Below are 57,470 nucleotides of genomic sequence, written 5' to 3' on the forward strand. Positions count from 1 at the left end.
CCGTCGGGGCGCAGTGGCAGGCGCTGGTCTTCGGTCCGGCGGTGCTGGCCTTGCAGGGCACGTTCGCAATCCCCGGCTCGACCTCCCGCAGCGATCCGGCCGTGGTCGGCAACACTGCGCGGGAAGGCGACCTGCGCGTCCTCGCGGGCGTCGGGCTGCCCGTGTTGTTCCGGCCTTTCATCGATCTCCAGGGCAGCTACCGCATCCGCTCGGGCGGGGCGGCCGCGCAGTGGCACGGCGACGCCACCTTCGGCTTCTACCCGACCGACAAGCTGCTGATCCTGCTGCAAAGCTTCTCCACCGTGCCGACGGGGCCGGGCGACGCGCGGCTGCCCAGCTTCCGCGCCACCCGCCTGGAGCTCAAAGGCGTCTACGCCCTGACGGAGGCCTGGGCGGTGCAGCTCGGCGCCTTCACGACCGCCCGGGGGCGGGACGCCCTGCGCGAGCGGGGCTTCACCACCGGGGTTTGGTGGTTCTTCTGACCCCGTCGCGGCCCGGACTTTCCCGTTGTCAGGCGAGGCCGATCCGCTAGAATGCCGAGGTCGCCGGTTTAGCTCAGATGGTAGAGCAGCGGTTTTGTAAACCGAAGGTCGCGGGTTCGATTCCTGCAACCGGCACCGGGCCCCGCGCCCCTCCGGAACGGACATCGGCCTCGCCGGCCCCGGAGCCCCATTCACACGCCCAGCGGGCTCGACTCCGCCAGCCCGCCGTCCTGGTACAGCAGCGGCGACACCGCGGCCGACACGTGCACCGACGCCACCTCGCCGATGAGGATGGAATGCGATCCGTAGTCCACCGTCTGCCGCAGGTGGCAGAACAGGCTGGCCTGCGCGTCCTCGAGGTAGGGCATGCCGCCGTCGCGGTGGCTCCAGGCGCCGTGGCCGAAGCGCGCCTCGCCTTCCGTGCCGCCGCCGAAGGGGCCGACCAGCCCCGCGTGGCCGGTGCCGAGCACGTTCACGCAGTAGCGGCCCGTGTCGACGATGATGGCGTGGATGCTGGCCGAACGATTGACGCAGATCAGCAGGGTGGGAGGCGCCGTGGTGACGGAGGTCACGGCCGTCGCCGCCATGCCGTAACGGCGCCCTTCGCGCCCCGCCGTGACGATCGTGACGGTCGCGGCCAGCCTGCGCATCGCGAGTTTGAAGCCGGCGGCGAGGTCGGGGTGCGGGCGGTGGTCGGGCGACATCGGCTCGGGTTCCGGCGCGAGGCCGGGGGGACCGGGCGCGGCAAGGGCGGGGCTCACCGCCCTAGCACGATCGCGCGCGCGCCGGGAGCGGCGGCCCTCCCGGGCGGGGGTCGCGCGCGCTGCGCCACCGTCCCCGGGCGACACCCGCGCCCGTGCGCGGACGCGAAGGGGCGGAGCGCGCGATGGGCGCCGCTCGCCGGCTCAGCCGCCGAACAGCTTGTCCAACAGGCCGCGGTCGTCGCGCGACACGGCATCGCGGCGCCGCGGCGGCTCGTCGGGCACGGCGGACGGCGGCATCGGCTCGTCGCTGTAGCGCGGGTCGTCGACGCCGGCCGGGGGCGCCGCCGCGGCGATCGAGCCCGTCGCCGCCGGGACCGTTCCGCCCCGCGTCGCGGCGGGAAGCGCGCCGCCGTCGAGCAACGCCTTCGTGCGGTCGATGAGGGACGCCAGCGGCGTGCCGTCGGCGCCGGCGGGCGCGGCCGGCGGATGCCACGTGCCCGGCAGCGGCACCGGCGCCTGCCCCTTCAAAGCCGCCTTCATGAAGCGGCTCCAGGCGTCCACGGGGAGATTGCCGCCGGACGCTTTCCGGGTGGGCGTGCCGTCGTCGTTGCCGAACCACACGCCCGTGACGAGCCTGGCCGTGTAGCCGACGAACCAGGCGTCGCGCCAATCCTGGCTCGTGCCCGTCTTGCCGGCCGCCTGCCAGCCCGGCAACTCCGCCTTGCGGGCGGTGCCGGTCAGCAGCGTTTCCTGCATCATGGCGTTCATCATGCCGACATAGGCGGGGTCGACGGCCCGGCCCATCGTGGCGTTGCGGCGCTGGTAGAGCACCTTGCCGGCCGTGGTGCGGACCTTGGTGATGATGTGGGGCTGCACCGCGATGCCGCCGTTGGCGAAGGGTGCATAGGCGGATGTCAGCTCCAGCGGCGACACTTCCGACGTCCCGAGCGCGATGGACGCGTTGGGCTGCAGCTCCGACGTGATGCCGAGCCGGTGCGCGGTCGCCACCACGGCCTTCGCCCCCACCTCGACGCCGAGCCGCACCGCCACGGTGTTCAAGGACAGCGACAGGGCCTTGGTGAGGGTCACGGGGCCGAAATATTCGTGGGAATAGTTTTCCGGGTGCCACCCCTTGATGGTGATCGGCCCGTCCTCCCGCACGCTGTCGGGCGTGAGTCCGGCTTCCAGCGCCGACAGGTAGACGAAGGGCTTGAAGGACGAGCCCGGCTGGCGCTTCGCCGCCACGGCCCGGTCGAACTGGCTGTCGGCATAGTCCCGGCCGCCGATCAGCGCCTTGATGGCCCCGTCGGGGGCGACCGACACCAGCGCGCCCTGGCTCACCCCGTAGCGACCGCCGCCCTTGTTCAGCGTGTCGACCAGAGCCCGCTCGCCGGCGGCTTCCAGGGCCGGGCTGATCGTCGTCGTGACGACGATGTCGTCGTCGACCGCCCCGACCGTATCGTCGAGCATGTCCATCACGTAGTCGGCGGCGTAGTTCACGGCCCCGCTGCCGCGCTCCTTCACGGCATGGGCCGGGTGGGCGAGGGCGTCGGCGGCCGCGGCGGGCGTGACGTAGCCCTCGTCGCGCATCGCCGCGACGACCTGGGCGGCGCGGTCCACGGCGCCCTGGGGGTTGCGGTTCGGCGCGAGCTTCGTCGGCGCCTTCATCAGCCCGGCCAGCATGGCGGCCTCGGCCACCGACACCTTGGCGGCCCCATGCCCGAAGTAATGCAGCGAGGCCGCCTCCACCCCGTATGAGCCCGAGCCGAAATACACGCGGTTGAGGTAGAGTTCGAGGATCTGGTCCTTGCTGTACTTGTGCTCGAGCCAGACGGCGAGGATCGCTTCCTGGATCTTGCGCGACATCGTGCGCTCCTGGGTCAGGAACACGTTCTTGGCGAGCTGCTGCGTCAGGGTCGAGCCGCCCTGCACGCCGCCGCGGCGCAGCGCGTTGGCCAGGACCGCGCGGGCGATGCCGGCGGGGTCCACCCCCCAATGCTTGTAGAAACGCCTGTCCTCGATGGCGACGAAGGCCTTCGGCAGGTAGGGCGGCAGGTCGGCCAGGCGGATCGCGGCGCCGCCCGTGTCGCCACGATTGGCGAGCGGCGTGCCGTCGTCGCCCTGGATGGCGATGTTGGGCGGACGCTTCGGCACGGCGAGCTGGTCGATGGGCGGCAGGCGGCTCGCCTGGTAGGCGACGGTGCCGGCCGCGCCGAACCCGGCCCACAGGCCGAGGATGAGGCACCAGTAGACGAGCCGGCCGAGGATGCCCCGCCGCCGCCGCCCGCCGGCCCGCCGGCCGCCGCCCGAGCCCCCGCGCCAGCCCGTGGGGCCGCGCCGCTCGCCGTCGAGGTCGATCTCGCCGCGGCGGGTTCGGCGCTCGGCGGCGCTCGGGGCGAAGGAGGGTTCGCGCCGCTCGTCGCGCGATGCGCGGGCCGGTCGCCGGCCGGGGCGGTCATCGGGATCGGCGCGCAACGCGCCGTCGCGGACGTCGTCGAGCCGAGGTTCGCGGCGCCGCATCTGTCCGCCGTCCCGACCCCTCGCCATCACGCGCCTTCACGCCCCTTCGTGTTCCCCGTCCCTGTCGAGGCTAACGGCGGCGAATTAAGGGCCGGTGAAGCCCGGAATGCGAAGCCGCCGCCAGTGTTTTGAAACGCCGCGGGAATCGTGCGAGACAGGCGCGACTCCAGTTTCAGGAACACGCGTCCAGTGGCCGACACGATCGACGTCCTCATCCTCGGCGCGGGCGGCCGGGAACACGCGCTGGCCGCCGCCCTCGCGCCGAGTCCCCGCCTCGGCCGGCTCTTCGTGGCGCCCGGGAACCCCGGCACCGCCGCCCTCGCCGCCAACGTCGCCCTGGACTCGTGCGACCCGGGCGCCGTCGTGGCCTTCGCCCGACGGGAAGGGATCGGCCTCGTCGTGGTGGGCCCCGAGGCGCCGCTCGTCGCCGGCGTCGCCGACGCGCTGGAGGGGGCCGGCATCGCGGTCTTCGGCCCGTCGCGCGCCGCGGCCGCGCTCGAAGGCTCGAAGGGCTTCACCAAGGACCTCGCGCGCGACGTCGCCATCCCGACCGCCGGCTACGGCCGCTTCCATTCGGCCGAGGCCGCCCGGGCGCATCTGGCCGACGTCCCCTACCCCACCGTGATCAAGGCCGACGGACTCGCCGCCGGCAAGGGCGTGGTGATCGCGGCCGACCGGGCCGAAGCCGAGCGCAGCGTGGACTTCATGTTCGGCGGCGGCTTCGGCGCCGCCGGTTCGTCGGTGGTGATCGAAGAGTTCATGGAAGGCGAGGAGCTGTCGTTCTTCGCCCTGTGCGACGGCATCCGCGCGCTGCCCTTCGCGTCGGCGCAGGACCACAAGCGCGTGGGCGAGGGCGACACCGGGCCCAACACGGGCGGCATGGGCGCCATCTCGCCCGCCCCCGTGCTCGACGCCGCGCTGGAAGCCCGCATCATGGCCGAGATCGTCGAGCCGACGCTGCGCGGCATGCGGGACCGCGGCACGCCCTTCCGGGGCGTGCTCTTCGTCGGCCTGATGCTGACGGCGGACGGGCCGAAGCTCATCGAGTTCAACGTCCGCTTCGGCGATCCCGAAACCCAGGCCATGCTGCCCCGGCTCGACGCGGACCTGTTGCCGCTGCTCGAAGCGGTGGCCCGCGGGGCCCTGCCGGCCGGGCCGGTGCGGCTTCGCCCCGAGGTCGCGGTGTCGGTGGTGATGGCGGCGCGGGGCTACCCCGACGCGCCGCTGAAGGGCACGGAGGTCCGCGGCCTCGACGCCGCCGCGGCCGTCCCCGGCGTCACGCTGTTCCACGCCGGCACGCGGGCCGAGGACGGACGCATGCTCGCCGACGGCGGCCGCGTGCTGACCCTCGTCGGGCGGGGCCGCGACGTCGCGGAAGCCCGCGCCCGCGCCTACGCGGGAGTGGACGCGCTCGACTGGCCGGACGGCTTCTGCCGCCGCGACATCGGCCTGCGCTCCCGGCCCTGAGCAGGAGGGGCACGAGCCCCGCCCCGGCCTTCAGCGCGACCGCCGTCAGCCCGACGTTTCCGTGGCGCGGGCCGATGTCACGCGACCGTCACCCTTCACGCCTAGCCCGGTCGACGGACTTCAGCGACGACGGGACGGTTCGACGATGACGCACTACGCACGGGCGGCCGCGGGCGCCGCCGCGCTCGCACTCCTGAGCGCCGCCGCCGCCGCGGAACCCGCGCCCTACGCCCACGTGCTGCTCATCAGCGTCGACGGCCTGCACGCGCTCGACCTGTCGAACTACGCGGCGTCCCACCCGGACGGCGCCCTGGCCCGCCTCGCCCGGGGCGGCACGGTGTACCGCCATGCCACGACGCCGCTCGTCTCCGACTCCTTCCCGGGCTTCGCCGCCCAGGTGACGGGCGGCGGGCCGGCCACCACCGGAATCTACTATGACGACAGCTACGACCGGTCGTTGTTCCCCCCGGGCTCGGCGTGCCGGGGCGAGCCCGGCACCGAGGTGCCCTTCGCGTCCGAGATCGACGTGGACACCAAGCGCTCCGATGCCGGCGGCACGGTCGGCCGGCCCCTGACCCAGATCGACGCGGCGAAGCTGCCCTTGCGCAAGGACGGGGACGCCTGCACGCCGGTCTACCCGCACGACTACCTCCGCGTGAACACAGTCTTCGAGGTGGCGCATCGCCACGGCGGCCGCACGGCGTGGTCCGACAAGCATCCCGCCTACGAGTGGCTCGGCGGTCCGTCGGGCCAGGGGCTCGACGAGCTCTACGAGATCGAGCAGGACGCGCTGATCCCCGGCACCAAGGTGAAGACAACCGGCTCCTTCGCGGCGGAGCGCGACTTCGACGGGCGGCGCGTCGCCGCGCTGCTCAACATGATGCGCGGCCTCGACGGCGCCGGCGGAGCCAAGGTGGGCGTGCCGGCGCTGTTCGGCATGAACTTCCAGGCCGTCAGCGTCGGCCAGAAATTGCCCAAGGGCGGGCCGGGCGACGCGCCCGACCGCAAGGGCGGCTACGCCGACGCGTCCGGCACGCCGAACGACGGGCTGGCTGAACAGCTCGCCTACGTCGACGGCGCGCTCGGCGACCTCGTCGAGGGCTTGAAGGACAACGGGCTCCAAGCGTCCACGCTGGTCGTGGTCTCGGCCAAGCACGGCCAGTCGCCGATCGACCCGGCGGCCTTGAAGCCGACCGACGACGCGCCGCTGGACAAGGTGCCCGGACACGCCTTCCACGACGCCGACGACGGCGCCCTGATCTGGCTGAAGCCGGCCGAGCGCGCCGCGGCGCTCCCCGAAGCCTTGGCCTTCCTGCAGGCGCACCGCGGGGCGCTGGGGATCGGCACCATCTACCCGCCGGCGGCGGTCGCGTCGCTCTTCGCCGACCCCGCGACGGACAGCCGGGCGCCCGACATCGTGCTGGGCACCGACCCCGGGGTGGTGTTCACGTCCGGCAAGAAGATCGCCGAGCACGGCGGGATGAGCCTCGACGACCGCGCCGTGGCGCTGGTCGTGTCCGGCCCCGGGGTGAAAGCGGGCGTGGTGGACAGCGCGGTCGCGACCGCCCAGATCGCGCCCACGATCCTCGCGGCGCTCGGCTACGCGACCGACGAACTCCAGGCCGTGAAGGCGGAAGGGACGCCGGTGTTGCCGGGCCTGCCGTTCCCAGGGCTCATCGGCCGTCCTGCAGCGCCTTGAGCACGCTGGCGCTGGCGCGCCCGTCGGGCTTCATGCCGAGGGACTGCTGGAACGACGCGATGGCGGCGCGGGTCTTCGTGCCCATGACGCCGTCGCGGTTGCCGATCTCGAAACCCTTGCCGGCGAGGCGCTCCTGCAGTTCGCGCCGCTGCACGCGCGCCAGCCCGGGATCGTCGGTCGGCCAGGGCGTGGCGAGCGGGCCGCCGCCGCGCAGCCGGTCGGACAGGTGGCCGATCGCCAGCGCGTAGGTTTCGGCGGCGTTGTAGGTGTAGATCGCCTCGAAGTTGGTCGTCACCAGGAAGGCGGGGCCGCTGCGTCCGGCCGGCAGCAGCAGCCCGCCCGCACCCGGACCCAGCGGCGAACCATCGGCGCGGCGCAGTCCGTGCGCGGACCAGAAGGCCATCGGGTGGCGGTTCTTGCGGCCGACGGGCCCCGCATAGTTCGCCGGCAGCTTCACCTCGAAGCCCCAGGGCAAGCCCGCCACCCAGCCCGACTTCTTCAGGTAGTTCGCCGTCGAGCCCAACGCGTCGGGCACGGAGTCGATGATGTTGGGGTGGCCGTCGCCCTCGATGTCGACCGCGTTGCGCTGGAACGTCGAGGGCATGAACTGGGTGTGGCCGAAAGCGCCCGCCCAGGAGCCGACGAAATTGTCCGCCCGCACGTCGCCGCGCTGCAGGATCGACAGGGCCGCGAAGAGTTCGCCCTCGTAATAGCCCGGCTTCTTGCCGTAGCAGCTCAGCGTGGCCAGGGACTGCACGACGGACCGGTAGCCGAAGTTCTTGCCGTAGTCGGATTCCACGCCCCACAGCGCCACGAGGACGTAGCGGTTGACGCCGAACCGCGCCTCGATGCGCTTCAACGGCTCGGCGTAGCGCTCCAGCATGGCCTTGCCGTCGTCGACCCGCTCCTGGTCGACCAGCCCCGCCATGTAGTCCCAGACGGGCGTGGTGAATTCCGGCTGCTCGTCCTGAAAGTGGAGGACGTCGTTGGGCTGGAGATCGGCGGTGGCGGCGTCGAACGTGGCGGGCGACACGCCGCGCGCGGCGGCCCCGGCCTTCAACTGCGCCAGGCAGGCGGGAAAGTCGGCCGCCGGGGCGGCGGCCGCAGCCCCCGGGCTGACCGCGAAGAGGCCCGCGGCGGCCAGGGCCGCCGCGGCAGCGCGTGGGATGGACCTCATGCGAACGCTCCGTTGCCTGCCCGCGGCGGGACGCCGGGACGTTAACGGAAGCCCGGCCCACCGCAAGGGCGGCCGTGCGCGCAGGCGCCGGTCCGAGCCTTCAGCGCTTCTTGCCGTCGACCTCGTCCTTCACCTCGTCCTCGTCGCCGTCCTCGGCCTCGTCGTCGTCGATCTCGTCCGCGGAATCGTCCTGGGACAGCAGTTCGTCGAGCTTGTCGGCGATCACGTCGACCTGGTCGCGCGTGGCGCTGAGCTCCAGCACGTGTCCGGCTTCATCCTCGATATGGAGGTTGAAGTCGTCGCCCGCCTCGGTGACGGTGAACTTCGCGAGCTTCTTGGTGGCAGCCATGGGAGCTTCTTTCCTTGAGAAATGCCCGGTCCAACGCGTTCGGGCCGCCGGGGTTCACTCGGCGGCGCGGCGGGACCGGGAAAACGTCGGGGCGTGTCGGTGGAGCCGGTCAGGCCCAGGGGCGCGAGCTCGACAGGGCCGTCTCGAAACGCTCGATCTCGCCCGTCTTGGCCATGGTGAGGCCGATGTCGTCGAGGCCTTCGAGCAGGCAGTGCTTGCGGAACGGGTCGATGTCGAAGCGGATCGCCCCGCCGTCTGGGCCGCGGATCTCCTGCGCGTCGAGGTCGACCGAGATGCGCGCGTTGGCGCCGCGCGCGGCGTCGTCGAACAGCAGGTCGAGCTGCTCGGGCGTGACGACGATCGGCAGGATGCCGTTCTTGAAGCAGTTGTTGTAGAAGATGTCGGCGAAGCTGGTCGAGATGACGCAGCGGATGCCGTAGTCGAGCAGCGCCCAGGGCGCGTGCTCGCGCGACGAGCCGCACCCGAAATTGTCGCCGACGACCAGGATGGAGGCTTCCCGGTAGGCGGGCTGGTTCAGCACGAAACCCGGGTTGTCCGAGCCGTCGTCGTTGTAGCGCAACTCCGCGAACAGCGCCCGGCCGAGGCCCGTGCGCTTGATCGTCTTCAGGTACTGTGCCGGAATGATCTTGTCGGTGTCGACGTTGGCGACGTTCAGCGGCGCCGCGATGCCGCTCAGGTGATCGAACTTCTGCATGGGGCGGGGCGCTCCCTCGACGGCGGGCACCATCGCGGCGGCGGTGGCGCTCCGACCTTGAAACACGGGTCGGCCGCGCCGCCGGGGCGGGCGGCCGGGAGCGCGTTCCATGCGGCTTTCCCCGCCGCCCGTCAACAGCGGCGGGGACCGTCCGCCCGATCAGTCGGCCGTCGTGGCGGCTGCGGCGCGCTTGTGCAGCGTGGCGGTGCTGACGCGCTCCTGCGCGGTCACGGCCGAGCCGGAAAAGCTGCGGGTCGACAACTCGGTCGCCCGCGCGCCGAAGCCCCGGCGCGGCGGGGCGCTGCCGTCGCTCGCCAGGGAGGCCGCGCTGGCCTTGGCGGCGGGGCGCAGCGCCGCCACGGCGGAGCCCACGCCGGCCCGGGCCGCGACATGGTCGGCCGGAGTCGCGCCCGTGAGGGTGCGGAAGTTCGAGCGGTCGAGCCGCGCCGCGACGAGCGGCGGCCGCGTGACCGGGAGCGGGATGGCGGGCGCCGCCTGGGGGGCGAAGGCCAACGCGCGCGACGTCGACGCCGGCTGGCCGATGCCCTGCGTGATGGCGGCGGGCAGGCCGGCGCGCACCGACGGCGGGGCCACGGGCACCCGTCCGGCGCCCGGCGTCGGCGCGCGGTCGTTGCGCCCCGCCGCGGCATCGCCGGGGCGGGCCGAGGGCGGCGCGGCGGCGGGGCCGACGGCGGCGATCTCGACCGGGCGGCGCGGCGGCAGCGGCATGTCCCGCCCGGTCGCGGCGGCCAGCACCGGCACCCCGCGGGCGGGGGCGGCGGGCGGGGGCGGCTCGACGGCGGGCTGCGGGGCCTGGCGCCGCGCGTCCGGGTCGGCCTGCCGTTCGGACTCGGCGGCGGCCTGCTTCTGAGCCTCGGCGGCGGCCTGCTGCTGCGCCTCCGCGGCGGCCTGCTGCCGAGCCTCGGCCTGCCTCTGCATCTCGGCGGCGAGCTTGGCCTGCGCGTCGGCGTCGATCGCCTGCGCCGGCGGCAGCGACGCCACCTGGGTGCGGCCCCGGGGGCCGCGGTTGTTGGCCAACGGCGGCGCGGGCGCTTCCGCGGCCGGCGCGGGCTCCGCCGGCTTGGAGCTGAACAGCGAGAAGAAGGACCCACCCGCTTCCGGGCGGTCGCCCTTGTGGCTGTTGATCACGCCGTCGTTGACCACGCTGCCGACCGGGACGGGATCGGCGGAGGCGACCTGGGTGCTTCCCCGGCGGCGAGGCGCCGGGGCCGCGTCGCGCGGCACGCCGCCGTCGCGGGCCGCATCCCCGTCGCCCTCGTCGTCCCCGCCCCCGAACAGCCAAGCGAAGAAGCCCTTGGACTTCACCTCGCCGGCGGTGGGATAGTCGAAGCCGTCGCCGCGGGCCGCGAGGTCGGCGCGGGCCTCCTCGTAGCCGGACAGCGGCTGGCCGTTGGACGGGATGTGCACGGTCTTGCCGTCCGGGAACAGGCGCGACAGCTGGTCGTAGCTCATGCGCGGCCAATGGCGGACACCGCCGACGTCCATGTGCACGAAGGGCGTCCCGGCGGTGGGATAGAAGCCGACGCCGCCGCGCTGGAGCCGCATGGCGAGCTCGCGGATCCGCGACATCGGCACGTCGACGTAGTGCTGGTCCATCGCCCTGCCGAGGATGTGCTGCGAATGCTCGGCGACGCCGCGCGTGGCATGGCGCAGCATGGAATTGGTTTCGGGCGAGCGATAGGCCGACATCACCTCGATCGGCTGCTGGGAGCCGGATTCCCGATACACTTCCCAGATCGTGTCGAAGAGCTTGGGGTCCATGTGGGTGGGCTCGTCCCGGCGCCAGTCGCGCAGGAACCAGTTCAGCTTTTCGAGCGCCACGGGGTCGTAGCGGCCGTCCACCATGTAGGTGGCGTCGATCGATTCCTTCGTGTGGGCGTGGTGGAGGTGGATCGTGCGGGTGTCGCCGTTGGCGACGGCGTTCTCAGTGTCGACGGGGGCGAGGAGCATGACGGCGCCGACGGCGGCGGCGAGGGCGGTCGGCAGCAGGCTCGCCGCCTTCGACCGGAAACATTCGCGCCATGCTGTCAATGCGGGACTCGCTCGTTCGGCAGCGTGACACCGGGGGATCACGCGCAAGGACCGGACCGATCTCATCGTCGGACGACGTTAACGAACCGTTAGCTCCGCGGGCGGGACGGCGCAAGGCGGACTCCCGGCCGGAAGGCGCGACGCCGGCCGGGTGCGGTCAGCTCGACAGGCCGAGGGCGGCCCTCACCTTGGCGGAATAGCCGTAAACGTCGTCGCGCAGGCGGAGCTGCCCCGTCTCGTCCACGAAGGCGGTGAAATAGCCGATGTGGACCTGCACGGGCCGCGGCAGGTTGACGGTCCGCTCGCCGCCGCCGACCATCCCTTCCACGCGGGCCTCGGTCCAGCCGCGGTCGCGGCCCAGCACCGCTTCGGCGAGCTTGAACGGCTGGTCGACGCGCACGCAGCCGTGGCTCAGGGCCCGTTCGTCCTTGTTGAAATAACCCTTGGCGTTCGTGTCGTGCAGGTACACGGCGAACTTGTTGGGGAACATGAACTTGATGCGCCCCAGCGCGTTGCTGTCGCCCGGCGGCTGGCGGACGTAGGTTTCGCCCCCCTTCTCAACCACCTCGTAGCCGTGGTTCTCGAAGTAGTTCGGATCGGCGGCGAGCTTCGGCATCATCTCCTTGTTGACGATGGAAAGCGGCACGTTCCAGTAGGGGTTGACGATGATGAACTTCATCGCCTCCGAGAAGATCGGCGTCTCGTGGCCGGGCTTGCCGACCACGACGCGGGCGTGGTGGATCGGCCGCTCGCCGTCGTACACGTCGAGCGAATAGTCGGGGATGTTCACCGCGACGTAGCGCTGTCCCAGGTCGCGCGGCAGCCAGCGCCAGCGCTCCATGTTGGCGACGATCTCGTCCTCGAGCCGCTTCGGATGCCCGCCCGACAGGCTGGCCACCGTGCGCGGCGTCAGCACCCCCGAGGCCGGCATGCCGTGGGCGCGCTGGTAATCGGCGACGGCGCTCGCGACCCGGGTGTCGTAGACCAGCCCGTCCGACGCGTCGGCGGCGATGTCCAGCCCGAACCGCGCCCGCACCAGCGGCACGCGGGCGTCCTTCATGCCGGCCTTCAGCGCCGGTCCGGCCGGGATGGGGCCGCCCGCCGTCATGTCGGCGCCGCGTCGCATCTCGGCGAGCTTGGCCCGCAGCAGCAGGTAGCCCCGGTGGGGCGGGTTGAAGCCGCGCAGGGCTTCGCCGGCGTCGGACGCGTCGCGCAGCGCCGCCAGCACGCGGCCGGGGAGCGCCACCTCGGGCTTGGCGGCCACGAGCTCGCCGATGCGCGACGGGTCGATGCGGCCGCCGCTGGCCTGGCGGGCATAGTCCGCCGCAGCCTCGGTCAGCGACAGTTCGGACGCCGCCAGCGCGGCGGCATCGCCGCCGTTCGGCACCGACACGGGCGTGGCGCGAAGGTCGAGCCCGTCTTCCGCGGCGCGGTCGATGCGGGCCAGGACCGAGCGGGCCGGGGCGTCGAAGCGGCCGTCCACCACCCACAGCGGCGCGAAGCCGCGCGACGCGTAGAAATCCCGCACGGCGAGGCGCGCGTCGTAGCGCTTCTCCTCCGCCACGGCGGCCGGCATCGAGCGGAGGCCGCGCAGGGGCTCGGGGCCGAGCCAGACTTCCAGGGCGTGCTGCAGGGTCGCGGCGTCGAGCACGGGTGCCCCGGGCGTCACGGGGCCGTAGGCCAGCGGGTCCGGGCCGGCCGGCCCCGCCACCGGCGCGGCCGCGGGCGCGAGGGCGGGCGCGGACGCCGGGCGGCTCGACGGGACGGCGCCGGTGACCAGGGCATCGGCGGCGGAAACGCGCTTCGGCCCCGCGTCGGGCCCGGCGGCCGCGTCGGCGCCGTGCCGGGTGGGCGCATAGGCGTCGAGCACCGAGCCGGGCTCGGCGACGAGGCGCGACAGCGAGGCGCGCGCGTCGTCGCCCGTGCCGATGCGCTCCAGCCCGACGTCGGCCGGACCGACATCCCCCGCATCCGGCAGCATGGCCGACCGCGACGCTTCCGGATGCTGCCGGCGGGGGGCGGCGGCGGCCGGCGCCAGCAGGGCGCCGACGAGCAGCAGCGCCGTGGAAGTCAGGAAGGCCGAACGGCCGCGCTGCGCTGTCATCCCGGAGGGATCCTCGTGAAGGGGCGCGGCGGGGCCGGCGGCACCCGCCCCCTGCCCGCCCGCGCTCTGGTGTGGTGAAGCGCGCCCGGGAGCGCGAAAGCAACGGCGCCGGGCCCGAAAAACGGTTCGGCGCGGGATTCGGCGCGGCACCGTGTTGCCGCGATGACAGGTCGGACGGCGCCGCGATGCGCCGTCGCTGCCGGGCCGGGCCGCACGGACGGCGGCGTGCAGCGGGCCGGCGTGCGGTCGAGGCTCCGGACCGCCGGCGTCACGCGGCGACTTCGTCGCCCTCGTTCAGGCCGAAGTCCTTCATCTTGCGGTACAGGGTCGAGCGGCCGATGCCGAGCTTGCGCGCCATCTCGGACATCTGCCCGCGATAATGCGCCAGCGCGAAGCGGATCAGCTCCGCCTCCATCTCCTCCATGCGGCGGACGTCGCCGCAATCGTCGAGCAGCTTCATCACGTTGGGATCGCGCACTTCGACCTTGACGATCTCGCGCACCACGGCGGTGGGCCCCTGCGCCGGCACGGCCGGCACCCGGACGTCGAAGCCCTCGACCTGGGCGGCGATCTGGGGGAACTCCGCCAACGTCAGTTCGCCGCCGTCGCACAGCACCACGGCGCGGAACACGACGTTCTCGAGCTGGCGCACGTTGCCGGGCCAGTCGTAGCGCGACAGGAGGGCGAGGGCCTCGGCGGAGATGCCGGCGATCTTCTTGCCCTCCTCCGCGGCGAAGCGCGCGGCGAAGCGGCGGGCGAGGTCGGGGACGTCGTCGCGACGGGCGCGCAGCGGCGGGATGGTGATGGGGAAGACGTTGAGGCGATAGAACAGGTCCTCGCGGAACCGGCCCTGCTTCACGAGTTCGATCAGGTTCTGGTTCGTGGCGGACACGAGCCGCACGTCGACCTTCACCGACCGCTTGGCGCCGACGGGGTCGACCTCGCCCTCCTGCAGGGCGCGCAGCAGCTTCACCTGGGCGTCGAGCGGCAGTTCGCCGATCTCGTCGAGGAAGAGTGTGCCGCCGGACGCCTCGACGAACTTGCCGAGGTGCTTCTCGGTGGCGCCCGTGAAGGCACCCTTCTCGTGGCCGAACAGGATGGATTCGATCAGGTTCTCCGGCAGCGCGCCGCAGTTCACCGGCACGAAGGGCTTGCCCTTGCGCTCCGACGAGCCCTGGATGGCGCGGGCCATCAGCTCCTTGCCGACGCCCGACTCGCCCTCGATCAGCACGGGGATGTTGGAGCGCGCGGAGCGCTCGCCGAGCCGGATGGCGCGGCCCATGTCGTCGCTCTTGGTCACGATGTCGCGGAACGTGAGCGCCCCCGAAGCGCGGCGCGTCATGCGTCGCACCTCGTCCTCCAGCGCGTCGAAGCGCAGGGCGTTCTTGATCGACACGGACAGGCGCTCGGCGCCGACGGGCTTCACCACGAAGTCGACCGCGCCGGCCCGCATGGCGGCGATCACGGTGTCGATGGTGCCGTGGGCCGTCTGGACGATGGCCGGCACGGCGATCTTGCGCTCGCGCAGGCGCCGCAGCACCGCCATGCCGTCGACCTCGGGCATGGACAGGTCGCAGATCAGGAGGTCGATCGGCCGGGCGTCCGGGGCTTCGAGCCGGCGGAGCGCCTCGGCCCCGCCCTCGACCACCTCGGATTCGTAGCCGAACCGCCGCACCGTGGCTTCGAGCAGCCGGCGCTGGACGGGGTCGTCGTCGACGATGAGGATGGTTGCGGTCATGCGTCCCCGATGCCGCGGCCTCGTCGCCATCGGCCCATGCACCATCGCGGACGAGGGTAAACTCGCGCTTAACGGGGAGGCCGCGGCGGCGTCCCGCCCCGGTGACGCCGCGAAGCGATGCGTTTATGGGAGCCCGACGAAGCCGAAACGGATCGCCCGATGCTCCCCTTCCGCCGCCGTCCCGCCTTCCACCAGGCCCGCGCCAGCGCGGATCCCGCGGCGCTCGGCGCGGTGCCGCGCTGGGACCTGTCCGACCTGTACCGCGCCATGGACGCGCCGGCCTTCGCGACCGACCTCGCCGCGGCGGCGGCCGACGCGGAACGCTTCGCCGCGGACTACCGCGGGCACCTCGGCGCCATCGCGGACGGGCCGGACGCCGGAGCCCGCCTGGCGGAAGCGATCGGGCGCTACGAGCGGCTCGACGAAGTGCTGGGCCGCGCCGCCTCCTTCGCGCAGCTCCTCTACACCGAGGACACCGCGGACGCGGGCCGCGCGAAGTTCATGGCCGACGCGGGCGACCGCGTGACGGCGGTGTCGTCGAACCTCCTCTTCTTCGCGCTGGAGCTGAACGCGCTCCCCGACGCCACGCTGGACCGGCTCGCCGCCGAAGGGCCGCTCGCCCATTGGCGCCCCTGGCTCGACGACATCCGCAAGGACCGGCCGCACCAGCTCGACACCAAGCTGGAGCAGCTGTTCCACGAGAAGGCCGTGACGGGCCGGGCCGCCTGGACCCGGCTCTTCGACGAAACGATCACGTCGCTCCGCTTCGAGGTGGACGGCGCCCGGCTGCCGCTCGAACCGACGCTGAACCTGCTGCAGGATCCGGACGGCCGTGCCCGCGAAGCCGCCGCCGCCGCTTTGGCGGACACGCTGGGCGCCAACGCCCGCACCTTCGCGCTGATCACCAACACGCTGTCCAAGGACCTCGAGATCTCGAACCGCTGGCGCGGCTTCGAGGACGTGGCGGATTCGCGCCACCTGTCGAACCGCGTCGAGCGCGACGTCGTCGACGCGCTCGTCACCGCCGTTCGGGACGCGCACCCGCGGCTGTCGCACCGCTATTACGCCATGAAGGCGCGCTGGTTCGGCCGCGACCGCCTGGACCATTGGGACCGCAACGCCCCCCTGCCCGGCGCCCCGCCGGCCGTCGTGCCCTGGACGGAAGCGCGCGACACGGTGCTCGACGCCTATCACGGCTTCTCGCCGGTCCTGTCCGACATCGTGCGGCGCTTCTTCGACCGCCGCTGGATCGACGCCGAGATCCGCCCCGGCAAGGCGCCGGGCGCCTTCTCGCACCCCACCGTGCCGGCCGTGCACCCCTACGTGCTGATGAACTACGGGGGCCGGCCGCGCGACGTCATGGTGCTGGCGCACGAGCTCGGCCACGGCGTCCACCAGACGCTCGCGGCGCCGCGGGGCGCCCTGATGGCGCAGACGCCGCTCACCCTGGCCGAAACCGCCTCGGTGTTCGGCGAAATGCTGTGCTTCCGCGCCATGGTGCAGCGGGCGACCACGCCGGCGGCACGCTTCGCGCTGCTGGCCGCCAAGGTCGAGGACATGCTGAACACCGTGGTCCGGCAGATCGCCTTCTATTCGTTCGAGCGGAAGCTGCACGAGGAGCGCGTGTCGGGCGAGCTGACGGCGGAGCGCATCGGCGCGCTGTGGATGAGCGTGCAGGCCGACAGCCTCGGCCCGGCGATCCGCCTGGGGCCGGGCTACGAGACGTTCTGGAGCTACGTGCCGCACTTCGTGCACTCGCCCTTCTACGTCTACGCCTACGCGTTCGGCGACTGCCTGGTGAACTCGCTCTACGGCGTGTTCCGGGCGTCGCCGGAAGGCTTCGCCGAGCGCTACCTCGCGCTGCTGGCCGCCGGCGGCACGAAGCACCATTCCGAGCTGCTGAAGCCCTTCGGCCTCGACGCCCACGACCCCGGCTTCTGGAGCATCGGGCTCGGCGTGATCGAAGGCCTCATCGACGAGCTGGAGCGGCTCCCGCAGCCGTGACGGGGCCGAGCCGTTTCCGGCCGCGGAAGGCGGCGGCCGGAACGCGCATCCCCCTCAGTTCAGCACGCGCTTCGCGTGGGGACAGTCGAGCGAGAAGGCCGGGATTGCGGCGTCGAACGAGCCGCCCCCGTCGTCGACCATGCGGTAATGCCCCTGCATGACGCCCGACGACGTCGAAAGCGGGCAGCCGGACGTGTAGCGGAACGTTTCGGAGGGGTTCAGCACGGGCTGCTCCCCCACCACGCCGAGGCCGCTCACGGTTTCGACCTTGCCGGCGGCGTCGGTGATCACCCAATGCCGCGCCACGAGCTGCACGGTGCGGCTGCCGAGGTTGGCGACCTCGATCGTGTAGGCCCACACGTAGCGCCCTTCGTCGGGCGCCGACTGGTCGGCGAGGTATTGCGGCATCACCGTGATCTGGATGTCGCGCGTGACGGCTGTGTACATGATCGCCCCCGAAGCAGACGGCTCATCATGCCGCGTGCCGCCGCTCCCGTCACCTCACTCGGCGGCCTTGGCCAGCGGCGCGCCGCCCGCGGCGGCCTCGGCGGCCTGCCGCAGGTCGTCGATCAGATCCTCGACGTCCTCCAGGCCGACCGACAGGCGCAGCATGCCTTCCGAGATGCCGAGGCCTTCGCGCACCTCCCGGCTCAGGCGCTGGTGCGTCGTGGTGGCCGGATGGGTGACGAGGCTCTTCGCGTCGCCGAGGTTGTTGGAGATGCCCACGATGCCGAGCGCGTTGGCGAAGCGGAACGCCCCCGCCTTGCCGCCCGCGACCTCGAAGGCGATCAGGGTCGAGCCGCCCTTCATCTGGCGCATGGCCAGCGCGTGTTGCGGGTGGTCGGCGCGGCCGGGGTAGAGCACCCTGGCGATGCCGGGCATCTCCGCCAGGGCATCGGCGACCCGCGCCGCCGCGGCGTTCTGCGCCGCGACGCGGATCGACAGGGTTTCGAGCCCCTTCAGCAGCACCCAGGCGTTGAACGGCGACAGGGCCGGGCCGGTCTGCCGCAGCAGGTTGTGGACGTTCTTGTCGATGAAGTCGCGGCTGCCGAGGATCACGCCCCCGAGGCAGCGGCCCTGCCCGTCGATGTGCTTCGTCGCCGAATAGATGACGCAGTCGGCGCCGAGCTGCAGCGGGCTCTGCAGCATCGGCGTGGCGAAGACGTTGTCCACCACCAGGGTGGCGCCGCCCGCATGAGCGATCTCGGCCACGGCCGCGATGTCGTAGACGTCGAGCGTCGGATTGGTGGGCGATTCCAGGAACAGCGTCTTCGTGGTGGGGCGCATCGCCGAGCGCCACGCGTCGAGGTCGTCGCCGTCCACCAGCGTGCAGTCGACGCCGAAGCGCGGCAGCAGGTCCTCGACGACGTAGCGGCAGGAGCCGAACAGCGCCTTGGCGGCCACCACGTGGTCGCCGGCCTTGACCTGCCCCATCATGGCCGCCGTCACGGCCGCCATGCCGGACGCGGTGGCGCGCGCGTCCTCGGCGCCTTCGAGCAGCGCCATCCGCTCCTCGAACATCCGCACGGTCGGGTTCGAGAACCGCGCGTAGATGAAGCCGGGGTCCTCGCCCTTGAAGCGCGCCTCCGCGGCCTCGGCGGTCTCGTAGATGAACCCCTGCGTCAGGAACAGCGCTTCCGAGGTTTCGCCGAAAGGCGTGCGAAGGGTGCCGCCGTGGACGAGGCGGGTGGCGGGGCGGAGGGCGGCGAACTTGTCGGTCATGGCGGGCTCGGTCCGTTGCGTGGGGATGTTCTACGCCCCTCCCGCGCCGAGGCAAGGGGGTTGGACCGGAAAAAAGAACGCAACGTTCGGTTTGTCACTCCAAAACGGGGCGAAACGGCGCGATCGTGCCGACGGCTTGGCGGGCGCGGCGGTTCGTCGTACCTCGACCCGCTCGCAAGTTTTCGCGCCCGGACCCGACCCCATGACTGCAACCGCGGCTTTCGCGCCGGGCCTCCTCGCCGCCCACCAAATTCAGGCGTTGCGCGACGCCGGGGCGATCCGCTCGGGCTCGCCGCCGGACGGCGCCGCCCCGGTGCTGCAGCCGGCGAGCCTCGACCTGCGGCTCGGCCGCCGCGCGTGGCGGGTGCGGGCGAGCTTCCTGCCCGGGCAGGACCGCACGGTGCTCGACGGCATCCGGGCCCAGTCGGCCGACGAACTGGATCTCGGCCAGGGCGTCATCCTGGAGCCCGGCACCGTCACGGTGGTGGAGCTCGACGACCGGCTCAACCTGCCGGCGGGCCTGCGCGCCGCCGCCAATCCGAAGAGCTCGACCGGGCGCATCGACGTCTTCACCCGCGTCATCGCCGACCGGGCGCGGCGCTTCGACACGATCGAGCCGGGTTACGACGGCCCGCTCTACGCCGAAGTGTCGCCGCGCACCTTTCCGGTGCGGGTGCGGGCGGGATCGCGCCTGTCGCAGATCCGCTTCACCTCCGGCGACAACCGCCTCGACGACGACGCCCACCGCGCGCTCCACGCCGCCGCGCCGCTGGTGGCGGGCGCCGAGCCCATCATCGCCGGCGGCGTCGCGGTGTCGATCGACCTCGCGGGCTTCGATCGGTCCGGGCTCGTCGGCTACCGGGCCAAGCGCCACACCGGCGTCATCGACGTCGACCTCGTCGACGCGCTCGACCCGTCCGACTACTGGGAAGCCATCCACTGCCGCGCGCGGCGCGAGCTGATCCTCGACCCCGGCGAGTTCTACCTGCTGGCCTCGAAGGAATCCGTGCGGGTGCCGCCCGACCATGCCGCCGAGATGACGCCCTTCGATCCGCTGGTGGGCGAGTTCCGCGTCCATTACGCCGGCTTCTTCGATCCCGGCTTCGGCTGCGCGGAGGCGGGCGGCGCTGGCTCGCGCGCCGTGCTGGAGGTGCGCTCGCGCGACGTGCCCTTCGTGCTGGAGGACGGGCAGATCGTCGGGCGGCTGGTCTACGAGCGCATGAGCGAGCCGCCGCGCACGCTCTATGGCGCAGTGGCGGGGTCGAACTACCAGGCACAGGGGCTCAAGCTGTCGAAGCATTTCCGGAAGGGGTGAGCGGGCGTGGATCGGACCAGACGCGCCGGTCCCATCCTTCCCGTCATGCCCCTCGCGCCTGACCGGCCGGGCACAGGTCGAGCAGCACGCAGGCCCCGCAGGCGGGGCTGCGGAAGTGGCAGGTCTTCTGCCCATGCAGCATCAGCACCTCGTGGTCGTCGTAGAGGTCCTGCGCCGACCAGTCCGCCGGCAGTTGCGCGCGCAGCAGGTCGTGCGACGGCCCGACGTCGACCTTGGGGCCGATCAGCCCGAGGCGCTGCGCCACGCGGTGATGATGGCTGTCGACCGGCAGCGCCGGCATGCGCAGGGTCGAGAAGGACAGAACGGCGGCGCTGGTCTTCGGCCCGACGCCCGGGATGGCGGCGAGCCAGGCGCGCGCTTCCTCGGGGTCCATGTCGGCCAGGAAGTCGAGGTCGAGGCCGCCATGGCGTTGGAGCACGTCGCGCAGCACCTGTTGGATGCGCGGGGCCTTCGCCTCGGGCCAAGTCACGCCGCCGATCAGCGCCTCGACCTCGGCGGTGTCGGCGTCCACGAGGTCGGACCAGTCGGGGAAGCGCGCCCGCAGCGCCTTGAAGGCGCGGCCCGACTCGGCGTTGCGGGTGCGGTGCGACAGGAGCGAGGACACCAGCTCGCTCAGGGGATCGAGGCTGTGGAAATAGGGGATCGGCAGGCCGAACACCGCGCCGAGCCGCCGATGCACTTCCAGCGCCTTGGCGCGGAGGTCGTCCGAGGGCTGAGGGACCCCGCGCCGGGCGGGCCTGGCCCGCCCCGGACACGGCGCGATGGGAGCGTGATCGAAGAGCTGCGGCATGGTGGATGAATCCACCGATTCGCCCGCGGTTCCGGCCTGCGACTCCGGTGCAGGGCGGGCAGCCCTACCTCACCCCAGGCGCAGCGACAGCGCCTCGAACAGCGGGTTGCGCGCGGCGAAGACGTAGTCGAGCGGCGCCACCGCCACCGCGTCGGCACCCTGCCCGATCAGCCAGTCGGCGAGATCCGGCACGCGCGCCTTCGGGCAGTGGAGCACCAGCCGCCCGTCCTCCCGCCCGAACACCGAACCGCCGAAGGGCTCCAGGGCACCCGGCTCGAGGGCCGGCGCGCCGGCGGCGAAGGTGGCGCGCAATTCGCGCGTCGTGCGGGCCCGCTCCTCGGCGGCGATGCGGCCCAGCAGGGCCCGCGCGGTCGCCCGGTGCGCGTCGCCCCAATCCGCGGACAGCGACGCCACGAGGTTGGCCTCGGAGCGCAGCATCGTGCCGTCGTCGAGCACCTTCAGGGCATTGGCGGCCAAGGTCGCGCCCGTGGTGGTGATGTCGACGATGAGCTCCGCGCCGCCGGCGGCGGGCGCGCCCTCGGTGGCGCCGAGGCTTTCCACGATGCGGTAATCAACGACGCCGCGCTCGGCGAAGAAGCGGCGGGTGAGGTTCACGTATTTGGTGGCGACGCGCATGCGCCGGCCGCGCCGCGCGTGGAAGGTCGCCGCCACGTCCTCGAGGTCCGCCACCGTGCGGACGTCGATCCAGGCGCGGGGCACCGCCACCACCACGTCGGCGTGGCCGAAGCCGAGCTTCGACAGGAAGGCCACGGATCCGTCGGCGTCCGGGATGGCTTCGCGCAGCACGTCCTCGCCGGCGACGCCGAGGTGGGCCGAGCCGTCGGCCACGTGGGCGACGATCTCCGACACCGGCAGGAAAGCCACCTCCAGGTCGGCGAATCCCGCGAGCCGGCCGCGGTAGTCGCGGCTGCCGCCGCCCTGCACGAGCTTCAGCCCGGCCCGGGCGAAGAACGCGAAGGCGTTCTCCTGCAGCCGCCCCTTGGACGGCACCGCCAGGACGAAGGGTTTTCCGGCGCTCACGCTGCTGTCTCCGCGTCCAATCGGTCGAGCCAGATCGCCGCCCCGACGGCGGGGATCGGCGACGGGCTGCCGAGCGCCCCGCACAGGCGGTCGTAGCGGCCGCCGCCGATCACCGGCCCGTCCGCGTCGGCGCCGTGGGCCTCGAAGACGAAGCCCGTGTAATAGTCGAGGTTGCGCGCGAAAGCGGTGCGGAAGGCGAGGCGCGACAGGTCGACGCCCTGCGCGGCGATGAAGCCGGTGCGCTCGTCGAACAGGTCGAGCGCCGCCGACAGGTCGAGGCCCGCGTCCTCGGCGAGGGTGCGGAGTTGGCCCGACGCGCGGTCGGGCTCGCCCGACACCGCGAAGAAGGCGTCGAGCACGCGGCGGCGCTCGTCGCCGAAGTCGGGCGCCGCGCCCTGCGCCACCTGGGACAGGAAGCGGTCGGCGATCTCGCCGACGGAGCGGCCGCCCACCGCCGTGATGCCGGCGATCGACAGGAGGTCGGCCACCAGCGCGTGGGCGTCCTGGCCGTCGGCGCCCGCGAGGGCGGCGAGCAGGCCGGAATGTTCGGGCCGCCGCGCCGGGGCGCCGCGCAGCACGTCGTCGAGCCCCTGCCCGCGCTCCAATCCGCGCTTCAGGCGGCGCTGCCACAGCGGCGGCAGTTCGACGGCGTCGAGGATGGCGGACACGAGGCCGGCGTCGCCGAGCGACACGGCGCGGAGGCGGGTGCCCGAGCGCTCCACGGCGTCGAGCGACAGCGCCAGGATCTCGGCGTCGGCGGCGGCGATGTCGGCGCGGCCGAAGCTTTCGAGCCCCGCCTGGCAGAACTCGCCGGGGCCGTTCGCCCGCATGCGGAACACGGGGCCGCAATAGCTGTAGGCGGCGGGACGGTTCGCGGCCGGGGAGGACAGGTAGGCGCGCGCGGCCGGGATGGTGAACTCGGGCCGCAGGCACAGCTCGGCGCCCCCGGCATCCGTCGTGAGGTAGAGGCGGGCACGGATGTCCTCGCCGCCGAGGTCCAGGAAGGTGCCGGCGTCGTGCAGCAACGGCGGATCGACCGGGTCGTAGCCGGCCGCGACGAGATGCTGGAGGAGGGCCGCTCCCGCGCTCGCGCGCCCCGGCCCCGGCCCTTCTGTGTCCACGTGCTCGATCCCGCCTGAAACTTACGTCCCGCCTTACCAAGGGCGGCCCGCGATGGCGACCCGTTTCACGCGCCACGGTGAACGGCACCACGGTGAGCGGCACCATGGTGAGCGGCGCGAGGAGGCCGCCTGCGCGTCCCCGCCGGTGCTGCATCGCGTTGAGCCGATGTTTCACCCCGAGGCCGCGAGCGGGCGAGCCGATCGGGGGCAGACATTCGGCGCGGGGACGTTGACGGGCGGTCCGCGAAGCCTTACCGGTGCGACATGCGCTGGTGGCGGAATTGGTAGACGCGCTGGTTTCAGGTACCAGTGGGTAACACCGTGGAGGTTCGAGTCCTCTCCAGCGCACCAACATCCCGGCCCCTCGCCCGGATGCTGGCCGTGTCGCAGGCGGCGCATCGGCCCATGTCGCGAGATCCTGCACGGCGCCTCTCGGGTGTTGACCCGCGCCCCTGCAAGCCGATCTGAACCTTCTTGAGCATCCACAGCCCGGTCGAGCGACGAGCCGCGACATCTGAACCCTCACGCGCCACGATGCCGGCCGCGGGATCGATGACCGGCCGTACGGCTGGGCGATGGCCACGGCGTCGCGGAAGGCCGCCGCCTGGGTTCACGTGCCGAAACGTCGACGAAGGAAAGGCTCGCGGACCCCTCTTGCGGGTTCAGCCGTCACGCTTTCCGATGGTCGATTGGAGCGGGTGAAGGGAATCGAACCCTCGTCATCAGCTTGGAAGGCTGTTGCTCTACCATTGAGCTACACCCGCGCAACCTTCGCCGTTGCGGCCCCGCGCGCCGGAGGAACCGGACAGGACCACGAGGACGGTGTTTTGGTGGAGGAGGTAGGACTCGAACCTACGAAGGCTTAGCCAGCGGATTTACAGTCCGCCCCCTTTGCCGCTCGGGACACTCCTCCGTCCCAATCCCGCGGCGCTCAGCGCCGCCGGACTGCGGCGCTTATCGCGGCAGGGCCGATCCGTGTCAACCCCGGGCGCGACGCGATCCCGACGCCGCGCCGCCGGACGGGGTTCAGGCCGTGGCGGCGCCCGTTTCCCGGCTTTCCGCGCGATGCTGCGCCGGGCCGAACTCGCGGCTGAGGTTGTGCGCCGTGTTGACCAGCGCCACGTGGGTGAAGGCCTGGGGGAAATTGCCGACCTGGCGGCGGGCGCGCGAATCGTATTCCTCCGACAGCAAACCCACGTCGTTGCAGAGCGCGACGAGGCGCTCGAACAGCGCGCGCGCCTCGTCGACGCGACCGGCCAGGACGTAGTTGTCGGCGAGCCAGAAGGAGCAGGGCAGGAACGCGCCCTCGTGTCCCCCGGCGAGGCCGTCGACGTTGCCCGCCTCGTCGTACCGCTTGACGAAGCCGTCCTCCATCAGGCGCTCCTCGATGGCCTTCACGGTGCCGACGACGCGCGGGTCGTCGGCGGGCAGGAACCCCACCATGGCCATCATCAGCAGGCTCGCGTCGAGCTCCGTGCCGCCGTAATACTGGGTGAAGTGGCCGCGCCCGGCGTCGTAGCCCTTGGCGCAGACCTCCGCATGAACCTCGTCGCGGACGGACCGCCAGCGGTCGACGGGGCCGGCGAGCTGGAACTCCTCGACGGAGCGGATGGCGCGGTCGAAGGCGGCCCACACCATGACCTTCGACGCTGTGAAATGCCTGCGGCCCCCGCGCACCTCCCAGATCCCCTCGTCGGGCAGGTGCCAGATGGTTTCGAGGTGCTCGACGAGCGCGCGCTCCAGGTTCCAACCGTTGTCGTCCGGCGCGAGACCCAGGCGGCGCGCCTGGTACATGGCGTCGAGCACCTCGCCGTAGACGTCGAGCTGGAGCTGCCCCGCCGCGGCGTTGCCGACGCGCACCGGCGTCGAGCCCTCGTATCCGGCGAGCCAGGGCAGCTCGTATTCGTCGAGGCGCCGCTCGCCCGCGATGCCGTACATGATCTGCATCTGGTCGGGCGATCCCGCGATGGCGCGGATCAGCCAGTCGCGCCAGGCGCTGGCCTCCTCCAGGAAGCCCGAGGTCAGCAACGCGTAGAGGGTCAGCGTGGCGTCGCGCAGCCAGCAGTAGCGGTAGTCCCAGTTGCGCGGGCCGCCGAGCTGCTCGGGCAGCGAGGTGGTGGGCGCCGCCACGATGCCGCCCGTCTCGTAGTGGGTCAGCGCCTTCAGGGTGATGAGCGAGCGCTGCACGACCGGCACCCAGTCGCCCGCCGTTTCGGTGCGGTGGGACTTCGTCCAATCGTTCCAGTCCTCCGTGACGAGCTCGACGAGCTGCGCGGCGTCGACCGGCTGCGGGACGGGATGGTAGGACGGCGACCAGGTCAGGGTGAAGGGCGTCTCGCTCCCCTCCTCCGCGGTGAACGTGCCGACGGTGCGGAAATCCTCGCCGCGCAGCGCCACGGGCGTGTCGAGCACGAAGCGGTCGGGGCCCGCCACGGCGGCGATGCGCCCGTCGGCCAAGCGGCTGACCCAGGGCACCACGGCGCCGTAGCCGGGACGGAGCACGCTTTCCACCCGCATCGGCACCGAGCCCGAAACGCCCCGCACGAGGCGCACCACGTCGCCGTGGCCCTCGCGCCGGCCCATGGCGTCGATCAGCAGCACCGTGCCTTCGGCGGTCTCGAAGCGGGTTTCGAGCACCAGCGTGCCGGCGCGGTACTGCCGCGACACCTTTGTGACCGGAACCGCGGGGACGATCTGCCAGCGGCCGTTGTCGGCCGTGCCGAGCAGCGCCGCGAACGAGGCCTGGGAGTCGAACCGCGGCAGGGCCATCCAGTCGATCGACCCGTCGAGGCCGACGAGCGCCGCCCCCTCGCAATTGCCGATCAGCGCGTAGTCTTCGATGCGTTGAGCCATGGTCCCCGGGTCATCCTGTGCCGCCGTCCCGGGAAGTAGCATCGCGGCGCCGCGTTGACAGGCCGTCAGGGCAGACGGCGGAGGCGCTCCACCAGGAGGTCGAAGAACCCGGCGTCGTCGACCTCGCGCAGGAACAGCGCGTTGGGCTCCCGCCCCGTCACCCGCCAATAGTCCGCCACCGTCATGCCGAGCGTCAGCGGGCTGGCGCATTCCACGGCCACGTTGATGCGGCGCCCGGCGTAGAGCTCGGGGCGCAGCAGCCAGGCGACGACGTTGGGATCGTGGATGGGCGCGCCCGCGCCGGCGTACTTCTCCTTGTCGAACCGCTCCGAGAAGCCGAGCATGCCCGCCACGGTCGCGCCCGCGCGATTGCCGAGCGCCCGGAAGCGGTCGAGCCGGTCGGGTGTGGCGAGGGCGCGGTGGGTGACGTCGAGCGGCAGCATGGTGATCGGCACGCCCGAGCGCATCACCACGTCGGCGGCTTCGGGATCGACGTAGACGTTGAACTCGGCCGTCGGCGTGATGTTGCCGACCTCGAAATAGGCGCCGCCCATCATGACGATCTCGCGGATGCGGGGCGCGATGGCGGGCGCGCGGTTCAGCGCCAGCGCGACGTCGGTGAGCGGCCCCAGCGTGCACAGCGTCACCGTGCCGGGCTCCGCGTCGAGCAGGGTTTCGACGATGAAGTCGACGCCGTGCTGCGGCTGGAGCGGCAGGGCGGGCTCGGGCAGGTCGGCGCCGTCGAGCCCCGTGCGGCCGTGGACGTGCTCTGCGGTGATCGGCGGCCGGACCAGGGGCCGCACCGCGCCGGCGTGGACCGGGACGTCCGGGCGCCCGGCCAGCTCCACCACCCGGCGCGCGTTCCGCTCCGTGAGCGCCAGGGGCACGTTGCCCGCCACCGCCACGATGCCCAGCACGTCGAGGTCCTCGGGCGACGCGAGGGCCAGCAGGATCGCCACGGCGTCGTCCTGGCCGGGATCGGTGTCGATGATGATCTTGCGCGGCATGCGGGCCTCCGGACGGGGAACGGGTTCGGGCCGTCGGCGCGCGCCGCGGCCCGGTTGCTGTCGTCGAGCGCCTTCCCGCGATTGGGCGTTTCCCCCCGGTCGCGATCTGCTCTATCGGTCTCCTCCGCGCGGGAACGGCACCTCCGCACCCGCGCGCCGCGGCACCTCCCCGATGGACGGCATCGGCGACGGAAGACATCGATGATCATAACGCAGAAGCTCGCCCTGGGCAGCGTCGCGGTCTCGCTCGCGGTGCTGGGGGTGAAGTTCTACGCCTGGCAGGTGACGGGCAGCGTCGCGCTGCTGTCGGACGCGCTCGAATCCATCATCAACGTCGCGACCGCGCTGGCCGCCGTCTGGGCCCTGCACGTGTCGCTGCAGCCCGCCGACGCGCGCCATCCCTACGGCCACACCAAGGCCGAATACCTGTCCGCGGTGCTGGAAGGCGTGCTCGTCGTCGGCGCCGCCCTGGCGATCCTGCGCGAGGCCTACCTGGCCTTCGCCTCGCCGCAGCCGCTCGACACGCCCTGGCTCGGCCTCGCGGTCGGCGCCACGGGCTCGGCGCTGAACGGCGCCTGGGCGGCGGTGCTGCGGCGGCAGGGGCGCAAGCACCGCTCGCCGGCGCTTCTGGCCGACGGCCGCCACCTCGAAGCCGACGTGGTGACCTCGGTGGGCGTGCTCGTCGGCGTGGGCCTGGTGGTGCTCACCGGCAAGCTGGCGCTCGACCCCGCCATCGCGGCGCTGGTCGCGCTCAACGTCCTGTGGACCGGCTGGGGGCTGATGAAGGAGAGCGTCAACGGGCTGCTCGACGAGGGCCTGCCCGACGACGAACTGGCGCAGCTCAAGGGTCTGATCGCCGCCAACGCCGAGGGCGCCATCGAGGCTCACGACGTGAAGACCCGATGCGCCGGCAAGCTGACCTTCATCGAATTCCACCTCGTGGTGGCGGGCGACGCGACCGTCACGCAGGCCCACGACATCTGCGACCGGCTGGAGCGCGTGCTGAAGGCGGCGGTGCCGGACTCGGCCGTGACGATCCACGTCGAGCCCGAGGACAAGCGCGAACACCAGGGCATCGTGGTCCTGTAGCCGCATCGAGCGCAGGCACCCCGGGGCGCGCAGCCGCCCCCCGAGGCCGGGCGACGGACCCGCTGACGCGCCGTTCCCGCCGGGAGCGGCCCCGGTCAGCCCTTCAGCGCCCGGATCACCGCCTGCCCGTCGGGGGACGCCCATTCGGCCGGGCCCGCCATGCGGCCGAGCTCGCAGCCGTTGCGGTCGATGAGGAGCGTCGTCGGCAGCCCGAGCAGCCCGCCCTGTCGCTTCAGCGCTTGCAGGATGTCGGCGGACGGGTCGGCGAAGAGCGCGAGGTCGGCGATGCCGTTCTGCTTCAGGAACTCGGCCGGGCGGTCGAGCCGGGCCGTGTCGACGTTGACGGCCACGACCTGGAAGTCCGGCCCGCCCTGGCTCCGCTGGAGGGCGTCGAGCGCCGGCATCTCCTTGCGGCAGGGCACGCACCACGTCGCCCACAGGTTCACCAGCAGCGCCTTGCCCTTGAAATCCGCGAGGCTCGTCGGCCGACCGTCGGGCGTGCGGAACGCGACGTCGGGCTCGATGCGGGCGGGCTGGGCCAGGCTCATCGCCGCGACCTCGCCGCGGATGAGGGGATCGAGCCGCGCCGTCGCGGCCGCCGCGGCCGGGCAGGCGGCGGGACCGGTCTTGCCCGGCGCCACCACGCCATATAGGACCGCGGCGACGCCGGCCGCCAGGGCGGCCCCGGCGAGGACGCGCCGCGCCCGGCCCGGGCGGGGGGCTGCGGGTTTCGACGGCTCGTTCGCGTCTGACATTTCCGTAACCGATCCGAGGCTTCGATGAGCAATGCGATGTGGGGCGGCCGGTTCACGTCGAGCCCCGACAGCATCATGGAGGAGATCAACGCCTCCATCGGCTTCGACCAGCGCCTCGCCGCGCAGGACATCGCGGGCTCCAAGGCCCACGCCGCCATGCTGGCGCAGCGCGGCATCGTGTCGGCCGCCGACGTCGCCGCCATCCAGGCCGGACTAGACCGGATCGCGGGCGAAATCGAGGCCGGCACCTTCACGTTCTCCCGCGCGCTCGAAGACATCCATATGAATGTCGAGTCGCGGCTGGCCGAGATCATCGGCGACGCGGCCGGGCGGCTCCACACGGCGCGCTCGCGCAACGACCAGGTGGCGCTCGACTTCCGCCTGTGGGTGCGCGACACGCTCGACGCCGTCGACGCCGCCCTGCACGACCTGCAGCTCGCACTGAGCGAGAAGGCGCTCGCCCATGCCGACAGCGTGATGCCGGGCTTCACGCACCTGCAGTCCGCCCAGCCCGTCACGCTGGGGCACCACCTGATGGCCTATGTGGAGATGATCGCGCGCGACCGCGGGCGCTTCTCGGACGCGCGGCGGCGCATGAACGAGTCGCCGCTCGGCGCCGCGGCGCTGGCCGGCACCTCCTACCCGATCGACCGCCACGCGGTGGCCCAGGCGCTCGGCTTCGACCGCCCGACCGCCAACTCGCTCGACAGCGTGTCCGACCGCGACTTCGCGCTCGAAGCGCTGTCGGCGGCGGCGATCTGTGCCGTGCACCTGTCGCGCTTCGCCGAGGAGATCGTGCTCTGGGCGACGCCGCAGTTCGGCTTCGCGTCGCTGTCGGACCGGTTCTCGACGGGATCGTCGATCATGCCGCAGAAGCGCAACCCGGACGCGGCCGAACTCGTGCGCGGAAAGTCGGGGCGGGTGATCGGCGACCTGATCGGCCTGCTGGTCGTGATGAAGGGCCTGCCGCTCGCCTATTCCAAGGACATGCAGGAGGACAAGGAGGGCACGTTCGACGCGCTCGACGCCCTCGCCCTCACGATCCCCGCCATGGCCGGCATGGTGCGCGACCTGTCGCCGGACCTCGAGCGCATGAAGGCCGCGGCGGGATCGGGTTTCTCCACCGCGACCGACCTCGCCGACTGGCTGGTGCAGAAGCTCGACATGCCGTTCCGCCAGGCCCACCACGTGACGGGGCGTATCGTGGCGCTGGCGGCCGAGGCCGGCACCACGCTGGAAGCCCTCCCCCTCGCCGCGATGCAGGGCGTCGAGCCGCGGATCACGGCGGCGGTGTTCGACGTGCTGGGCGCCGACAGGTCGGTGGCGAGCCGCACGAGCTTCGGCGGGACGGCGCCCGCCAACGTGCGCGCGCAGGCCGAAGCCTGGCTGGCGAAGCTGGGGTGATGCCGATCGCCGAAGCCCTCCGGCCCTGGACCGCGTCCGTGTTCGAGCCCTGAAGGGCGAGGGGTGCAGCTCCGCCCTGCCCTCCCCGCCCCGCGACGGGGGCAAGCGCCTGCCGGTCCCCGGCCGGCTCAGAAGCGCGACGACGCCAGCCTGTCGACGAACCATCGCCCGGCCGGCCCGGGCAGTTCGCCCGAGCGGTGGACCGCGAAGATCCCGTATTCGACCGGCCCCCAGCCGTCGATGTGCAGCACGATCAGGCGCCCCGCCGCGACGTCGCCCGCCACCATGGCGTCGGGCATGCCGCCCCAGCCGAGGCCGCCGATCAGCAGCGCGTGCTTGGCCCCGAGGTCGCCGAGCCGCCAGGTTTCCGGGGACAGGACGCCGAAATCCTGCCCGCGCGTGAGGTCGGACCGGTCGGCCAGCACGAGCTGCACGTGGTCGCGCAGCGCGGCGGGGGGGATCGGGCCCCGCATCTGCGCCAGCGGATGGTCGGGCGCCGCCACGGGCAGCAGGCGCACGCCGCCGAGCGGCCGGTGGTCGAGGCCCGGCGTCGTGCGGGCGAGCGGCCCGCAGACCCCCACGGCACAGGTGCCGTCGAGCACCAGCCGCGCCACCGCGCCCAGCGCTTCCACGGACAATCGCAGCGTCACGGTGGGAAAGGCCGTGCGGAAGGCCGCCAGGGCTTCGACCAGCGTGGGCGTCGGCAGCATCACGTCCACCACCACGGCGAGCTCGGCTTCGAGCCCCGCCAGCAGCCCCGTGGCCCGGGCCCGCAGCCCGTCGACCCCCATCGCCACCTTGCGGGCTTCGGCGAGCAGCGTGGCGCCGGCTTCCGTCAGGGTCGGGCGCCGCGTCGCGCGGTCGAACAGCTTGAGGCCGCCCAGCTGCTCTTCCAGGTTGGCGATGGCGTAGCTGACCACCGATTGTTGGCGGTTCAGCGCCCGGGCGGCCGCCGAAAAGCTGCCCGCCTCCGCCACGGCCACGAAGGTGCGGAGCTGGTCGAGCGAGGGAGACCCCAGGGCGGGCATGCGGGCGTGACATCCTCGGCGCAGTCGCGGGCTTTCGGGGCGCCGCGGCGGAAGCTTAAAGCTTTCTCCAGCGAAGAACGCTATGGGTGGCGACGAAGTGCTGCCGTCCGTCCGGAGATCCCTTTGGCGCGTCCCCCCTCCCCCTCGGCCCTTCGCGCCGTGATCCTGGTGCTGGCCGTCGGGGCGAGCCTGGGCGCCTGCGGCCGCCGCGGACGGCTGGAACCGCCGCCCACGCCGGAATCCATCGCCGCCGCCGAAAAGGCGAAGGATTCGAAGTCGGGCCTCCACAAGCGCGCGCCGAACCCGCCGATCCGCCCGCCCCAGCAATCCTTCGTGCTGGACCCCATCCTGTGACGGCCGCCGTGCAACCCTTCCGCTACCGCGACGGCGCGCTCCACGCCGAATCCGTCGACCTGGCCGCCATCGCGGCCGAGGTCGGCACGCCCTTCTACTGCTATTCCCGCGCCGCCATGGCGGCGCAGTACCGCGGCTTCGCCGACAGCTTCGCGCCGCTGCGGACGCTCGTCTGCTACGCCATGAAGGCCAATTCCAACCAGGCGGTGCTGCGCGTCTTCGCGGGCCTGGGCGCCGGCATGGACGTGGTGTCGGGAGGCGAGCTGCGGCGCGCCCTCGCGGCGGGCGTGCCGGGGGAGCGCATCACCTTCTCGGGCGTCGGCAAGACGCGCGCCGAGCTCGCCGCGGCGCTCGACGCCGGCATCCACTGCTTCAACGTGGAATCCGAGCCCGAACTCCTGACCCTGTCGGAGATCGCGGCCTCCAAGGGCGCCACGGCGCGGATCGCCCTGCGGCTCAACCCCGACATCGACGCCGGCACCCATGCCAAGATCTCGACCGGCAAGGCCGAAAACAAGTTCGGCGTGCCGATCGAGCGGGCGCGGGACGTCTACGCCGAGGCGGCGCGCCTGCCCGGGATCGCGGTCGCCGGCATCGACGTGCACATCGGCTCGCAGATCACCGACCTGGGCCCGTTCGACCGCACCTTCGCGGCGATGGCCGACACGTTGCGGATGCTGCGCGCCGAGGGCCACGCGATCGACCACGTCGACCTCGGCGGCGGCCTCGGCATCCCGTACCACGCCGGCCAGGACCCCGCGGCCTTCGGGCCGGAGCGCTATGCGGAGCTCGCCAAGCGGCATTTCGCGCGGGCCGACGTCGCGGTGGTGCTGGAGCCGGGCCGTTTCCTCGTCGGCAACGCCGGGGCGCTCGTGGCCTCGGTGGTGCTGGTCAAGCGCGGCGGCGACAAGCGCTTCGTGGTGGTCGACGCGGCCATGAACGACCTGATCCGCCCGACGCTCTACGAGGCGCACCACGAGGTGTTGCCGGTGGCCGAACCGCCGGACGGCGTCCTGCTCGACCCCGCCGACATCGTCGGCCCGGTATGCGAAACCGGCGACTACCTCGCCAAGGCCCGCCCGTTCCCGGCGGTGTCGGCCGGCGACCGCGTCGCCGTGATGTCGGCGGGCGCCTATGGCGCCGTGCAGTCCGGCACCTACAACACACGCCTGCTGGTGCCCGAGGTGATGGTCGACGGCGACCGGTTCGCCGTGATCCGCCCGCGGACGAGCTACGAGGAGCTGATCGGCCTCGACCGCGTGCCGGACTGGCTGGCGTGACGCGCGCCCGGGCCGCCCGGCGCCGCCTTGATCGGGTCCCGAACGCCCGCTAGGGGTCGGCACGGCGGGATCGTCCCGCCGCTGGACCCCTCGATCGATGCGCTCCGCTCCGGCCCTCGGTTGGATCGCGCTGGCGGTGCTCTGCGCCGCCGGGCCGTCCCGCGCCGCGGATGCGCAACCCGCCCAGCAGGCGTCCCCCGACCTCCTCGACGCCCAGCGCCGCCGCCTGGGGGACGCCACGGAAGCGGCCGCTGAGGCCGAAGCCCGGCGGCACCGCGCCGAAGGCGACGTCGACGCCATCCGCGCCGACCGTGCCCGCCTGTCCGCCGCCCTGATCGACGCGACCGCCCGCGTGCGGGACGCGGAAGCGCGCTCGGCGGCGGTTTCGGAGCGGCTCGCCGAGCTCACCGCGGGCGAGGACGCGATCCGGCAATCGCTCGCCGGCCGCCGGACCGAGACCGCGCGCGTCCTGGCCGCCCTGCAGCGGATCGGTCTTCATCCCCCGCCGGCCCTGCTCGCCAGCCCCGGCGACATGCTGGACGCCATCCGGGCGTCGACGCTGCTGGTGTCCGTGGTCCCCGGGCTGCGGGGCGCCGCCGCCGCCCTGGCGACCGACCTCGCCGAACTCGGCCGCCTGCGCACCCTGGCGGCGGGGCAGCGCGACGCGCTCCGGATCGAGAGTGCGACGCTCGGCGCCGAGCGGGCGCGCTTGGCCGACCTCGTGGCCGCCCGGCAGGCCGCGCAGGCCGCCGCCGAAGGCGCGCTCGACGGCGAGCGGCAGCGCGCGGCGGCGCTGGCCCAGGAGGCGACGGGGCTGAAGGACCTCGTGTCCCGGCTCGAAGGCGACGTAGCTTCGGCGCGGCGGGCGGCCGACGCCGCGCGGGCCGCCGACGAGGCGCGGCGCCGGGTCGCCGAGGCCGATGCGGCCGGCGTCGCCGCCAAGGCCGCCGCGGCGGGCGCCCGGGATCCGGCGCGGCTCGCCCCCGCCGTGGCCTTCGCCGACGCCAAGGGCCATTTGACGCTGCCCGTCGTCGGGCGCACCGTGAAGGAGTATGGAACGGCGGACGGCTACGGCGGCCAGGAGCGCGGCCTGTCGTTGGCGACGCGCCCCGGCGCCGTGGTGACGGCGCCGGCGGACGGTTGGATCTCCTTCTCGGGGCCCTACCGCTCCTACGGCCAGCTGCTGATCATGACGATGGGGGACGGGTACCACGTCGTGCTGGCGGGCCTCGCCCGCTCCGACGTCGTGCCGGGGCAGTTCGTGCTGGCGGGCGAACCGCTGGGGGCGATGGGCGACGGTTCGGCCAGGGCCGCCGCCGCGATCGCCCTTGGCGCGGGGGAGCCCGTTCTTTATGTTGAATTCCGGAAAGACGGGGCGGCGATCGACCCCGCCCCCTGGTGGGCGAAAGCCGAATTGCAAAAGGTCCGCGGATGATGCGCAAGGTTTCCATGGTCGTGGCGGGCGCGGCGCTCGGCGCGACGGCCGCGACGGTCGCCCTCCAAACGAGCGTTCTGTCGGGGAGCCAAGCCTTCGCGGCGAACTCCGACACCTACCGCAACCTCAACCTGTTCGGCGACGTCTTCGAGAAGATCCGCACCGACTACGTCGAGAAGCCCGACGAGTCCAAGCTCGTCGAGGCGGCGATCAACGGCATGCTGACGTCGCTCGACCCGCATTCGAGCTACATGGACGCCAAGGCCTACCGCGACATGCAGGTCCAGACCCGCGGCGAGTTCGGCGGGCTCGGCATCGAGGTCAGCCAGGACGACGGGGTGATCAAGGTCGTCACCCCCATCGACGACACGCCGGCCTCGAAGGCCGGCATCCAGGCGGGCGACCTCATCACCGCCATCGACGGCGACCCCGTGTCGGGCATGACGCTGAACCAGGCCGTCGACAAGATGCGCGGCGTGGTGGGCACGCCCGTGACGCTCAAGATCGTCCGCGGCAAGGACAAGGACGGGACGGACTACAAGCTCAGCCGCGCCAACATCACCATCAAATCGGTGAAGTTCGAGGAGAAGGGCGACGTCGGCTACATCCGCATCTCCCAGTTCAACGAGCAGACCTTCGACGGCCTGAAGCAGGCCATGGCGAAGTTCTCGGCCGACATCCCGAGCGACAAGTTCAAGGGCTACATCGTCGACCTGCGCAACAACCCGGGCGGGCTGCTCGACCAGTCGATCGAGGTGTCCAACGCCTTCATCGACCACGGCGAGATCGTGTCGACCCGCGGCCGCAACGCCGACGAAACGCAGCGCTACAACGCCCGCCCCGGCTACGACCTCAGCCACGGCAAGCCGCTGGTGGTGCTGATCAACGGCGGGTCGGCGTCCGCTTCGGAGATCGTCGCCGGCGCGCTTCAGGACCACAAGCGGGCCACGATCGTGGGCACGCGGTCCTTCGGCAAGGGCTCCGTGCAGACCATCATCCCGCTCGGGCAGAACGGGGCCCTGCGCCTAACGACGGCGCGCTACTACACGCCGTCGGGCCGCTCCATCCAGGCCAAGGGCATCGAGCCCGAGGACATCGTGCTCGAGGACGTGCCGGACGACCTGAAGGGCAAGGACGACACCAAGGGCGAGGCGTCCCTGAAGGGCCACCTGATGAACGGCGCCGCCACCGACGAGAAACAGGGCTCCCAGGCCTACGTTCCGCCGGACGTGAAGAACGACAAGCAGCTGACCGCCGCCCTGGACCTGCTGCACGGCATCGACATCAAGTCCCTCGTGGCCAGCGACGCCCCGAAGGCGGCCGAGATGACCAAGGCGGATTCGACCAAGACCGACGCTGCCAAGGCCGACGCGCCGAAGGGCGACACGCCCAAGGTCGACACGCTGCGGCCAGATGCCGCCAAGCCCGACGCGACGAAGCCGGACGCCACCAAGGCGCCGTGACGCGGCGCTGAACCACACGCGACGACACGCGGCCCGGCCCCAGCCGGGCCGCTCTTCGTTTCACCACAGGTGGTCCATGGCCGGCGGACTCTTCGACCCCCTCGGGACTGACCGCCCCGCCCGGCCCCGTGGCGGGTCGCGGCCGGCGGCGGCGGTCGTCGCGGCGGGCCTGGCCGCGGCGGCGGTGGCGGCGCTGGTGGCCGTCTCCTGGTGGCGCGACGACGGCGACCGTGGCCGCCCGGTCGCGGTGGCGCCGATCGAACATCGCGCGGCGCCGCCGAAACCACCGGCGGCCATCCCCGCGCCACCGCCACTGCCACCGCCGTCGACGGCGTTCTCGCCTCCGGGCGCCGTGCCGGCGACGCCGCCCCAGGACGCGGACGCCGTCCGCGGGCTGCCGTCGGTGCGCGACGACCAGGAGGTCGAGATCCAGAACGGCGTGCGGATCGTCCGGCCGCGGCGCAACGGTCCGGGCAGCCAGACCATCCAGGTGCCGGACAAGGCGCAGCGGTGAGGACCGCGACGGAACGCCGTCGAAGCTGAACGCGCAGCTTCTCGCGCGCCCCGCACTCGCCTGGGGCCATACGGCGAGCGCGATACAGTCGCGGATCCAGGGCGCATTTCGGCGCTGGAAACGATCGATGAACAAGTTTTTAGTCGATACCCCGCGGTCCTTGGCCCTAATTGTGGGACACGAGAAGGATCGGCGGCGTCCGCATCGTCGGCGGTGGTCGACATCCGCGCCGACGCCCGCGGTTCCGCGGTCGCGGGCCAGGCAGGCGAACCGATCCCGCCCCTTCACGGCGATGTCCGGACCGCCCTGCCCGACCGCGGGCACGGAAGTCGCATGGCGCCGGTCGATCCCACGTCGTTGCCGAGGAAAGCCGATGTCCGAACGCCCGCGGCGCACCAGCCTCCGCCTGTTCACCCTCGCACTGCTCTGCGCCGGGGCGGGCTACTGCTACTACGATTGGAACCGGGTCGGCCCGGCCGTCCAGGCCGGGATCGACCGCGTCCACCCGAAGCCCGAGGTCGCCAAGGCCGCGCCGAAGGAGGCGCCAGCCGTCCCGGTCAGCGCCGCGGAAGCGAAGCTGGGAAGCTTCCCCGAGATCCTGACCAGCCTCGGCACCGTGCAGCCCTACAACACCGTGCTGGTGCGCAGCCGCGTCGACGGGCAGGTGGTGACCATCAACTTCGACGAGGGACAGATCGTCCATCAGGGCGACCTCCTGGTTCAGATCGACCCCAGGCCCTACCAGGCGGCGCTCGACCAGGCGAAGGCGAAGCGCCAGCAGGACCAGGCCAACCTCGACAACACCAAGCGCGACCTCGCCCGCTCGCAGTCCCTGATCGGCAACAACTACGTGACGCGGCAGACGCTCGACACGCAGACCTCCTCGGTGGCGCAGCTCACCGCCCAGGTGGCCTCCGACGACGCCGCGATCGAGAACGCCACCACCCAGCTCAGCTACGCCACCATCAAGGCCCCCATCACCGGCCGCGTCGGCTTCCGCCTGGTGGACCAGGGCAACATCGTCAACGCTTCGAGTGCGACCGGCATCGTGTCCATCGCCCAGGTGGAGCCGATCTCGGTGGTGTTCACCGAGCCGGAAACCACGCTGGCCGAGATCACGGAAGGCCGGAAGGCCGGCCCGATGCCCGTGCAGGCCCTGTCGTCCGACGGCTCGCGCACGCTGGCGGACGGCATGCTCGAAACCTTCAACAACGAGATCGACACGTCGAGCGGCACGATCCGCCTGAAGGGCACCTTCGCCAACACCGACCACAAGCTGTGGCCCGGCCTGTCGGTCTCGACGAAGCTGCGGGTGAAGACCCTGCAGGACGTGGTGCTGATCCCCTTCTCGGCCGTGCAGCACGGCCCGAACGGGCTCTACGCCTTCGTGATCGGGGGCGACGACAAGGTCGAGGTCAGACCCATCAAGGTCAGCTTCTCCGACGACACCCAGGCCGTCGTGTCCGACGGGCTGAAGTCGGGCGAGCGGATCGTCACGGCCGGCCAGTACAGGCTGCAGGCCCACACCCCGGTGCGCATCGTGCCCGATGCCGGCGTCAAGACCGCGCAGCGGGACTCCTGAGCATGAGCGGATCCACGACGAGCGACGCCGCTCCCGCCTCGGGCGGCATCTCGGCCCCCTTCATCAAGCACCCGATCGCCACCACGCTGCTGATGCTGGCGGTGTTCTGCTTGGGCCTGGTGGCCTATCCGCTGCTGCCCGTGGCGCCCCTGCCCCAGGTCGACTTTCCCACCATCGTCGTGTCGGCGTCGCTGCCCGGCGGCAGCCCCGACACCATGGCGTCCTCGGTGGCGCAGCCGCTGGAGCGGCAGTTCGCCCAGATCCCGGGCGTGTCTCAGCTGACGTCGACCTCGTCGCTCGGGTCGAGCTCCATCACGATCCAGTTCGACCTCGACCGCAACATCGACGGCGCCGCCAACGACGTGCAGGCGGCCATCAACGCCGCCAACGGCCAGTTGCCGAAGAACCTGCCGAGCCCCCCGACGTGGCGCAAGGTCAACCCGGCCGACTCGCCCATCATGCTGCTGTCGGCCACCTCCGACATCCTGCCCCTCACCGTGGTGGACGACAACGCCGACACCAAGATCGCCCAGCAGATCAGCCAGATCGCCGGCGTGTCGCAGGTGACGATCGGCGGCGAACAGAAGCCGTCGATCCGCATCCAGATCGACCCCGCCAAGCTCGTCACCAAGGGCCTGTCGCTCGAAGACGTCCGCACCGTCGTGTCCAACACCACCGTCAATGCCGCCAAGGGCAACATCGACGGCGAGCGCCAGTCGTTCACGATCTTCGCCAACGACCAGCTGCTCGACCCCAAGGGCTGGGACAACACCATCATCGCCTATCGCAACGGCGGCCCCATCCGCATCAGCGACATCGGCACGGCGGTGCCGGCGGCGGAGAACATGAAGTCGGCCGCCTGGGCCAACGGCCGGCGCGGCGTCTTCCTGATCATCTTCAAGCAGCCCGGCGCCAACGTCATCGACATCGTCGACAAGATCAAGAAGGAGCTGCCGCGCCTCGAAGCCTCGATCCCGGCCGGCATCAAGATCGGCATCATGTCGGACCGCACGCAGACGATCCGCGCTTCGGTGGACGACGTGCAGTTCACGCTCGTGCTGACCATCGCGCTGGTGGTGATGGTGATCTTCGTGTTCCTGCGCAGCGTGTGGGCGACGCTCATCCCGTCCATCACGGTGCCGTTGGCGCTGCTGGGGGCCGTCGCGCTGATGTGGGTCGCGGGCTACAGCCTCGACAACCTGTCCCTGATGGCGCTCACCATCTCGGTGGGCTTCGTCGTCGACGACGCCATCGTGATGCTGGAAAACATCGAGCGGCACCTCGAGGAGGGCATGTCCCCGTTCGACGCCGCCATGAAGGGCGCCGGCGAGATCGGCTTCACCATCCTGTCGATCTCGATCTCGCTGATCGCCGTGCTGATCCCGCTGCTGCTGATGAGCGGCATCGTCGGCCGCCTGTTCCGCGAGTTCTCGATCACGCTGGCGATGACCATCCTGATGTCGGCCTTCGTGTCGCTGACGCTCACGCCCATGATGGCGGCGAAGTTCCTGAAGAGCCACGGCCATGCCGGGCACGGCCGGCTCTACATGGCGAGCGAGCGGGTGTTCGACGCCATCCTGCGGGCCTACGAGGTCGGGCTCGACCTGTGCCTGCGCTGGCGCTTCGCCACGCTGCTGGTGTTCTTCGCCACCGTGGGCGTCACCGCCTACCTGTTCATGATCATCCCGAAAGGGTTCTTCCCCAGCCAGGACACGGGGCTGATCATCGGCCAGGCGGAAGGTGCGCAGGACATCTCCTTCGCCGACATGTCGCGCAAGCTGCAGCAGATCTCGGACGTGGTGATGAAGGACCCGGCCGTCTACTCGACCGGCATCGCCACGGGCGGCTCGGGCGCCATCAACAACGCGCGCGTCTTCATCACCCTGAAGCCGCGCGACGAGCGCGACGTCACCGCCCAGCAGATCATCGCCCGGCTCAGGCCGCAGATCGGCAAGATCGAGGGCGCGGCGTTGTTCATGCAGGCCGCGCAGGACATCCGCGTCGGCGGCCGCGCGTCCCGCACCGAGTTCCAGTACACGCTGCAGGACCCGAACTTCGACGAGCTGAACACCTGGTCGCCGAAGCTGCTGGAAAAGTTGAAGGGCCTGCCCCAGCTGCGCGACGTCGCGACCGACCAGCAGTCGGCCGGCACGACGCTGACCCTGACCATCGACCGCGACCAGGCGGCCCGCTACGGCATCACGGCCCAGCTCATCGACGACACGCTCTACGACGCCTTCGGCCAGCGCCAGGTGACGCAGTATTTCACCCAGGTGAACAGCTACCATGTCATCCTGGAGATCCTGCCCCAGCTCCAGGGCAAGGTGGACTCGCTGAACAAGCTGTACCTCCATTCGCCGATCACCGGCGGGGACGTCCCGCTGTCGGCGCTGGCGCGGTGGACCACGGAGCCGACGCAGCCGCTATCGATCAGCCATCAGGGCCAGTTCCCGGCGGTGACGATCTCCTTCAACCTCGCGCCCGGCACGGCGCTGAGCCAGGCCACGGAGGCGATCACCCGGGCGCAGGGCGAGCTGAACCTGCCCGGCACCATCCAGGGCACATTCCAGGGCACCGCCCAAGCGTTCCAGCAGTCGTTGAGCACGGTGCCGCTGCTGATCGTCGCCGCGCTGGTTGTCGTCTACATCATCCTCGGCATCCTCTACGAGAGCTTCATCCACCCCCTCACCATCCTGTCGACGCTGCCGTCGGCGGGCGTGGGCGCGCTCGCGATCCTGATGATGTTCGGCTACGACTTCAGCCTCATCGCGCTGATCGGCGTGATCCTGCTGATCGGCATCGTGAAGAAGAACGGCATCATGCTGGTCGACTTCGCCATCGTGGCGGAGCGCGACGAGGGTTTGACGGCCGAGGCGGCGATCCGCAAGGCCGCGCTGCTGCGCTTCCGCCCCATCCTGATGACCACGATGGCGGCGCTGCTCGGCGGCATCCCGCTGATGCTGGGCACCGGAACGGGTTCGGAGATCCGCCAGCCGCTCGGCTACGCCATGGTGGGTGGCCTCATCGTCAGCCAAGTGCTGACGCTGTTCACCACCCCGGTGATCTACGTCTACCTCGACCGCATCTCGGAGTGGCTCGGCGGCGGCGGCCTGCACCACGACGCGGTGCCGGCCGGCGAGCCCGACCTGCTGCCGCGGGGCAACCCCGTGCCGCATCGCGAAGCGGCCGAGTGACCGGGCGCGGGGGCGTCGGCGCGTCCGGCGCGGCGGTCGGATCGGCTCCGCGCCGAGGACCGGCGTCTCGGGGGCGTCGCGTCACTCCTTCGGCAGGTTCTTGGGCTGGAAGCGCGCCGGCGCCGGATAGGTCAGCACCCCGCCTTCGAGCTTGAAGCCGGAGCCCGGCGGCGGGACGGGGCTCGGGGGCAGCTCCCGTTCGGGGCCGCCGCCGCGCTGCACGACGGCCGGCGCGGCGCTCGGCCGGGCGCCGACCGGCGGCGCCCCGCGGATCGACCGCGTCGGCGGGACCGGCACCGCCGCGCCGCGGATGGTCAGGCGGACCGGCTCTTCGTCGAGCGAACGGGCGGCGAAGCGCACGGCGCGTCCGGTGCTGCCCGGCGACGGCGTCACGCTGTGTTCGGTCGGCGTGTCGACGATGTCGACCCCGTCCCAGCTCGGCCGGAAGGTCGTCGCCCTGCCGGCAGCCCCTGGCGGCCAGGCCATGCAGGACGCGTAGGCCCTCGTGCACAGCGCCTGGCTGGAAAAGGCCGGCGTCTTCGCCTCGTATTCGGACCGCGCGTTGGCGAAGGCGACCCGGCAGGACGCGGGCGCGAAGGTGTGGGCCGCCACGCAACCCGCTTCGGACTCGTAGGAGGCGAAGCGGCTCGGTCCGGTCGCCCAAGCGCCCCCCGTGCCCAGCACCATCGACGCCACGGCGGCCCAGGCCGCCCCGTTCAGCCGCGCTTGTCCCACCGTCCGTCCTCGTTCTGCTGCCAATAGGCGACGCCGTGGCCGGCCTTCTTCAGGTCCGCCCATTGCCGGCGCGCGCCGGCGCGCTCGTCGGCGTCGTTGCCGTCGAAGAGCAGCATGACCCGCTCATAGGCGCTTTCCGCGAGCGCCGGCATGGCTTCGGTGCCGTCCACCATGAAGCGGATGACGGCTCCGTTCGGGTTGGCGGTGTCGGTCGTCAGCACGATCGGCTGCACGGCCGCGTCCGCGTCGCGCGACGTGCCGTGCGGCAGGAAACTCGCCTCGTCGTAGGTCCACAGGGCGGCATCGAGCGCGTCCATCCGCTCGGGGCTCGACGCCTGGACGACGGCGCGCCATCCGCGGCCCACCGCCTTCTCGAGCAGCGCCGGCAGGGCGCGCTCCAGCGGCCATCGATCGAGGTGGTAGAACCAGACCTCCGACAAGGCGCCGCTCAGCTCTCGTAATGGTCCGCCACGAGGCGGTCGAGCAGGCGCACGCCCCATCCCGACCCCCAGCTCTGGTTCACGTCGTCGGACGGCGCGCCCATGCCGGTGCCGGCGATGTCGAGGTGGGCCCAGGGCGTGCCGTTGGTGAAGCGCCGCAGGAACTGCGCCGCCGTGATCGAGCCCGCGTGGCGGCCGCCGGTGTTCTTCATGTCGGCGAACTTGGAATCGATCAGCTTGTCGTAGTTGGACGTCAGCGGCAGGCGCCACACCTTCTCGCCCGTGTCCAGGCCCGCGACCCGCAGGCGCTCGGCCAGCTCGTCGTCGTTGGAGAACAGGCCGGCATGCTCGCTCGCCAGCGCCACCAGGATGGCGCCCGTCAGGGTGGCGAGGTCGACCATGAAGCGCGGCTTGAACCGCTCCTGCGCGTACCAGAGCACGTCGGCCAGCACCAGGCGGCCTTCGGCGTCGGTGTTGATGATCTCGATCGTTTGGCCCGACATCGAGGTGACGATGTCGCCCGGCCGCTGGGCCTTGCCGTCGGGCATGTTCTCGACGAGGCCGATCAGGCCCACGGCATCGACCTTGGCCCGCCGCGCCGCCAGCGCATGCATCAGGCCGACCACGCAGGCGGCGCCCGCCATGTCGCCCTTCATGTCCTCCATGCCGGCGGCGCCCTTGATGGAGATGCCGCCGGTATCGAAGGTGACGCCCTTGCCCACGAAGGCCACCGGCTGGGTGTCGCCGCCGGCGCCGTTCCACCGCATCACGGCGACGCGGGATTCGTGCGCCGATCCTTGGCCGACGCCGAGCAGCGCCCCCATCTTCAACCGCTCCAGCGCCGGGATGTCGAGGATCTCGACTTCCACGCCGAGGCGGGACAGCTCGGACGCCCGGCGGGCGAATTCGATCGGGTGCAGGACGTTCGGCGGCTCGTTGACGAGCGTGCGGGCCAGCTCCACGCCGTCGGCGACGCCCGCCGTGCGGGCCGCGGCGGCTTCCGCCCCCGAAACGTCGCTTACCGCGAGCGTGACCGAGGCGGGCTCGCGCTTGTCGTCGTCGTCCTTCGCCTTGGTCTTGTAGCGGTCGAACCGGTAGGCGCGCAGCTGGAGCCCCTGGGCGAACTCGGCCGCCGACCGTGCGTCCGCGTCGCGGCCCGGCAGGTCCAGGAGCACGGTGGCGCGCGCGCCGTCGCGCAGCTTGCCCATCACGAAGCCGCCCAGCGCCACGAGGTCGGGGCCGGCCGGCGGCGTCTTGGCCTCGGTGCCGACCACGAGCAGGCGCCCGACGCCGAGGCCCGCCGGCGCGTAAAGGTCGAGGGCGGACTTCGCCTTGCCCTTGAACTTCGCCGCCGCCGCGGCGGTGGCGATCAGCTCGGAGGCGGCGCCCAGCACCTCCGCCGTCGCGGCGCCCGGCTTCAGGTCCGCCCCGACGAACACCACGAGCGTGTCGCCGGCCGAACCGGCCCGGGCCCCGCGAAGCGGCGAAAAGGCGATCTCCACGAAATCTGACATCGATGGCTCTTGGATGGGCGCGGGGCGCGACGCGGGTTCGGCCCGAACCATACCGGTTCCCGGCATCGAACCAAGGGGGCGCCGCGGCACCCATCCCTTTTTCGCCCCAAAATGACCGTGCGCGCCGGTCAGGAGTGATCTCGCCGCAACGGCGGCCGGGGAAATGGCCGGCCGCGCCCCACCGGCCGCCGGAGCGCCTTGCGCCGGTGCCGCCCCCCTTCTACCCCTTGAAGCGTGGGGCGTCGGGGGATCGTTCCATGGCGGGCTCGACCTCGAGTCCCAGCATGACCGGAGCAGCATGTCGCTCGTCGAGGCCTATATCTTCCGCATCGTGCGCTCGTCCTTCCTGGTGGCGCTCGGCGTGCTGACGGCCGTGATCTGGGTCACGCAGGCGCTGAAGGAGTTCGACCTCCTCACCACCAAGGGGCAGTCGCTGCTGGTCTTCCTCGGCGTCACGGCGCTGGGCATCCCCGCCCTGGTGATGGTGATCGCCCCCATCGCGCTGTTCATCGCCGTTCTCTACACGCTGAACAAGCTCAACGGGGACAGCGAACTCATCGTGATGAGCGCCGCCGGGCTGTCGCCGACGCGGCTCCTGAAGCCGTTCGCGACCCTCACCGTGCTGGTCACGCTGCTGGTGGGCGCCATGTCGCTCTACATCATGCCGTGGAGCTTCCACGAGCTGCGCGACCTCGTGATGAAGATCCGTGCCGACTTCATCACCCACGTTGTGCGCGAGGGTACCTTCACGACGCTCGACCAGGGCTTCATCTTCCATTACCGCGAGCGCGGCCGCGACGGATCGCTGCACGGCATCCTGATGGAGGACCGGCGCGACCCCAACCACATCTCGTCCTACGTGGCGGACAGCGGCCAAACCTGGTCCAACGACGACAACAACTATCTCGTCCTCAACGACGGCTCCATCCAGCGCCACCAGCCGGGCAGCCGGGACGCCGCCATCGTGGCGTTCCAGCGCTACGCCCTGGATCTCGCCCAGTTCGGCTCGGAAGGCGAGGGCGCGCCGCTCCGCCCGCGCGAGCGCTCCACCCGCGACCTGCTGCACCCGGACCTGAAAGACCCCACGGTGCGGTTCCAGGAGGGGCGCTACCGGTCCGAACTGCACGACCGCTTCTCGGGTCCCCTGTACGCGCTGGCCTTCGGCATGATCGCCTTCGCGGGCCTGTCGCAGCCGCGCACCACGCGGTCGGGCAACTGGAAGGCCATGGTGGGCGCCTTCGCGGCGGTGGCGGCCGTGCGGGGCGCGGGCTTCGCGGCTTCGGGCTTCGTGGTGAAGTCCGCCGCCTGGGTCCCGGCCGACTACGCCGTACCGGCCATCGGCCTCGCCGGCGCCCTGCTCTACATCTTTGCGCCCCGCCTCGGCATGCCGCGGCGGCGCGAGAAGGCGATGCGCCTGCCCGTACCGCAGGCCGCGTGAGGCCGCGATGGTCGGACGCACCTTCGCCACCTACCTGGCCCGGAGCTTCACGAAGTCCATCCTGATGGTCTTCGGGCTGCTCTTCGCCATCATCTATCTCAGCGACTTCGTCGAACTGCTGCGCCGCTCGGGCGACGCCAAGGGCGCCACCACGCCCGGCGTGGCCTTCCTGTCGCTGCTGCGCGTGCCTACGATCACCGAGCAGATCTTCCCCTTCTCGGTGCTGTTCGGCGCCATGTTCGCCTTCCTCAATCTGACGCGGAAGCTGGAACTGGTGGTGGCGCGCGCCGCGGGCCTGTCGGTGTGGCAGTTCATCCTGCCGCCGGTCGGCGTCGCCCTCGTGCTCGGGATCCTGACCACGACGGTCTACAACCCCGTGGCGGCGGTGTCGAAGCAGCGGGCCGAGCGGCTCGAAACGCGCATGTTCGGCAAGACCGGCTCCGAACAGGTCGACACGGCCTTCTGGCTCCAGGAGGACGGGGTCGACGGGCAGACCATCCTGCGGGCCGACCGGGCCAGCGACGGCGGGGCGGTGCTCAGCGGCATCACGGCCTTCGTGTACGACCGCGACGGCTCCTTCATGGAGCGCGTGGAAGCGGATCGCGGCGAGCTCCACGACGGCTATTGGGCGCTCGGCGATGCCCGCGTACTCGCCCCCGGGGAAGCCCCGCGCGAGGTCGCGACCGAGTTGCTCGCCACCAACATCACCGCCGAGCAGGTGCAGCAGAAATTCACGGCGCCCGAATCGGTGCCGTTCTGGAAGCTGCCGGAGATCCGCGACGTGACCGAGAAGGCAGGCCTCAACGCGACCGGTTACGAGCTGCAGTACCAGAAGCTCCTGGCGCGCCCGCTCCTGTTCATGGCGATGATCTTGGTTGCCGCAGCGTTTTCCTTAAGATTCTTCCGCTTTGGTGGGATCGCCCGCATGGTCGCGGGTGGAGTGGCGGCGGGCTTCGTGCTCTACGTCGCCACGAAGCTCGTCGGCGATCTCGGCGGTGCAGGCCTGTTGAGTGCTCCCGTGGCGGCGTGGTCCCCCGCCGTCGTGGGCAGCATGCTGGGCTCGCTCGCTCTGTTGTACCAGGAGGATGGCTGATGGGGCGGCGTTTTGGCCCCGACGTGCGTGAGGCCCTTCCTTCCCGGCGCCTGCGGGAGATCGCTCTCCCGGCTGCGTCGCGCGGCATCTCGATCCTGACCGGCCGGTTCGGCGCGGCGCGGACCTGCGCATGCGCGGCCCTGGCGCTGAGCGTCTTCGGTGCGGCGGTCCCCGCCGCCGCGCAGGCGTCCCCGCCCGGCCCGAGCCCGGCGGCGGCGCCCGCCGCAGCGCCGGAAGCCAAGAAGGACCGGTTGCTCGTCGAAGCGAAGCAGCTCGTGTACAACCGTGACACCAACGTGGTGTCGGCGGACGGCAACGTGCAGCTCTACTACCAGGGCCGCGTGCTCGAGGCCGACAAGGTCATCTACGACCGCAACGCCAACCGCGTCTTCGCGAGCGGCCACGCCAAGCTCACGGAAGCCGACGGCACCGCGACCTACAGCGACAAGTTCGAGCTGACGGACGACTTCAAGACCGGCTTCGTCGACAGCCTGTCGACCATCACCAAAGACAAGACGTTCTTCACCTCGCCGCGCGCCGAGCGCACCGAGGGCGAAACCTCGACCTTCGAGAAGGGGACCTACACGGCCTGCGCGCCCTGCGCCGCCCACCCGGAGCGGCCGCCGCTGTGGCAGGTCAAGGCGATGAAGATCGTCCACAAGACCGACGAGCAGATGATCTACTTCGAGGACGCGACCCTCGAACTCTACGGCGTGCCGATCGCCTACGTGCCGTATTTCTCGACGCCCGACCCCACCGTCACGCGCAAGACCGGCTTCCTGACACCCCATTACGTCACCGAGTCCCGGCTCGGCGTGGGCGCCGCGCAGCCGTTCTTCTGGAACCTCGCGCCGAACTACGACCTGACGCTGACCCCGACGGTGCTGTCGAAGCAGGGCTTCTTCGGCGAGGTGGAATGGCGCCATCGCCTGGAAAGCGGCTCCTATTCGGTGCTCGCCACCGGCATCGACCAGCTCGACCCCACCGCCTATTCGAAGCAGCCCTTCGGCACCGGCGACCGCGACTTCCGCGGCTCGATCGAGTCGACCGGTAAGTTCTTCATCAACCCGAGCTGGAAATACGGCTGGGATGTGGCGCTGTTCTCGGACAAGTATTTCGTCCAGGACTACAACATCCGGTCGTCCAGCCTCGGCACCGACTACATCAAGGAATCGATCTCGACAGCCTACCTGACGGGCCAGGGCGACCGGAGCTACTTCAACCTTCAGGGCTACCGGATCGTCGGCCTGTCGTCGTTCGACTTCAACAAGCAGCAACCGCTCGTGCTGCCGACGGTGGACTACAACCGCACCTTCGCGCTCGACCCGGCGCTGACGGCCGGCATCGGCGGCGAGGTCAAGGTCGACTCCAACATCACGAGCCTGACCCGCACGGCCGCCGCCTACCAGGCGACGGGCACGCGCCTGCTCGACTCCGCCTTCTCGCTCTACGACGTGTGCCCCAGCACGACCGGCAACACCCTCGCGCCGGGCTTCAAGCCCCCGTCCTGCTTCCTGCGCGGCATCGCCGGCGACTACACGCGCGCCTCGACGACGGTGAGCTACCAGAACAAGTACATCGACCCGATCGGCGAAGTGTGGAAACCCTTCGCCTTCGTGCGGGCGGACGGCAAGTGGCTCAACCTCAACGAGTCGAACGCCTACACGTTCACCAGCGGCACGGGCCAATCCACCATCTCCAACGCCGACCAGGCCAACTTCTTCGGCCAGCACAACGAGGACCTGAGCGGCGACATCGTGCCCGGCGTCGGGCTGGAATACCGCTACCCGCTGCTGATCGCGTCGAGCTTCGCCAACCAGGTGATCGAGCCGATCGGCCAGGTCATCCTGCGGCCCAACGTGGCCCACGCCGGCAAGACGCCGAACGAGGACGCGCAGAGCCTCGTCTTCGACGACACCACGCTGTTCGAGTGGAACAAATATTCCGGCTACGACCGCGTCGAGGGCGGCACCCGTGCCAACGCCGGCGTGCAATATACCGCCACCTTCCCGACGGGAGGCTACGTCAACGCGCTCTTCGGCCAGTCCTACGCCCTGGCGGGGAGCAACTCCTACGCCGTCTCGGACGTGTCCAACGTGGGCCTCGACTCGGGCCTGCAGACGGACAGGTCGGACTACGTCAGCCGCCTCCTGGTGGCGCCGACGACGAACTTCACCGTCGAGGCCAAGGGCCGCTTCGATTCGAAGTCCTTCGACCCGAAGGCCATCGACCTCATCGGCACGGCGAAGTTCTTCGGCACGACCACCAACGTGCAATATGCCAACTACGCGGCGCAGCCCAACATCGGCTACGTGCATGACCGGTCGGGCGTGCTCCTCGGCGAACGCTTCGATTTCCTCGACCATTATTACGTGAACGGGTCGGCCACGCTGGAACTCAACCCCTACAAATACAACACGGCGACGCTGCAATACGACATCAAGAGCAGCCGGCCCGAGTTCGCAGTGATCGGCGCCGGCTTCGGCTACCAGGACGATTGCACCACGGTGAGCCTGAACTATTCGCGGTCCTACACGGACGCGGTGGCGGGCGGGGTCAACAACCAGAACGTGAACCAGACCGTGCTGCTGTCACTGAACCTGCGCACGCTGGCGGATTTCAAGCTCAACCAGAGCCTGGGCGCCACCTCCACGGTGCAGGACGGCGTGTTCAAATAATCGCCACGCTTGTGATATGAGGATGGGCTGCTCACAAGCAGGCCACAACGATCGCTGGACGGTGTCGTGAAGTTCCGAATCCCCCTCGCTTTCCGGGCGGCGCGCGGCGCCGCCCTCGTCCTGGCCGTCGCCGGCGCCGCATCGGCGGGCGCCATCGCACCGGCCCTGGGACAGGCCGTGGTGACGGCGGTCAACGGCGACCCGATCACCAGCTTCGACGTCTCGGAATACGAGAAGATCCTCCGGCTGGAGCGCAAGCCGGCCTCCTCGGCCGATGCTCTCGAGGCCGTCGTCGGCGATCGCCTCCGCTACGACGAGGCGCGCCATTGGGGCATCGACGCGACCGACTCCGACCTCAGCGCCGCGCTCCAGCGCGTCGCGGCGTCGCTGAAGATGGACGTGAACACCTTCACCCAGGCGTCGGCCAAGGCGAAGATCGATCTCGACACCATCCGCAGCCACCTCCGGGCCAGCGCGGCCTGGGACAACCTGGTCCGGGCGCGCAACAAGGGCGTCGGGGCGACCGAGGAGGAGATCAGCAGCGCGATCGCGAAGGGCGGCACCAACAAGGTGACGAACTACCGGCTGCAGCAGATCGTCTTCGTGGTGCCGGTGAACCCGTCGCCGGCGATCCTCCAGGCCCGGCTCGATGCCGCCAAGGCGCTGCGCAACCGCTTCGACGGCTGCAACAACGGCCTGCAGCTGGCGCGCCAGCTGCCCGACGTCGCCGTGAAGGAGCCGATGAGCCGCACGTCCGAGTCCTTCAGCCCCGCCCTGCGCAAGGTGCTGGCGGAAACCCAGAAGGGCATGCTGACGGTGCCGGACAGGACCACCAACGGCATCGAGATGATCGCGGTCTGCGACAAGAACGACGGCGACACCAGCACGCTGCACGAACAGGTCCAGAAGGACATCATCTCCGAAAAGCTGGTCGGCGTGTCGGCACAGATGTACAAGGACCTGCGCAAGACGGCGGTCATCAGCAAGAACTGACGCGCGCCCCGCATCGAAGAACCCGGACGCGCCTTGACCGACGACGGACTGCCACCGCTGCGCGACGTCGTCGAGGCTTGCGGCATCGAGCCCAGCCGCGCGCTGGGCCAGAATTTCCTGTTCGACCTCAACCTGACGGGGCGCATCGCGCGCGCGGCCGGCCCCCTGGCCGGCGTGCCGGTCCTGGAGATCGGCCCCGGGCCGGGCGGCCTCACGCGGGCGCTGCTGGCCGAGGGCGCCGACGTGGTCGCCGTGGAGCGCGACCGGCGCTGCCTGCCCGCCCTGGCCGCCATCGCGGATCGCTACCCCGGGCGCCTGACCGTGATCGAGGGCGACGCCCTCGAGGTCGTGCCGGCCGGCCTTCCCGAACGCACCGACGGCCGACCCTGGCGGATCGTCGCCAACCTGCCCTACAACGTCGCGACGCCCCTCCTCACCGGCTGGATCGAGTCCGAGCCCTGGCCGCCCTGGTTCGATCGCATGGTGCTGATGTTCCAGCGCGAGGTGGCGGAGCGCATCGTCGCGACGTCGGCCGAACGGGCCGATTACGGCCGGCTCGGGGTCCTGTGCGGGTGGCGCACGCGGGCTCGCATCCTGTTCGACGTGGCGCCGTCGAACTTCGTGCCGCCGCCGAAGGTGACGTCGAGCATCGTCGAGCTCGTCCCCCGGCCGGAGCCTCTGCCCTGCAGCGCGTCGAGCCTGTCGCGGGTCACCGCCGCCGCTTTCGGCCAACGGCGCAAGATGCTCCGGCAGTCTTTGAAGGGCCTGTCGACCGCCCGCGGTCCCGTTGATGTCGCGGACCTGCTGGAGCGGGCCGGCATCGCCGGCACCGCCCGCGCCGAAACGCTGGACGTCGCGTCCTTCGTCGACCTCGCCCGGCTGATCGACGCCTGATCGCCGAAGCGGCCCGGTCCCGCCCGTCCTCGTCCCGAGCAGGCCTGCCGGGCCGCGCCGCCCTTCGACAGGCTCAGGACCGGGGAGGGTCGGAGCAGGTGGCCCCGGCTACCGGCTTTCGGCTGCCAGCGCTTCCACGAAGCCCGCCACGGCCGGCTCCGTGCGCAGCCGCCGCAATCGCTCGGCCGCCAGGATCGCCGTGACGTCGCCCAGCGTCCGCTGCAGGTCGTCGTTCACCAGCACGTAGTCGTAGAGCGTCCAGCGCGTGATCTCGTTGCGCGCGGCCTCGAGGCGGCGCGCGATCACCTCGGGCCTGTCCTCGGCGCGTCGCTCCAGCCGCGCCCGGAGTTCGCGCATCGAGGGCGGCAGGATGAACACGGTGGCGACGTCGTCGCGCGCCCGGGCGCGGATCTGCTGGGTGCCCTGGTAGTCGATGTCGAACAGCACGTCGCGCCCCTGCGACAGCAGGGCGTCGACGGGCCCCTTGGGGGTGCCGTAGAAATTGCCGTGCACTTCCGCGGATTCGAGCAGGTCCCCGGCGTCGCGCAGCTCGCGGAAGCGATCGACGGACAGGAAGTGGTAATGGACCCCGTCGATCTCGCTCGGCCGGCGCGGACGCGTGGTCACCGACACGGACAGCGTCAGGTCGATGGCCTCCTTCTGCAGAAGCATCCGGGTCAGCGTCGTCTTGCCCGCGCCGGAGGGCGACGAGAGGATCAGCATGAGGCCGCGCCGCGGGGGTATGGTCTGGGTCGTCCCGTCGAGGGGCATGATAGCGCTCATTCCAGGTTCTGAACCTGCTCTCGGAATTGTTCGATCTCGGTGCGCAGCGCAAGGCCGACGGCCGTGAGCCCCGCGTCGTTCGACTTGGCGCAGAGCGTGCCGGCTTCGCGGCCGAGCTCCTGGGCCAGGAAGTCGAGCCTCCGTCCCACGGCGCCGCCTTCGGCCAGGAGGGCGGTCGCGGCGGCGGCATGCATGGCCAGCCGGTCGATCTCCTCGCGCACGTCCGCCTTGCCGGCCAGCAGCACCGCTTCCTGGTACAGCCGAACGGGGTCGAGCGCCGGCGCAGCTCCGGCGATCTCGGCGAGGCGGTGCGCCAAGCGCTCCCGCACGGCTTCGGCCGTCCGGCCCGGCGCCGACTGCGCGTCGGCGGTCAGCCCCGCGATCGCCGTCAGGCGACCGCCCAGCACGCGCCCCAGCTGCCGCCCTTCGCCCGCCCGCATGGCGCAGAGGCCGTCCAGCGCCGCGTCGAAGCCGGCGAGGAGTCCCGGCTCGAGCTCCTCCGCGCCGCCCTCGTCGCGGTCGACGATCTCGACGATCCCGGGAAGCGCCAGAAGCCCGTCGAGCGTCGCGGACGCGATGCCGCGCGGCAAGACGATCGCCGACACGGCCTCGAGCAGCGCGTCGAGCTTCGCGCGGTCGATGCGCGCCACCTGTTCCGGCTTCGGCCGCTGCAAGTTCAGGGCGGCGTGGACCGTGCCGCGCTTGATCCGGGCGGCGAGGCGGGCGCGGGCCTCGGCTTCGAGCGCGTCAAAACCCGGCGGAACCCGCAGGCGGAGCTCCAGCCCCTTGGCGTTGACGGACTTCATCTCCCACGTCCAGGTCGCGGCCCTGGCCTGACCGCCGCTGCGGGCGAAACCCGTCATGCTCGACAGGCCGGGACCGTGAAGCGTCGACGCGGTCATGTCACTGCGCCGCCGGGGCCGGCGAAGCGTCCGTGGCTCCGGCGGCGTGCGCCGGCTTCGCTTTCGCGGCCGTCCGGGTGGCCCGGGCGGGCTTCGGCGCGGGCGCGGCGGATCGCGGACCGTAGGGGTTCGGCCGCGGCGCATAGGCGGCCGACATGGCGACCGGCACGGTCTTGGCGGACATCAGGTCGTAGCTCTTGTCGCGCAGCGGATCGAGGGCCGTGCCTTCCGACGCGTCGGTGATGACGCCCTTGCCGGCCATGGGGCGGTTGGGCGCCAAGGGGGCGCCCTGCTCGGCGCTCACGACCTCGGCCGCCGGCGGGAGCGTGTCGGGGCCGGTCGAGGTGCCGTAACGGGCGGCGCGCGCCCGCTCGTCGGCGCGCTGGGCCGGCGACACGGGGAAGCTCAGGCCGGGGTCGCGGTTCGCGCCGGCGAGCGCGCGTTCCTCGCCCGAGCCGGCGGCACCCACGCCGAAGTAGCTGTTCGAATCGGTGGGTGCCGGGGCGAGGTCGCCCGGGCCGTCGGGGTCGAGCGAGGCGGTCTGGTCCGGCGTCGGCGGGGCGAAGCGGGTGGCGATGTCGCCGCCGGGGTCGAGCTCGGACGGCAATCGCGTCACGCCCGCCAGAAGGCTGGCCGGCCTGTCGGGGCCGCTGGACGCGGGCTCGAACCGGCCCGTCAGGGCTCCGTAGACCGGCACCGAGGGGGCCGCGTCGCTCCGCTGCTTCGGGCCGGGCGCCGGCGAGCCGGGCACGGCGGCCGGTGCCGCGCCGGCATCCGGCGCCGCCTTGTCCTTGGCGTCCTTTTCCAGCGCGCGCCAGCGCTGGACGTTCTGGCGATGCTGGTCGAGCGTTTCCGCGAAGGCGTGCCCGCCCGTGCCGTCGGCGACGAAGTAGACGTCCTTGGTGCGGGACGGGTTGGCGACGGCCTCCAGGGCGGCGCGGCCGGGGTTGCAGATGGGCCCGGGCGGCAGGCCCGAGATCGCATAGGTGTTGTAGGGGGTCTTCTGCTCGATCTCGCTCTTCAGGATCCCGCGACCCAGCGTCGCCTTTCCGCCCACGAGGCCGTAGACGATCGTCGGATCGGACTGGAGCGGGATGCCCTTCACCAGCCGGTTCACGAAGACGCCGGCGACGCGCGGACGCTCGTCGGCCTTGCCGGTCTCCTTCTCGACGATGGAAGCCAGCGTGACCATGTCGTAGGGCGAGCGGATCGGCGTGTCCGCGGCGCGGTGCGACCAGACGTCGGCGACGATCTTGCGCTGTTCCTGAGCCATGGTGCGCAGGAGCTGCTCGCGCGTGGTGCCGCGGGCGAACTTGAACGTGTCCGGCATCAGCGTGCCTTCCTTCGGCACGGCCCGGATCTCCCCCGTCAGCACGTCGTCGGCCTTGAGCCGGTCGCAGATCTGCTCGCTCGTCAACCCTTCCGGCACCGTGATGGCGTGGAGGATCTGGTGGCCGGACACCAGCGTGTCGATGACGTCGCGCAGGCTTGCGCTCTGCTTGAACATGTATTCGCCGGCCTTGATCTTGGAGCGCTCGCCTTCGGCGTAGAGCGTGCCCGACATCAGCGTGGCGCTGTCGATCACGCCTTCCTGTTCGAGCTGGCCGACGATGTCGCCGACGTCGGTGCCGGGCGAGATGATGACCACCTTGTCCGACGGCAAGGGGCCGGGCGCGTCGATCCGCTGGATGGCCAGCGACACCAGGATCACCAGCGCGACCGCGGCGATGCCGAGGAACGACAGGATGCCGCTGACGGTCGCCAGGATGGGACGCGACCTGCGCGGTCCGGGCGGCGGGGGCGGCACGGGGTCGGGCTGGAGCGCTTCGCCCGGCGTCATCAGGCCGCGCCGTGCCCCGGCGGACGCGGCATCGCGATCCGGATGCGCGCCGTCGATGGGGTTCGGACCTTCGGCCATATGCTCGTCCGTCGTCGCTGTGGTTGAGCCGGGCGAAGGCCGGACGATCCCGTCCGCCGGTCCCCGGCCTGTCGCGCGATGCCCAACGTCACGCCGCCGCAGCCCGCGGTGCGCCGTGTTCAGGCGTGCAGCCTATCCCATCCGGGGCGGGAGCACCATTGTCCCGCCGCGATGGACGGGGGACGGCGCACCCGGCCGGATCGCGTGTCAGGCCTTGCGCAGCACCAGCGATGCATTGGTGCCGCCGAATCCGAAGGAGTTCGACAGGGCGATATCGACGGTTTTCGGCTTGGCCGTGTGGGGCACGAGGTCGATCGGCGTGTCGACGGACGGGTTGTCGAGGTTCAGCGTCGGCGGCAGGATGCCGTCGCGCATGGCCAGGGCGCAGAAGATGGCCTCGACCGAGCCGGCCGCCCCGAGGAGATGTCCGATGGCGGATTTCGTCGACGACATGGCGACGCCCGGCGCGGCGTCGCCGAGCAGGCGCTGCAGGGCGCCGAGTTCGATCTCGTCGCCGAGCGGCGTCGAGGTGCCGTGGGCGTTGACGTAGTCGATCTGGGAAGGCTCGACCCCGGCCCGCTTCAGCGCCGCCGACATGCAGCGGAAGGCTCCGTCGCCGGATTCGGACGGCGCGGTGATGTGGTACGCGTCGCCCGACATGCCGTAGCCGATCACTTCGGCGTAGATCTTCGCGCCGCGGGCCACCGCGTGGTCGTAGTTCTCCAGCACCACCACGCCGGCGCCCTCGCCCATGACGAAGCCGTCGCGGTCCTTGTCGTAGGGGCGGGAGCCGCGGGTGGGCTCGTCGTTGAACCCCGTCGACAGCGCCCGGCAGGCGCAGAAGCCCGCATAGGCGATGCGGTTGACGGCCGACTCGGCCCCGCCCGCCACCATGACCTCCGCGTCGCCCCATTGGATGATGCGGGCCGCGTCGCCGATGGCGTGGGCGCCCGTCGAGCAGGCCGTGACGACGGCGCTGTTGGGGCCGCGAAGCCCGTGCCGGATCGACACGTAGCCGCCGGCGAGATTGATGAGGCGCCCCGGGATGAAGAAGGGCGACAAGCGCCTCGGCCCCTTCTCGGCCACGAGCAAGGACCCCTCGTAGATGCCGCCGAGCCCGCCGATGCCCGAGCCGATCATCACGCCGGTCTCGATCTGCTCCTCGTAGGTCTTGGGCTCCCATCCCGCGTCGGCCAGCGCCTGCGTGGCGGCGCCGACGGCGTAGAGGATGAAGTCGTCGACCTTGCGCTGCTCCTTGGGCTCCATCCACTGGTCGGGATCGAACTTGCCTTCGGCGCTGTCGCCGCGCGGCACCATGCAGGCGATGCGGCTCGGCAGGTCGTCGACCTTGAAGTGGGTGACCGGCCCCGCACCGCTGTCGCCCGCGATCAACCGCCGCCATGTCGTGTCGGCGTCACCGCCGAGGGGCGTCACCAGACCGATGCCGGTGATGACGACGCGTCGCGCTGCGTTCACTCTTCCACCCTCAACCCTTGCCGGGCCTCCGGGTCGAACCTCGAAGCGCCCATGTCTCCACCCGCCTTCGCCCCGGCGCCCGCCCCGGAAGGGGGCGACGGGGGACCGAGCCTCGGCTCAGGACTTCTTGTTCTTCTCCAGGAAGCGCACGGCGTCGCCGACCGTCACGATCGTTTCGGCGGCGTCGTCGGGGATCTCCACCCCGAACTCCTCCTCGAAGGCCATGACCAGTTCGACGGTGTCGAGCGAGTCGGCCCCGAGGTCATCGATGAAGTTGGCGTTGTCGACCACCTTGTCGGGCTCGACGCCCAGGTGCTCGACGACGATCTTCTTCACGCGCTCTTCGACATCGCTCATCTTGGATATTCCTCATACGTCTTGGAGGGAAATTCGGGTCTTCGCGATCCGCGGCACCGGGGTCGCGCCCGCCCGAAGGCGGCCCCCGACCCGATGGCGGATCCCGCCGCCGGCCCCGGTCGAGACCGGGCCGTCACGGCGCGGCCGCGGCGCCGGCCCATCGGACCGTTGAGGGCCCGAGGCGGCGGTCGCGACCGCCGCGACACTTCGGCTGTTAACACGTTTCCAGGGGGATGGCGAGAGCGTGCCCGCCCGATGGCGGAGGTGCGGCGCCCGTCGCAACTCCCTCAGATCATTGCCATTCCGCCGTTCACATGGAGCGTCTGCCCCGTCACGTAGGCGGCTTCGCGGCTGGCCAGGTAGACCGTGGCGGCGGCGATCTCGGCGCCGAGGCCGAGCCGTCCGGCCGGCACGGTGCCCAGGATGGCGGCGCGCTGCTTGTCGTTCAGCGCGTCGGTCATCGGGCTCTCGATGAAGCCCGGCGCGATGCAGTTCACCGTGATGCCGCGGGTCGCGACCTCGGCCGCGATGGCCTTGGACATGCCGATCATGCCCGCCTTGGCGGCCGCATAATTGGCCTGGCCGGCGTTTCCGGTGACGCCCACCACCGACGTGATGCCGATGATGCGGCCGTGGCGACGCTTCATCATCCCCTTCAGCGCCGCCCGGGCGAGAGTGAAGCCGGATGTCAGGTCGACGTGGAGGACGCGGTCCCAGTCCTCGTCCTTCATCCGGACGGCGAGGCCGTCGCGGGTGATGCCGGCGTTGTTCACCAGGATGTCGATCGATCCCAGAGCCGCTTCGGCCTGGCTCGCCAGGGCCTCAACCTGGGCGCGGTCGCCGAGGTCGCAGGGCAGCACGGGGCAGTCCGCGCCGAGTTCGGCCGCGAGCGCGTCGAGCGCGTCGCGGCGCGTGCCGGACACGGCCACGCGGGCGCCCTGCGCCCGGAGCGCCCGGGCGATGGCACCGCCGAGGCCGCCCGTGGCGCCGGTGACGAGGGCGGTGGCGCCCTGGAGGTCGAACATGGATGGATCCTCAGGCGCGGGCGGCTAGGATGAAGGCGGCGACATCGTCGGGCGTGCCGACGCTGGCGGTCGTGGCGCCGGGCGCGATGCGCTTGACGAGGCCGGACAGGACCTTGCCGGCCCCGACTTCGACGAAGCGGTCGACGCCGGCCCCGGCCATCCAGGCGACCGACTCGCGCCAGCGCACCGTCCCGCACACCTGGCCGACCAGGCAGCCGACGATCTCGCCCGCGGTGTCGACCGGA

General features: G+C 71.8%; 46 protein-coding genes and 4 tRNA genes (2 of these 50 running past the window's edge). 21 read left to right on the top strand and 29 right to left on the bottom strand.

From position 1 onward, the window contains the following. Positions 1-482, top strand: the 3' portion of a protein-coding gene (locus D3273_RS05800; RefSeq protein ID WP_129224445.1) for a hypothetical protein. The gene continues 337 nt to the left of window position 1, outside the view; the window shows 482 of its 819 coding nt (coding positions 338-819); its start codon lies beyond the left edge, outside the window; its stop codon occupies positions 480-482. Between the two features lie 62 nt (positions 483-544). Next, a tRNA-Thr gene (locus tag D3273_RS05805) sits at positions 545-617 on the top strand. A 56-nt stretch (positions 618-673) separates the two neighbouring features. Here the strand turns inward: D3273_RS05805 and D3273_RS05810 are convergent. Beyond that, on the bottom strand, positions 674-1,186 hold the full coding sequence (locus tag D3273_RS05810; RefSeq protein ID WP_129224447.1) for a flavin reductase family protein: 513 nt from the start codon (positions 1,184-1,186) through the stop codon (positions 674-676). 201 nt (positions 1,187-1,387) lie between these two features. Further along, entirely contained in the window at positions 1,388-3,733 is a 2,346-nt protein-coding gene (locus D3273_RS05815; protein ID WP_129224449.1) for a transglycosylase domain-containing protein, read from the bottom strand. Positions 3,734-3,907: 174 nt separating this feature from the next. On the opposite strand from D3273_RS05815, the gene purD reads away from it, so the two are divergent. Continuing rightward, a complete protein-coding gene (purD, locus tag D3273_RS05820; RefSeq protein WP_129224609.1) occupies positions 3,908-5,173 on the top strand; it encodes a phosphoribosylamine--glycine ligase in 1,266 nt (421 codons plus the stop codon). Positions 5,174-5,318: 145 nt separating this feature from the next. Then, entirely contained in the window at positions 5,319-6,872 is a 1,554-nt protein-coding gene (locus tag D3273_RS05825) for an alkaline phosphatase family protein (protein WP_129224451.1), read from the top strand. On the opposite strand, the gene D3273_RS05830 is transcribed toward D3273_RS05825, so the two are convergent. The 6 genes from D3273_RS05830 to D3273_RS05855 all read right to left on the bottom strand — a co-directional run bounded on the left by D3273_RS05830 (position 6,847) and on the right by D3273_RS05855 (position 15,007). After that, a complete protein-coding gene (locus tag D3273_RS05830; protein ID WP_129224453.1) occupies positions 6,847-8,049 on the bottom strand; it encodes a lytic murein transglycosylase in 1,203 nt (400 codons plus the stop codon). The genes D3273_RS05825 and D3273_RS05830 overlap by 26 nt on opposite strands. A gap of 100 nt (positions 8,050-8,149) precedes the next feature. Next, a complete protein-coding gene (locus tag D3273_RS05835; protein ID WP_129224455.1) occupies positions 8,150-8,398 on the bottom strand; it encodes a hypothetical protein in 249 nt (82 codons plus the stop codon). A gap of 109 nt (positions 8,399-8,507) precedes the next feature. Next, positions 8,508-9,113, bottom strand: a complete 606-nt coding sequence (leuD, locus tag D3273_RS05840) for a 3-isopropylmalate dehydratase small subunit (protein WP_129224457.1) — start codon at positions 9,111-9,113, stop codon at positions 8,508-8,510. A gap of 159 nt (positions 9,114-9,272) precedes the next feature. Continuing rightward, positions 9,273-11,165 carry a peptidoglycan L,D-endopeptidase MepK gene (locus D3273_RS28720; RefSeq protein ID WP_245501017.1) on the bottom strand — a complete coding sequence of 631 codons (1,893 nt, stop codon included), beginning with the start codon at positions 11,163-11,165 and terminating at the stop codon, positions 9,273-9,275. A gap of 157 nt (positions 11,166-11,322) precedes the next feature. Then, entirely contained in the window at positions 11,323-13,269 is a 1,947-nt protein-coding gene (locus tag D3273_RS29055; protein WP_245501018.1) for a L,D-transpeptidase family protein, read from the bottom strand. A 268-nt stretch (positions 13,270-13,537) separates the two neighbouring features. Continuing rightward, entirely contained in the window at positions 13,538-15,007 is a 1,470-nt protein-coding gene (locus tag D3273_RS05855; RefSeq protein WP_129224459.1) for a sigma-54-dependent transcriptional regulator, read from the bottom strand. A gap of 159 nt (positions 15,008-15,166) precedes the next feature. Between D3273_RS05855 and D3273_RS05860 the strand changes: the two genes are divergently transcribed. Continuing rightward, positions 15,167-17,011 (top strand): M3 family oligoendopeptidase, encoded by a 1,845-nt coding sequence (locus tag D3273_RS05860; RefSeq protein ID WP_129224461.1) that lies wholly within the window; start codon positions 15,167-15,169, stop codon positions 17,009-17,011. 54 nt (positions 17,012-17,065) lie between these two features. Here D3273_RS05860 and apaG read toward each other — a convergent pair whose 3' ends face one another. Both apaG and D3273_RS05870 read right to left on the bottom strand, forming a co-directional pair. Then, a complete protein-coding gene (apaG, locus tag D3273_RS05865) occupies positions 17,066-17,458 on the bottom strand; it encodes a Co2+/Mg2+ efflux protein ApaG (RefSeq protein WP_129224463.1) in 393 nt (130 codons plus the stop codon). A gap of 54 nt (positions 17,459-17,512) precedes the next feature. Then, entirely contained in the window at positions 17,513-18,733 is a 1,221-nt protein-coding gene (locus D3273_RS05870) for an O-succinylhomoserine sulfhydrylase (RefSeq protein ID WP_129224465.1), read from the bottom strand. A gap of 202 nt (positions 18,734-18,935) precedes the next feature. Between D3273_RS05870 and D3273_RS05875 the strand changes: the two genes are divergently transcribed. Next, positions 18,936-20,048 carry a 2'-deoxycytidine 5'-triphosphate deaminase gene (locus tag D3273_RS05875; RefSeq protein ID WP_129224467.1) on the top strand — a complete coding sequence of 371 codons (1,113 nt, stop codon included), beginning with the start codon at positions 18,936-18,938 and terminating at the stop codon, positions 20,046-20,048. 43 nt (positions 20,049-20,091) lie between these two features. On the opposite strand, the gene D3273_RS05880 is transcribed toward D3273_RS05875, so the two are convergent. The 3 genes from D3273_RS05880 to D3273_RS29065 form a co-directional block, all read right to left on the bottom strand. Continuing rightward, positions 20,092-20,859, bottom strand: a complete 768-nt coding sequence (locus D3273_RS05880; RefSeq protein WP_129224469.1) for an endonuclease III domain-containing protein — start codon at positions 20,857-20,859, stop codon at positions 20,092-20,094. A 69-nt stretch (positions 20,860-20,928) separates the two neighbouring features. Then, entirely contained in the window at positions 20,929-21,900 is a 972-nt protein-coding gene (gene hisG / locus D3273_RS29060) for an ATP phosphoribosyltransferase (RefSeq protein ID WP_245501019.1), read from the bottom strand. Further along, positions 21,897-23,021 (bottom strand): ATP phosphoribosyltransferase regulatory subunit, encoded by a 1,125-nt coding sequence (locus D3273_RS29065; RefSeq protein ID WP_245501020.1) that lies wholly within the window; start codon positions 23,019-23,021, stop codon positions 21,897-21,899. Before D3273_RS29065 ends, hisG begins: the two co-directional genes overlap by 4 nt. Before the next feature lie 266 nt (positions 23,022-23,287). On the opposite strand from D3273_RS29065, the gene D3273_RS05890 reads away from it, so the two are divergent. Then, positions 23,288-23,372: transfer RNA gene (locus D3273_RS05890), tRNA-Leu, on the top strand. Positions 23,373-23,711: 339 nt separating this feature from the next. Here the strand turns inward: D3273_RS05890 and D3273_RS05895 are convergent. From D3273_RS05895 to D3273_RS05910, 4 genes are all read right to left on the bottom strand, one after another. Beyond that, positions 23,712-23,785: transfer RNA gene (locus tag D3273_RS05895), tRNA-Gly, on the bottom strand. Between the two features lie 64 nt (positions 23,786-23,849). Beyond that, a tRNA-Tyr gene (locus tag D3273_RS05900) sits at positions 23,850-23,934 on the bottom strand. 113 nt (positions 23,935-24,047) lie between these two features. Further along, on the bottom strand, positions 24,048-25,874 hold the full coding sequence (locus D3273_RS05905) for a glycoside hydrolase family 15 protein (RefSeq protein WP_129224471.1): 1,827 nt from the start codon (positions 25,872-25,874) through the stop codon (positions 24,048-24,050). 65 nt (positions 25,875-25,939) lie between these two features. Continuing rightward, positions 25,940-26,881, bottom strand: a complete 942-nt coding sequence (locus tag D3273_RS05910) for a nucleoside hydrolase (protein ID WP_129224473.1) — start codon at positions 26,879-26,881, stop codon at positions 25,940-25,942. Between the two features lie 201 nt (positions 26,882-27,082). On the opposite strand from D3273_RS05910, the gene D3273_RS05915 reads away from it, so the two are divergent. Next, the gene (locus D3273_RS05915; RefSeq protein ID WP_129224475.1) at positions 27,083-27,970 is read left to right on the top strand and encodes a cation diffusion facilitator family transporter; all 888 of its coding nucleotides are present in this window, start codon (positions 27,083-27,085) and stop codon (positions 27,968-27,970) included. Between the two features lie 95 nt (positions 27,971-28,065). Here D3273_RS05915 and tlpA read toward each other — a convergent pair whose 3' ends face one another. Next, positions 28,066-28,725, bottom strand: coding sequence for a thiol:disulfide interchange protein TlpA (tlpA, locus tag D3273_RS05920; protein ID WP_129224477.1), 660 nt, complete (start codon positions 28,723-28,725; stop codon positions 28,066-28,068). Between the two features lie 24 nt (positions 28,726-28,749). Between tlpA and argH the strand changes: the two genes are divergently transcribed. Further along, complete coding sequence (gene argH / locus D3273_RS05925) at positions 28,750-30,129, top strand: argininosuccinate lyase (RefSeq protein WP_129224479.1); 1,380 nt, start codon at positions 28,750-28,752, stop codon at positions 30,127-30,129. Between the two features lie 128 nt (positions 30,130-30,257). On the opposite strand, the gene D3273_RS05930 is transcribed toward argH, so the two are convergent. Then, positions 30,258-31,157 carry a LysR family transcriptional regulator gene (locus D3273_RS05930; RefSeq protein ID WP_129224481.1) on the bottom strand — a complete coding sequence of 300 codons (900 nt, stop codon included), beginning with the start codon at positions 31,155-31,157 and terminating at the stop codon, positions 30,258-30,260. 123 nt (positions 31,158-31,280) lie between these two features. On the opposite strand from D3273_RS05930, the gene D3273_RS05935 reads away from it, so the two are divergent. The 7 genes from D3273_RS05935 to D3273_RS05965 all read left to right on the top strand — a co-directional run bounded on the left by D3273_RS05935 (position 31,281) and on the right by D3273_RS05965 (position 40,979). Beyond that, on the top strand, positions 31,281-31,511 hold the full coding sequence (locus D3273_RS05935) for a lipoprotein (RefSeq protein ID WP_129224483.1): 231 nt from the start codon (positions 31,281-31,283) through the stop codon (positions 31,509-31,511). Between the two features lie 8 nt (positions 31,512-31,519). Beyond that, positions 31,520-32,791: a diaminopimelate decarboxylase gene (gene lysA, locus D3273_RS05940; RefSeq protein ID WP_129224615.1), complete on the top strand. Its 1,272-nt coding sequence runs from the start codon at positions 31,520-31,522 to the stop codon at positions 32,789-32,791. 97 nt (positions 32,792-32,888) lie between these two features. After that, positions 32,889-34,226, top strand: a complete 1,338-nt coding sequence (locus D3273_RS05945) for a murein hydrolase activator EnvC family protein (protein ID WP_129224485.1) — start codon at positions 32,889-32,891, stop codon at positions 34,224-34,226. Further along, positions 34,223-35,689 carry a S41 family peptidase gene (locus tag D3273_RS05950; RefSeq protein ID WP_129224487.1) on the top strand — a complete coding sequence of 489 codons (1,467 nt, stop codon included), beginning with the start codon at positions 34,223-34,225 and terminating at the stop codon, positions 35,687-35,689. Before D3273_RS05945 ends, D3273_RS05950 begins: the two co-directional genes overlap by 4 nt. A gap of 76 nt (positions 35,690-35,765) precedes the next feature. Next, positions 35,766-36,203: a hypothetical protein gene (locus D3273_RS05955; RefSeq protein WP_129224489.1), complete on the top strand. Its 438-nt coding sequence runs from the start codon at positions 35,766-35,768 to the stop codon at positions 36,201-36,203. A 373-nt stretch (positions 36,204-36,576) separates the two neighbouring features. Beyond that, positions 36,577-37,785 carry an efflux RND transporter periplasmic adaptor subunit gene (locus tag D3273_RS05960; RefSeq protein WP_165359390.1) on the top strand — a complete coding sequence of 403 codons (1,209 nt, stop codon included), beginning with the start codon at positions 36,577-36,579 and terminating at the stop codon, positions 37,783-37,785. 2 nt (positions 37,786-37,787) lie between these two features. Beyond that, positions 37,788-40,979, top strand: a complete 3,192-nt coding sequence (locus D3273_RS05965; protein ID WP_129224493.1) for a multidrug efflux RND transporter permease subunit — start codon at positions 37,788-37,790, stop codon at positions 40,977-40,979. A gap of 81 nt (positions 40,980-41,060) precedes the next feature. On the opposite strand, the gene D3273_RS05970 is transcribed toward D3273_RS05965, so the two are convergent. The 3 genes from D3273_RS05970 to D3273_RS05980 are packed head-to-tail and all read right to left on the bottom strand — an operon-like array spanning position 41,061 to position 43,668. After that, entirely contained in the window at positions 41,061-41,714 is a 654-nt protein-coding gene (locus D3273_RS05970) for a DUF1190 domain-containing protein (protein ID WP_165359391.1), read from the bottom strand. Then, positions 41,696-42,154, bottom strand: a complete 459-nt coding sequence (locus D3273_RS05975; RefSeq protein ID WP_129224497.1) for a DNA polymerase III subunit chi — start codon at positions 42,152-42,154, stop codon at positions 41,696-41,698. The genes D3273_RS05970 and D3273_RS05975 overlap by 19 nt, the downstream gene beginning before the upstream one ends. Positions 42,155-42,162: 8 nt before the next feature. Beyond that, entirely contained in the window at positions 42,163-43,668 is a 1,506-nt protein-coding gene (locus D3273_RS05980; protein WP_129224499.1) for a leucyl aminopeptidase, read from the bottom strand. A gap of 298 nt (positions 43,669-43,966) precedes the next feature. Here D3273_RS05980 and lptF point away from each other — a divergent pair, with 298 nt between their 5' ends. The 5 genes from lptF (at position 43,967) to rsmA (ending at position 50,764) form a co-directional block, all read left to right on the top strand. Beyond that, positions 43,967-45,106 carry an LPS export ABC transporter permease LptF gene (lptF, locus tag D3273_RS05985; protein WP_165359392.1) on the top strand — a complete coding sequence of 380 codons (1,140 nt, stop codon included), beginning with the start codon at positions 43,967-43,969 and terminating at the stop codon, positions 45,104-45,106. A 7-nt stretch (positions 45,107-45,113) separates the two neighbouring features. Next, entirely contained in the window at positions 45,114-46,199 is a 1,086-nt protein-coding gene (gene lptG / locus D3273_RS05990; protein WP_129224503.1) for an LPS export ABC transporter permease LptG, read from the top strand. Next, on the top strand, positions 46,199-48,877 hold the full coding sequence (locus D3273_RS05995) for an LPS-assembly protein LptD (protein WP_129224505.1): 2,679 nt from the start codon (positions 46,199-46,201) through the stop codon (positions 48,875-48,877). The genes lptG and D3273_RS05995 overlap by 1 nt, the downstream gene beginning before the upstream one ends. A 66-nt stretch (positions 48,878-48,943) precedes the next feature. Continuing rightward, positions 48,944-49,870: a hypothetical protein gene (locus tag D3273_RS06000; RefSeq protein ID WP_129224507.1), complete on the top strand. Its 927-nt coding sequence runs from the start codon at positions 48,944-48,946 to the stop codon at positions 49,868-49,870. Between the two features lie 33 nt (positions 49,871-49,903). Further along, the gene (rsmA, locus tag D3273_RS06005; RefSeq protein WP_129224509.1) at positions 49,904-50,764 is read left to right on the top strand and encodes a 16S rRNA (adenine(1518)-N(6)/adenine(1519)-N(6))-dimethyltransferase RsmA; all 861 of its coding nucleotides are present in this window, start codon (positions 49,904-49,906) and stop codon (positions 50,762-50,764) included. 108 nt (positions 50,765-50,872) lie between these two features. On the opposite strand, the gene gmk is transcribed toward rsmA, so the two are convergent. The 7 genes from gmk to fabD form a co-directional block, all read right to left on the bottom strand. Next, positions 50,873-51,535 carry a guanylate kinase gene (gmk, locus tag D3273_RS06010; RefSeq protein ID WP_245501021.1) on the bottom strand — a complete coding sequence of 221 codons (663 nt, stop codon included), beginning with the start codon at positions 51,533-51,535 and terminating at the stop codon, positions 50,873-50,875. 8 nt (positions 51,536-51,543) lie between these two features. Then, positions 51,544-52,449, bottom strand: coding sequence for a YicC/YloC family endoribonuclease (locus D3273_RS06015; RefSeq protein WP_129224511.1), 906 nt, complete (start codon positions 52,447-52,449; stop codon positions 51,544-51,546). Between the two features lies 1 nt (position 52,450). Next, positions 52,451-54,367 carry an endolytic transglycosylase MltG gene (gene mltG / locus D3273_RS06020; protein ID WP_129224513.1) on the bottom strand — a complete coding sequence of 639 codons (1,917 nt, stop codon included), beginning with the start codon at positions 54,365-54,367 and terminating at the stop codon, positions 52,451-52,453. A gap of 207 nt (positions 54,368-54,574) precedes the next feature. Next, entirely contained in the window at positions 54,575-55,843 is a 1,269-nt protein-coding gene (gene fabF, locus D3273_RS06025; protein WP_129224515.1) for a beta-ketoacyl-ACP synthase II, read from the bottom strand. Between the two features lie 117 nt (positions 55,844-55,960). Further along, positions 55,961-56,200, bottom strand: coding sequence for an acyl carrier protein (locus tag D3273_RS06030; protein ID WP_129218258.1), 240 nt, complete (start codon positions 56,198-56,200; stop codon positions 55,961-55,963). A 287-nt stretch (positions 56,201-56,487) separates the two neighbouring features. Continuing rightward, positions 56,488-57,225, bottom strand: coding sequence for a 3-oxoacyl-[acyl-carrier-protein] reductase (fabG, locus tag D3273_RS06035; RefSeq protein WP_129224517.1), 738 nt, complete (start codon positions 57,223-57,225; stop codon positions 56,488-56,490). Between the two features lie 10 nt (positions 57,226-57,235). Beyond that, positions 57,236-57,470: the 3' portion of an ACP S-malonyltransferase gene (gene fabD / locus D3273_RS06040; RefSeq protein ID WP_129224519.1), read on the bottom strand. It continues 713 nt past the right edge of the window; 235 of the gene's 948 nt are visible here — the last part of the coding sequence; the start codon falls outside the window, past its right edge; it ends in the stop codon at positions 57,236-57,238.

The organism is Lichenibacterium minor (assembly GCF_004137685.1).
Taxonomy (GTDB): domain Bacteria; phylum Pseudomonadota; class Alphaproteobacteria; order Rhizobiales; family Beijerinckiaceae; genus Lichenihabitans; species Lichenihabitans minor.

What these genes read in the sequence shown, in the direction of transcription:
- D3273_RS05995 (WP_129224505.1), top strand. Translation starts at nt 46,199, where the DNA reads ATGGGGCGGCGTTTTGGCCCCGACGTGCGTGAGGCCCTTCCTTCCCGG.
- D3273_RS06030 (WP_129218258.1), bottom strand. Translation starts at nt 56,200, where the DNA reads ATGAGCGATGTCGAAGAGCGCGTGAAGAAGATCGTCGTCGAGCACCTG.
- D3273_RS05870 (WP_129224465.1), bottom strand. Translation starts at nt 18,733, where the DNA reads ATGACCGACAAGTTCGCCGCCCTCCGCCCCGCCACCCGCCTCGTCCAC.
- D3273_RS05875 (WP_129224467.1), top strand. Translation starts at nt 18,936, where the DNA reads ATGACTGCAACCGCGGCTTTCGCGCCGGGCCTCCTCGCCGCCCACCAA.
- D3273_RS06015 (WP_129224511.1), bottom strand. Translation starts at nt 52,449, where the DNA reads ATGACCGCGTCGACGCTTCACGGTCCCGGCCTGTCGAGCATGACGGGT.
- D3273_RS05945 (WP_129224485.1), top strand. Translation starts at nt 32,889, where the DNA reads ATGCGCTCCGCTCCGGCCCTCGGTTGGATCGCGCTGGCGGTGCTCTGC.
- D3273_RS05880 (WP_129224469.1), bottom strand. Translation starts at nt 20,859, where the DNA reads ATGCCGCAGCTCTTCGATCACGCTCCCATCGCGCCGTGTCCGGGGCGG.
- D3273_RS05810 (WP_129224447.1), bottom strand. Translation starts at nt 1,186, where the DNA reads ATGTCGCCCGACCACCGCCCGCACCCCGACCTCGCCGCCGGCTTCAAA.
- D3273_RS05930 (WP_129224481.1), bottom strand. Translation starts at nt 31,157, where the DNA reads ATGCCCGCCCTGGGGTCTCCCTCGCTCGACCAGCTCCGCACCTTCGTG.
- D3273_RS29055 (WP_245501018.1), bottom strand. Translation starts at nt 13,269, where the DNA reads ATGACAGCGCAGCGCGGCCGTTCGGCCTTCCTGACTTCCACGGCGCTG.
- D3273_RS05980 (WP_129224499.1), bottom strand. Translation starts at nt 43,668, where the DNA reads ATGTCAGATTTCGTGGAGATCGCCTTTTCGCCGCTTCGCGGGGCCCGG.
- gmk (WP_245501021.1), bottom strand. Translation starts at nt 51,535, where the DNA reads ATGCCCCTCGACGGGACGACCCAGACCATACCCCCGCGGCGCGGCCTC.
- D3273_RS05955 (WP_129224489.1), top strand. Translation starts at nt 35,766, where the DNA reads ATGGCCGGCGGACTCTTCGACCCCCTCGGGACTGACCGCCCCGCCCGG.
- apaG (WP_129224463.1), bottom strand. Translation starts at nt 17,458, where the DNA reads ATGTACACAGCCGTCACGCGCGACATCCAGATCACGGTGATGCCGCAA.
- D3273_RS05825 (WP_129224451.1), top strand. Translation starts at nt 5,319, where the DNA reads ATGACGCACTACGCACGGGCGGCCGCGGGCGCCGCCGCGCTCGCACTC.
- D3273_RS05965 (WP_129224493.1), top strand. Translation starts at nt 37,788, where the DNA reads ATGAGCGGATCCACGACGAGCGACGCCGCTCCCGCCTCGGGCGGCATC.
- D3273_RS05915 (WP_129224475.1), top strand. Translation starts at nt 27,083, where the DNA reads ATGATCATAACGCAGAAGCTCGCCCTGGGCAGCGTCGCGGTCTCGCTC.
- lptF (WP_165359392.1), top strand. Translation starts at nt 43,967, where the DNA reads ATGTCGCTCGTCGAGGCCTATATCTTCCGCATCGTGCGCTCGTCCTTC.
- leuD (WP_129224457.1), bottom strand. Translation starts at nt 9,113, where the DNA reads ATGCAGAAGTTCGATCACCTGAGCGGCATCGCGGCGCCGCTGAACGTC.
- lptG (WP_129224503.1), top strand. Translation starts at nt 45,114, where the DNA reads ATGGTCGGACGCACCTTCGCCACCTACCTGGCCCGGAGCTTCACGAAG.
- D3273_RS05815 (WP_129224449.1), bottom strand. Translation starts at nt 3,733, where the DNA reads ATGGCGAGGGGTCGGGACGGCGGACAGATGCGGCGCCGCGAACCTCGG.
- D3273_RS05835 (WP_129224455.1), bottom strand. Translation starts at nt 8,398, where the DNA reads ATGGCTGCCACCAAGAAGCTCGCGAAGTTCACCGTCACCGAGGCGGGC.
- mltG (WP_129224513.1), bottom strand. Translation starts at nt 54,367, where the DNA reads ATGGCCGAAGGTCCGAACCCCATCGACGGCGCGCATCCGGATCGCGAT.
- D3273_RS05855 (WP_129224459.1), bottom strand. Translation starts at nt 15,007, where the DNA reads ATGACCGCAACCATCCTCATCGTCGACGACGACCCCGTCCAGCGCCGG.
- D3273_RS05960 (WP_165359390.1), top strand. Translation starts at nt 36,577, where the DNA reads ATGTCCGAACGCCCGCGGCGCACCAGCCTCCGCCTGTTCACCCTCGCA.
- D3273_RS05950 (WP_129224487.1), top strand. Translation starts at nt 34,223, where the DNA reads ATGATGCGCAAGGTTTCCATGGTCGTGGCGGGCGCGGCGCTCGGCGCG.
- D3273_RS05830 (WP_129224453.1), bottom strand. Translation starts at nt 8,049, where the DNA reads ATGAGGTCCATCCCACGCGCTGCCGCGGCGGCCCTGGCCGCCGCGGGC.
- fabG (WP_129224517.1), bottom strand. Translation starts at nt 57,225, where the DNA reads ATGTTCGACCTCCAGGGCGCCACCGCCCTCGTCACCGGCGCCACGGGC.
- D3273_RS05860 (WP_129224461.1), top strand. Translation starts at nt 15,167, where the DNA reads ATGCTCCCCTTCCGCCGCCGTCCCGCCTTCCACCAGGCCCGCGCCAGC.
- argH (WP_129224479.1), top strand. Translation starts at nt 28,750, where the DNA reads ATGAGCAATGCGATGTGGGGCGGCCGGTTCACGTCGAGCCCCGACAGC.
- D3273_RS05910 (WP_129224473.1), bottom strand. Translation starts at nt 26,881, where the DNA reads ATGCCGCGCAAGATCATCATCGACACCGATCCCGGCCAGGACGACGCC.
- tlpA (WP_129224477.1), bottom strand. Translation starts at nt 28,725, where the DNA reads ATGTCAGACGCGAACGAGCCGTCGAAACCCGCAGCCCCCCGCCCGGGC.
- D3273_RS05905 (WP_129224471.1), bottom strand. Translation starts at nt 25,874, where the DNA reads ATGGCTCAACGCATCGAAGACTACGCGCTGATCGGCAATTGCGAGGGG.